This window comes from uncultured Jatrophihabitans sp., from assembly GCF_964252635.1.
In the GTDB taxonomy this organism is placed as follows: domain Bacteria; phylum Actinomycetota; class Actinomycetes; order Mycobacteriales; family Jatrophihabitantaceae; genus Jatrophihabitans.
The window spans coordinates 60,422-101,767 of the sequence record NZ_CAXUNP010000012.1; the positions used below are offsets into that span (position 1 = coordinate 60,422).

39 protein-coding genes (1 of these 39 running past the window's edge) are annotated in these 41,346 nt (G+C 69.8%); 19 read left to right on the forward strand and 20 right to left on the reverse strand.

Annotation, left to right across the window (positions count from 1 at the left end; translation table 11 throughout):
- A protein-coding gene (locus tag ACFFCA_RS07835) for a VIT family protein (RefSeq protein ID WP_375483485.1) crosses the window boundary here: on the reverse strand, positions 1-707 show its 5' portion. The gene continues 52 nt to the left of window position 1, outside the view; the window shows 707 of its 759 coding nt (coding positions 1-707); its start codon is at positions 705-707; its stop codon lies beyond the left edge, outside the window.
- Between the two features lie 128 nt (positions 708-835).
- Here ACFFCA_RS07835 and ACFFCA_RS07840 point away from each other — a divergent pair, with 128 nt between their 5' ends.
- Positions 836-1,081, forward strand: coding sequence for a hypothetical protein (locus ACFFCA_RS07840; protein ID WP_375483486.1), 246 nt, complete (start codon positions 836-838; stop codon positions 1,079-1,081).
- 35 nt (positions 1,082-1,116) lie between these two features.
- Here ACFFCA_RS07840 and ACFFCA_RS07845 read toward each other — a convergent pair whose 3' ends face one another.
- Entirely contained in the window at positions 1,117-1,281 is a 165-nt protein-coding gene (locus ACFFCA_RS07845) for a hypothetical protein (protein WP_375483488.1), read from the reverse strand.
- Positions 1,282-1,308: 27 nt separating this feature from the next.
- The gene (locus ACFFCA_RS07850; RefSeq protein WP_375483490.1) at positions 1,309-2,385 is read right to left on the reverse strand and encodes a fatty acid desaturase family protein; all 1,077 of its coding nucleotides are present in this window, start codon (positions 2,383-2,385) and stop codon (positions 1,309-1,311) included.
- A gap of 437 nt (positions 2,386-2,822) precedes the next feature.
- Here ACFFCA_RS07850 and ACFFCA_RS07855 point away from each other — a divergent pair, with 437 nt between their 5' ends.
- A complete protein-coding gene (locus tag ACFFCA_RS07855; protein WP_375483492.1) occupies positions 2,823-3,458 on the forward strand; it encodes an ANTAR domain-containing protein in 636 nt (211 codons plus the stop codon).
- A 7-nt stretch (positions 3,459-3,465) separates the two neighbouring features.
- The gene (locus tag ACFFCA_RS07860; protein WP_375483494.1) at positions 3,466-3,714 is read left to right on the forward strand and encodes a hypothetical protein; all 249 of its coding nucleotides are present in this window, start codon (positions 3,466-3,468) and stop codon (positions 3,712-3,714) included.
- Here ACFFCA_RS07860 and ACFFCA_RS07865 read toward each other — a convergent pair.
- Complete coding sequence (locus ACFFCA_RS07865; protein ID WP_375483496.1) at positions 3,692-3,976, reverse strand: RNA polymerase sigma factor; 285 nt, start codon at positions 3,974-3,976, stop codon at positions 3,692-3,694. The two genes, ACFFCA_RS07860 and ACFFCA_RS07865, sit on opposite strands and share 23 nt — an antisense overlap.
- 536 nt (positions 3,977-4,512) lie before the next feature.
- On the opposite strand from ACFFCA_RS07865, the gene ACFFCA_RS07870 reads away from it, so the two are divergent.
- Complete coding sequence (locus ACFFCA_RS07870; RefSeq protein WP_375483498.1) at positions 4,513-5,451, forward strand: GAF and ANTAR domain-containing protein; 939 nt, start codon at positions 4,513-4,515, stop codon at positions 5,449-5,451.
- Here ACFFCA_RS07870 and ACFFCA_RS07875 read toward each other — a convergent pair.
- From ACFFCA_RS07875 to ACFFCA_RS07895, 5 genes are all read right to left on the reverse strand, one after another.
- Positions 5,448-6,212 carry a GAF and ANTAR domain-containing protein gene (locus ACFFCA_RS07875; RefSeq protein ID WP_375483500.1) on the reverse strand — a complete coding sequence of 255 codons (765 nt, stop codon included), beginning with the start codon at positions 6,210-6,212 and terminating at the stop codon, positions 5,448-5,450. The genes ACFFCA_RS07870 and ACFFCA_RS07875 overlap by 4 nt on opposite strands.
- 52 nt (positions 6,213-6,264) lie before the next feature.
- Positions 6,265-6,975: a GAF and ANTAR domain-containing protein gene (locus tag ACFFCA_RS07880; RefSeq protein WP_375483502.1), complete on the reverse strand. Its 711-nt coding sequence runs from the start codon at positions 6,973-6,975 to the stop codon at positions 6,265-6,267.
- Positions 6,976-7,156: 181 nt separating this feature from the next.
- The gene (locus ACFFCA_RS07885; protein ID WP_375483504.1) at positions 7,157-7,729 is read right to left on the reverse strand and encodes a hypothetical protein; all 573 of its coding nucleotides are present in this window, start codon (positions 7,727-7,729) and stop codon (positions 7,157-7,159) included.
- 92 nt (positions 7,730-7,821) lie between these two features.
- On the reverse strand, positions 7,822-8,802 hold the full coding sequence (locus ACFFCA_RS07890) for an endonuclease/exonuclease/phosphatase family protein (protein ID WP_375483562.1): 981 nt from the start codon (positions 8,800-8,802) through the stop codon (positions 7,822-7,824).
- A gap of 120 nt (positions 8,803-8,922) precedes the next feature.
- Entirely contained in the window at positions 8,923-9,618 is a 696-nt protein-coding gene (locus ACFFCA_RS07895; protein WP_375483505.1) for a YitT family protein, read from the reverse strand.
- A 60-nt stretch (positions 9,619-9,678) separates the two neighbouring features.
- On the opposite strand from ACFFCA_RS07895, the gene ACFFCA_RS07900 reads away from it, so the two are divergent.
- Positions 9,679-11,094, forward strand: a complete 1,416-nt coding sequence (locus ACFFCA_RS07900) for a PLP-dependent aminotransferase family protein (protein ID WP_375483507.1) — start codon at positions 9,679-9,681, stop codon at positions 11,092-11,094.
- Positions 11,095-11,135: 41 nt separating this feature from the next.
- Here ACFFCA_RS07900 and ACFFCA_RS07905 read toward each other — a convergent pair whose 3' ends face one another.
- From ACFFCA_RS07905 to ACFFCA_RS07915, 3 genes are all read right to left on the reverse strand, one after another.
- Positions 11,136-11,882, reverse strand: coding sequence for a GAF and ANTAR domain-containing protein (locus ACFFCA_RS07905; RefSeq protein ID WP_375483509.1), 747 nt, complete (start codon positions 11,880-11,882; stop codon positions 11,136-11,138).
- A 159-nt stretch (positions 11,883-12,041) separates the two neighbouring features.
- Positions 12,042-12,188 carry a hypothetical protein gene (locus tag ACFFCA_RS07910; RefSeq protein ID WP_375483511.1) on the reverse strand — a complete coding sequence of 49 codons (147 nt, stop codon included), beginning with the start codon at positions 12,186-12,188 and terminating at the stop codon, positions 12,042-12,044.
- A 746-nt stretch (positions 12,189-12,934) separates the two neighbouring features.
- Positions 12,935-13,690 (reverse strand): ANTAR domain-containing protein, encoded by a 756-nt coding sequence (locus tag ACFFCA_RS07915; RefSeq protein WP_375483513.1) that lies wholly within the window; start codon positions 13,688-13,690, stop codon positions 12,935-12,937.
- Positions 13,691-15,367: 1,677 nt separating this feature from the next.
- Here ACFFCA_RS07915 and ACFFCA_RS07920 point away from each other — a divergent pair.
- The 9 genes from ACFFCA_RS07920 to ACFFCA_RS07960 all read left to right on the forward strand — a co-directional run bounded on the left by ACFFCA_RS07920 (position 15,368) and on the right by ACFFCA_RS07960 (position 26,089).
- Positions 15,368-16,228 (forward strand): alpha/beta fold hydrolase, encoded by an 861-nt coding sequence (locus tag ACFFCA_RS07920; protein ID WP_375483515.1) that lies wholly within the window; start codon positions 15,368-15,370, stop codon positions 16,226-16,228.
- Positions 16,229-16,338: 110 nt separating this feature from the next.
- The gene (locus tag ACFFCA_RS07925) at positions 16,339-17,472 is read left to right on the forward strand and encodes a glutathione-independent formaldehyde dehydrogenase (RefSeq protein ID WP_375483517.1); all 1,134 of its coding nucleotides are present in this window, start codon (positions 16,339-16,341) and stop codon (positions 17,470-17,472) included.
- A 47-nt stretch (positions 17,473-17,519) separates the two neighbouring features.
- On the forward strand, positions 17,520-17,930 hold the full coding sequence (locus ACFFCA_RS07930; RefSeq protein WP_375483564.1) for an ester cyclase: 411 nt from the start codon (positions 17,520-17,522) through the stop codon (positions 17,928-17,930).
- 96 nt (positions 17,931-18,026) lie between these two features.
- Positions 18,027-18,506 carry a hypothetical protein gene (locus tag ACFFCA_RS07935; protein WP_375483519.1) on the forward strand — a complete coding sequence of 160 codons (480 nt, stop codon included), beginning with the start codon at positions 18,027-18,029 and terminating at the stop codon, positions 18,504-18,506.
- 168 nt (positions 18,507-18,674) lie between these two features.
- Entirely contained in the window at positions 18,675-19,451 is a 777-nt protein-coding gene (locus ACFFCA_RS07940; protein WP_375483521.1) for an alpha/beta fold hydrolase, read from the forward strand.
- Positions 19,452-19,535: 84 nt separating this feature from the next.
- A complete protein-coding gene (locus ACFFCA_RS07945; protein WP_375483523.1) occupies positions 19,536-20,279 on the forward strand; it encodes an MBL fold metallo-hydrolase in 744 nt (247 codons plus the stop codon).
- Between the two features lie 458 nt (positions 20,280-20,737).
- Complete coding sequence (gene mobF, locus ACFFCA_RS07950) at positions 20,738-24,328, forward strand: MobF family relaxase (protein ID WP_375483525.1); 3,591 nt, start codon at positions 20,738-20,740, stop codon at positions 24,326-24,328.
- A gap of 379 nt (positions 24,329-24,707) precedes the next feature.
- On the forward strand, positions 24,708-24,956 hold the full coding sequence (locus ACFFCA_RS07955; RefSeq protein WP_375483527.1) for a helix-turn-helix transcriptional regulator: 249 nt from the start codon (positions 24,708-24,710) through the stop codon (positions 24,954-24,956).
- Between the two features lie 59 nt (positions 24,957-25,015).
- Positions 25,016-26,089, forward strand: coding sequence for a tyrosine-type recombinase/integrase (locus tag ACFFCA_RS07960; protein ID WP_375483529.1), 1,074 nt, complete (start codon positions 25,016-25,018; stop codon positions 26,087-26,089).
- Positions 26,090-26,156: 67 nt separating this feature from the next.
- Here the strand turns inward: ACFFCA_RS07960 and glnA are convergent, their stop codons facing one another.
- From glnA to ACFFCA_RS07975, 3 genes are all read right to left on the reverse strand, one after another.
- On the reverse strand, positions 26,157-27,581 hold the full coding sequence (gene glnA / locus ACFFCA_RS07965) for a type I glutamate--ammonia ligase (RefSeq protein WP_375483531.1): 1,425 nt from the start codon (positions 27,579-27,581) through the stop codon (positions 26,157-26,159).
- A 120-nt stretch (positions 27,582-27,701) separates the two neighbouring features.
- The gene (locus ACFFCA_RS07970; RefSeq protein WP_375483533.1) at positions 27,702-28,124 is read right to left on the reverse strand and encodes an RDD family protein; all 423 of its coding nucleotides are present in this window, start codon (positions 28,122-28,124) and stop codon (positions 27,702-27,704) included.
- 5 nt (positions 28,125-28,129) lie between these two features.
- Positions 28,130-28,891, reverse strand: a complete 762-nt coding sequence (locus ACFFCA_RS07975; RefSeq protein WP_375483535.1) for a DUF4191 domain-containing protein — start codon at positions 28,889-28,891, stop codon at positions 28,130-28,132.
- Positions 28,892-28,954: 63 nt separating this feature from the next.
- Here ACFFCA_RS07975 and ACFFCA_RS07980 point away from each other — a divergent pair, with 63 nt between their 5' ends.
- A complete protein-coding gene (locus ACFFCA_RS07980) occupies positions 28,955-29,440 on the forward strand; it encodes a C40 family peptidase (protein WP_375483537.1) in 486 nt (161 codons plus the stop codon).
- A 180-nt stretch (positions 29,441-29,620) separates the two neighbouring features.
- On the forward strand, positions 29,621-30,436 hold the full coding sequence (locus ACFFCA_RS07985) for a C40 family peptidase (protein ID WP_375483539.1): 816 nt from the start codon (positions 29,621-29,623) through the stop codon (positions 30,434-30,436).
- A gap of 76 nt (positions 30,437-30,512) precedes the next feature.
- Here the strand turns inward: ACFFCA_RS07985 and lipA are convergent, their stop codons facing one another.
- Together lipA and lipB are read right to left on the reverse strand one after the other, a co-directional pair.
- The gene (lipA, locus tag ACFFCA_RS07990; protein ID WP_375483541.1) at positions 30,513-31,448 is read right to left on the reverse strand and encodes a lipoyl synthase; all 936 of its coding nucleotides are present in this window, start codon (positions 31,446-31,448) and stop codon (positions 30,513-30,515) included.
- A gap of 53 nt (positions 31,449-31,501) precedes the next feature.
- The gene (lipB, locus tag ACFFCA_RS07995; protein ID WP_375483543.1) at positions 31,502-32,146 is read right to left on the reverse strand and encodes a lipoyl(octanoyl) transferase LipB; all 645 of its coding nucleotides are present in this window, start codon (positions 32,144-32,146) and stop codon (positions 31,502-31,504) included.
- 181 nt (positions 32,147-32,327) lie between these two features.
- On the opposite strand from lipB, the gene ACFFCA_RS08000 reads away from it, so the two are divergent.
- Together ACFFCA_RS08000 and ACFFCA_RS08005 are read left to right on the forward strand one after the other, a co-directional pair.
- Complete coding sequence (locus tag ACFFCA_RS08000) at positions 32,328-34,559, forward strand: MMPL family transporter (RefSeq protein ID WP_375483545.1); 2,232 nt, start codon at positions 32,328-32,330, stop codon at positions 34,557-34,559.
- A gap of 9 nt (positions 34,560-34,568) precedes the next feature.
- On the forward strand, positions 34,569-36,806 hold the full coding sequence (locus ACFFCA_RS08005) for an MMPL family transporter (RefSeq protein WP_375483547.1): 2,238 nt from the start codon (positions 34,569-34,571) through the stop codon (positions 36,804-36,806).
- A 48-nt stretch (positions 36,807-36,854) separates the two neighbouring features.
- On the opposite strand, the gene ACFFCA_RS08010 is transcribed toward ACFFCA_RS08005, so the two are convergent.
- A complete protein-coding gene (locus ACFFCA_RS08010) occupies positions 36,855-37,583 on the reverse strand; it encodes a Type 1 glutamine amidotransferase-like domain-containing protein (RefSeq protein ID WP_375483549.1) in 729 nt (242 codons plus the stop codon).
- A 141-nt stretch (positions 37,584-37,724) separates the two neighbouring features.
- On the opposite strand from ACFFCA_RS08010, the gene ACFFCA_RS08015 reads away from it, so the two are divergent.
- The gene (locus ACFFCA_RS08015; protein ID WP_375483551.1) at positions 37,725-39,539 is read left to right on the forward strand and encodes a protein kinase; all 1,815 of its coding nucleotides are present in this window, start codon (positions 37,725-37,727) and stop codon (positions 39,537-39,539) included.
- A gap of 15 nt (positions 39,540-39,554) precedes the next feature.
- On the opposite strand, the gene ACFFCA_RS08020 is transcribed toward ACFFCA_RS08015, so the two are convergent.
- Together ACFFCA_RS08020 and sucB are read right to left on the reverse strand one after the other, a co-directional pair.
- Positions 39,555-40,439 (reverse strand): TIGR01777 family oxidoreductase, encoded by an 885-nt coding sequence (locus ACFFCA_RS08020; protein ID WP_375483553.1) that lies wholly within the window; start codon positions 40,437-40,439, stop codon positions 39,555-39,557.
- A gap of 29 nt (positions 40,440-40,468) precedes the next feature.
- Positions 40,469-41,346: 2-oxoglutarate dehydrogenase, E2 component, dihydrolipoamide succinyltransferase (sucB, locus tag ACFFCA_RS08025; RefSeq protein ID WP_375483555.1), on the reverse strand; the 878-nt coding region annotated here is incomplete at its 5' end.

Genomic DNA, 41,346 nt, shown 5'->3' on the forward strand with positions numbered 1-41,346 from the left:
CCGAGCGCCCCGCCGACGACGACCCGCAGGACGGCCAGCCGGACCGGCGCCGACCCCAGCCGCGCCGAGATGGTTCCGGCGAGGGCGAGGGCGGCGAGTACGGCAACCACGCAGACGCCGACCCGCCAGTGCGGCGGCGGCAGCAGGATCGCCACGACCGGCAGCACCGCGCCGACGACGAAGGAGATCGCGGACGCGACCGCCGCCTGCATCGGGTTTGCGAGGTGGTCCGGGTCCAACCCCAGCTCGGCGTCCAGGTGCGCCCCCAGCGCGTCGTGTTCGGTGAGCTCGAGCGCGACCTGACGCGCGGTTCCGGGCGACAACCCCTTCGCCTGGTACAGCGCGGCCAGTTCGGCGAGCTCCTCGTCGGGTTCGTCGGCCAGCTCGCGCCGTTCCTTGGCCAACAGCGCCCGCTCGGAGTCGCGCTGACTGCTGACCGACACGTATTCGCCCAGCGACATGGAGACCGCGCCCGCCACCAGTCCGGCGAGCCCCGCGGTGAAGATCGGTCCGGTGGCGGTCGTGGCGCCGGCCACCCCGACGACGATGCCCGCCGTGGACACGATGCCGTCGTTCGCACCGAGCACCCCGGCACGCAGCCAGTTGAGCCGCCCGGCCCGCTCCGAGTCGTGCGGTTCGGCCGGATGGGTGGGTTCGCCCGCAGCCGCCGCGTCGACCTGGGCGCTGGTGGGATCTGCGGTGCTCACCCCTCCAGTGAACCGATCCGCGAGCGCAGGTGCCAGCAAGGGCAGGCTGGCCTGCGCGGCGGCCAGGTGTGCTCAACGCCGGTCGAGGTCCCGGGTTGGGGCGCCGAGCGTGCGGGCAGGGTGTGGGCATGGCTGACTACGTGCTGCAGGTGAACTACGAACAGGGTGTGGATCCGGTACTGGTGACACTGCACGGGGTGAGCCCGGACGAGGCCGAGACCGCGCACCAGGCGCTCGAGACCGAGCTCGAGCACGCCCGGAGCATGAACGCTCCGGTGGTGTTCAGCGGGGCGACCGACGCCGACCCGACGGCTGGCGTGGCCCTCGACCCGGCGCGGGTCACCGGCGTGAACCTCATCGCGCCGCCCGACTGACGAGGCCCGGTCGGATCACGCAGAGGTCGCGCCGGTCAGGACGGCGACTCGTCCTCGGTGTTGCGCTGGGTCTGGGTGTCCGCGTCGGAATGGCCGGTGGACGCGGGTGACGTGTCGGCCCGGTCGTCCGAGGGGGCGTCGTCCGGTGACTGCTTGTTCGGTGACTGCTCGGCCCCATCGGGTGTGGTGTCGTCGATCATGGTGTGCCTTTCGTGATGTTCGGGGGATCAGGTGGTGACAGCAGGCGTCGCTGCACGGCGCGCGGCACGCAGCGGCGCGCCCAGTTCGTGCAGGTAGCTCAGCGCCATCCGGTAGGACGCGAACATGCCGGTCTGGGTGTAGGTGATGTCGTGCGTCGCGCAGTACTCGCGGGTCAGTTGCTGCGCGCGCCTGAGGTGGGCGCGCGGCATGCTCGGGAACAGGTGGTGCTCGATCTGGTAGTTCAGGCCGCCGAACAGCTGATCGGTGAACCACCCGCCGCGCACGTTGCGCGAGGTCAGTACCTGACGGCGTAGGTAGTCGACGGTCTGATCCGCCGGGATGACCGGCATGCCCTTGTGGTTGGGAGCGAACGAACAACCCATGTAAAACCCGAACACGGCCTGGTGCACGGCGATGAACGCCACCGCGTGCAGCGGGGGGAGGAGCGTGAAGCTCGCCCCCAGGTAGGCCGCGAAGTGCACGGTCAGCAGCGTCGCTTCGGTGCGGCCCAGGCGGTGCTTACCGCGGCTGCACAGGTACTGGATGCCCGCCGCGTGCAGTTGGATGCCTTCCAGGAGCAGCAGCGGGAAGAAGAGGAACGCCTGGTTGCGGGTGGTGGCGCGGGCGAGCCAGCCGGTGCGCCCGGCGGCAGCCGCCGCGGTGAAGGCCAGCACGCCCTCGCCGATGTCCGGGTCGTGGTCCTCCTTGTTGGGGTTGGCGTGGTGACGGTTGTGCTTGTCCACCCACCAGCCGATGCTCAGTCCGGACAACAGGTCGCCGGCGAGCAGCCCTGCGACGGTGTTGCCGGACCGTTTCGCGGCGATCTGTTGGTGGCCGCCGTCGTGACCCAGGAAGGCGATCTGGGTCGAGGCGATTCCGAGGAGACCGGCAGCCACCAGCACGAACCACGAGGCCCCGAGCTCGGCGACGAGCACCCAGCAGGCGGCGAAGAAGCCGAGCGTGAGCGCCGTGCGCACGGCGTAACGCCAGGGTGTGCGTTCGAGCAGTCGCGCCGCGCGGATGGCACGGCTGAGCCCGGCGTAGTCGCTGCCGCGGCGGATCTCGCCGACGGGTACGCCCGGCGGCTCGACGGTCGTCGTCATCGCTGAGAAAGACGGTGGAGCACGGTGGACTCACCCAGTGAAGCGCTCGCGCCCGCGGGCCAAACGCCTCGATAACCAGTCACGGAAGGCTGAACGGCTGTAGCCCAACCGCATGGTCACGGTACCCAGAACCGCGCCGCCGATCGCCGCCACGGAGCGCCCGCGTGTACCCGGTCCTGCTCCTGGCGATGGCCCGAATCGTGTGCAAATATGCAAGGGCTGGCACACAGCCTCCTGGTTCGCGATCCCCGCTCGCGCGGGTCGTGCGGGTACACACCCACGCACAGGAAAACCGGACAGACCCGCCTCCCGGGAACGCCATGTCCGCTTCGAGCCACGAGCCCACCGGGGGCAGCGCCGAAGCCCAGCTCTCTGGGTTCGACCGGCGACCGGCTCCGCCCGTGACACCGCAGGTCGATCAGACCAGCATCCGGCTCGTGCCCTCGGTCGAGCCGAGCGTCGTGCTGGGGAGCCTGGTGGCGCAGTGCGTGCCCGACTTCTGCGACGAGTGCTCCGTCGAGTTCGTCGACAGCTCCGCCGACGGTCCGGCCACCCGCCATCGCCTGTCGAACCCACTGCCACCTGCAGGCTCCGGCGGCATCGATCGGGTGTCGCTGCGCGCCGCCGGGCAGACCACCCACGTCGTTCGGGTCCTGCTCACCATCGGTGCGGTCGAGCACGCTGCCGGGACCCGAGATGGCGATGCGTCCCCGACCGGGCTGGCCCTCGAGGGTGAGGCGCTGTTCCTGTGGAACCGGCGCGCCGCCACCCGCGTGGATCGCCTGGCCGCCGAAGCCCTGGTGGCGCGGGCGGTGCAGCTGGTCGGACAGCAGCGCAGCGAGCAGGCCGCGGCGGCCGCCAGTTGTGCGGTCGCCAACCTCACCACCGCCCTGCAGAACAGCCGGCAGATCGGGATGGCCATGGGCATCTTGATGAGCGCGCTGCACCTCACCCAGGACGACGCGTTCGCGGCCCTGCGGATCGCCAGCCAGCGGTCGAACCGCAAGCTGCGCGACGTGGCGTCCGACGTGGTCGAGACCGGCTGGCTCGATCCGGCCCAGCTGCGGAAATAGCGGGCCCATGACCGCCGAACCGATGGACACCGAGTACATCGTCATCCGCGCCGCCGGCGACATCGTGAACGATTCCGGGCCGGCCTCGCACCTCGTCGGGGAATGGCTGGTCCGCTCCGAGCTCGATGACGACACGCGTGTCGAGCTGGACGGCGCCAACGGCGTCGTCAGCGCCTATCCCACCGAACGGACCGAAGAGGCGCCCGGTGGGTTCGCCGGGCAGGTGTACGAGGTCAGGGACGGCGCCGGCGACTGACGACGGTGCGTTCGGCAGCCTCCCCGAGTCGGCTCTCGCCGGCCAGGACCTGCTCGGCCAGCCGTCGCAGGCCCCGGGTCAGGGCGCGCCGGACGACCTTGACCGGGATGCCGAGGTCGGCCGCGACCTGCGGCTGGGTGCGGCCGTGCCAGTACACGAGAACCACGGCGGCGCGTTCGATCGGGTCCAGGTCCTGGACCGCCCGGACGGTGGCGCCGCAGGTGGCGGCGAGGTCGGGCACGGGCCGGTCGGGCGGTGGCAAGGCGTGCTCCGCGTGCGTGTCGACGACCTGGTGCACGAGAGCCGCCGCGGTCCGTGCGCGGCCGAGGTATGTGCAGCGCAGGTGTTCGACTCGGGCTGGTGTCCAACCGATCGCGAACCTACCAGTGGGTGACCGCGGTGATCGTGAAGCCGGCGGGACGGACGCGACGCGGTCGCCGAACCCGGTTACCCTGGAGGCGCTGGAAACCAGCCTCTCGGGGCAGCGCCGTCCACCGATCCGGTCGACGGCCGCCGCGCCCGTATCCAGACCGGTGCCCTACCTCCCGGGTGCGTGATGAGTCCTCGAACCGACGTGTCAGCTGTCGTCCCAGGCGCGTGGGCGCGCCTGTCCGCCCTGCGGTTCGGCCGCTGGAGGTGCCGGGCGTTGCGGTACGCGCCGTTCCTGCGTCGCACCGTGCGCTGCGCTCAGCAACCCGGCCACCGAGGGGTCCACGCCTACCGCTCGTTCGACGAGGTCGTGTCCTGGACCGGCCGGGCCGAGAGTGGTAGCCCGTCGATCCACGGTCAGCCGTCGACGTGACCGAACCCGAACCGTTCGTCGACGGTGCCGGCGACGCCGGTGCCCAGGATGACGCGGGTGCCAGGGACGGCGCCGGGGTCCCGAACGACGCGGGTGTCCTGGATACTCCCGCCGTGACCAGCTTCGACTCCCAGGCCGGGCGCGACCTGCTGTCCGGGGAGGGCCTGACCGCCGCGCAGAGCGACGCCGACGAACAGGACGTGTTCTTCGCGGTGCAGGGCCTCACGACACTGGTGTCACAGGTGGACGATCTCGAGGTCGTGCTGACCCAGATCGCCGAGCTGGCCGCTTCCGCGGCTCCGGGCGCCGACGGCGCCGGGGTCACGCTGATGCAGGCCGGCTCCGCGACGCCCAAGGTCGTGGCGTGGGCGGTCACCGACCCGATCGTTCGCGAGATCGACCGGCTGCAGTACGACATCTGCCACGAGGGACCGTGCCTCACGGCAATGCAGAGCCGCCGCTCCCAGGTCAGCGGGTCGCTCGGCAGCGACGAGCGGTGGCGGCGCTTCGGCGGTCGCGTCGCACGCCTGCAGGTGCACTCGGCGCTGGCTCTGCCGCTGATCGTGCTGGGCGACGTCGTCGGGGCGCTGAACATCTACGCCCGTACCCGTGACGCGTTCACCGCGCATTCCGTGCGTCTGGCCGAGAGATTCGCCCAATCGGCGGCGGTGTCGGTCGGCAACATCCAGCTGCTGCACGCCGCACACACCAGGGCAACCCAGCTGCAGACGGCGCTGAGCAGCCGGGCGCTGATCGATCAGGCCATCGGCATCGTGCGCAGCCGTACCGGCGGCAGCGAGCGCGAGGCGTTCGACCGACTGCGGCAGACGAGTCAGGCCGAGAACGTCAAGCTCTCGGTCGTCGCCGAACGGATCGTCGACGAGGCGGTACGGCGCGCCCACGCGCGGCACAGCCGGCCGGACGGCGGCGGTTAGTCCGGCAGGTCATCGGCTGAGGCGAGACGGGCCAGCGCGTCCACGAGCGCCGGCCGCGTCGCGCGTTCCGACAGCAATTCGCGGGCGATGTCGGTCAGGTGCCGGCCCGACTCGCGCGCGTAGCGCCGGAGCAGCTGGAACGCCTCGCCCACGGTGACGTCGAGCCGTTCCCGCAGGAACCCCTTGGCCTGCTCGACCACCGTGCGGCTGGCCAGGACACTGCGCAGGTGCGGGAACACGACGTCGGGGGTCGGGGCGTGCTCCTGGACGATGGCCACGCTGGCGACGTGGGCGAGGGTCCGGCCGACCAGCAGGTCGGCGTCGTTCAGTCCGCCAGAGCGTGTGCCGAACAGACCGAGGGCCCCGAACACGCTGCCGGCCGCTCGCATGGGGAGCGCGTGCACCGACGCGAACCCGGCCTCGCGCGCCGCCGGCACGAACTGCGGCCACCGTCCGTCTGCGTCACCGAGGTCGGCGATCGACACCGGGCGACCGCTGAGGTAACAGTCCAGGCACGGCCCCTCGTCGGCCTGCAGCTGGAACAACTCGAGCTCCTCGGTGCGCTCGGACGTCGCCGCCATGACATGCAGCTGCCGGCGCGAATCGGCGAGGAGCAACCCGGCCGAGGCCACGTCGAGCAGCGTCGCGCAGCGTTCGGTGAGGTCGGTGAGCAGTTCGACGACGTCGAAGTCGTCGAGCAGGCTGTCGACCAGCGTCACCACCGCTTCGAGCACCTGGGCTTCCCGAGCGTCATCGTTCACCGCTGACTCCTTGCGTGCGGATCGGTCGACCTGACTGCGGCCCGGAGCGCGGTCACCCCGGGTCCAGCCGTAGCCGTCGTTCGAGGATGTCCCGCGCCACCTGGGTCGCTGAACGGTTGGTCGCATACGCGTGGGCACGCAGTCGCACCAGCGCCTCCGCCGGGTCGACGTCGAGCTGCGCCACCAGCATCCCGGTGGCCTGGCTGACTTCGGTGCGGGTGACCGCGTTCAGCTCGGCCCAGCCGGGCCCGTTGACGTCCGCCGGCAGGGCCATCAGGTTGTTCCCGAGCAGATCCAGCATCGGGAGCTCGGCGAGCTCCGCCGCGACCATCGCCCCGGACAGTTCGTCGCCGGTGAGCATGTTGACGTCGTCGCGGAACAGGTCGAGCGCGCCGACGTACTCCCCGGCCACCAGCACGGGGACGGCGAAGACGCCGCACACGCCGTAGGCCAGCAGCGCGGGGCCGTAGGCGGGCCAGCGGCCCGTGTCGACGTCGGCGGCCAGATCGACGACCATCACCGGGGCCCGGTCGGAGACCGACTCCAGGCACGGTCCTTCCCCGACGGTGAACTGCAACTCGTCGTAGAGCCGGGCCGCGTCGCCGCTCGCGCCCAGCGTGCCGGTGTTGGCGCCGTCGAAGACCAGGGAGATGGCCGCCGCGTCCACGGACAGCAGCTCGACGCACACCTCGCACAGGCGGTCGGCGGCGGCCACGCCGCGCAGCGCGCCCACCGCGGACGCGAAGGAGTCCTGAATGGTCACCCGGAGCACGGACCGATGGACGCGGTGCCGACGACGAGATGAACGGAGTGGGCTCGGCACGACACAGCCGTAGTGTGCCCGGTTCCGGTCTGGTTGTGCAGCAGCCCGGGCGAGATCACCGCAGAACACGTCGATTGGCTCGGCCGTATTCGGGCAGCCGTCCTCGCGCGGGCCGGCCGGCTCAGGTGCCGTTGCGGACGCAGAACGCAGCGTTCGACGCCGCCATCCCGTTGCGCAGTTGGGCCTGCAGCGTCGTCGACACCGCGGCCTGCCGCACCGTGTAACGCTCGGCGGCCCCGTTGAGCGCGAGGATGCGCGGCGTCGTCCCGACGGCGGCCACGGCCCAGACACCCACGGGTGAACCCGGCAGCCGCGTCAAGGCGGCACCGACGACGGTCGTCGGCCAGCCGGAGGAGTCCTGGTCGGCCTGGGTGGTGGCCAGCGATCGGGCCGGCCCCAGCGCGCGGGCACTGCCGGTCAGGTGAGCGAGCACCTCGGCGACGACCCCGGCGCTTGCCGCGGAACACGGCACCGGCGGCACGGACGCCGTCGACGGGGAGGACCCCGGGATCGCGGCGCCGCCGGGGTCGGCCGCCGCTTCCTGCGACTCGGACCGGGGAACCGACGTGCCGTTGGTGGCCTGGCCGTTGTCGATGTGCGGCCCGTTGCCGTTGCTGGTGCACCCCGACAGCACCGCCACCGCGACGACCGAGGTGGCGGTCACAACGAGGCCGCGCGAGGTGAAGAGAGTCATGGGAGATGCCAACCGGTGGGCAGGGGCGGCATCGGATTGGGCCGTCGCGAAGATCATGGTGCGCAGGCGAGGTACCCAGGCCGTAGACAGGATTACCGAACTGCGATCCGGGCGACGAGCGCGTGGTGGTCCGATCCGGGCAGCGCCAAGGTCGTGGCCTCGGCCGCGGACCCGCCACGGCTGAGGATGTGGTCGATGGCGATGAGCGGGGGATACCAGCGGTCGGTGGGGTACGTCGCGTCGTAGCCCGCGCCCGCGTGCTCGGCCGCATCGGCGTACCCCGTGCCGAGCAGGCCGCGCACCGGTTGGTTGTCCAAGGTCGCGTTGAGGTCACCGGCGACGATGACCGGATCGGTGCCGGCTGCGGCCGTCTTCAGGATCGTGCGCAGTCGCCGCATCTCGGAGCGCCATTCGCCGGCCGGGTAGGGATAGGGCGGCAGCAGGTGAGCGGCCAGGAACGTGAGCCGGTGGGTGCGGTCCAGGCGGATGGTTGCGGACAGCACGCCGAGCCGGAAGCCCCGGTAGTTGTGGTCCGGCGTCAACGGGTAGCGACTCCAGACAGCGAGCCCACCGCCGCCGCCCGCCAGTGCCGCGTCGAACCGGTAGGGCAGCAGCGTGGTCAACCCGTCGGCGATCAGCCGGTCGCGCTCGGTCGGGGTCAGTTCCTCGGTGGCCAGCACGTCGACCTTCCGTGCGGCGACCGTGCGCACCAGGTCTGCTGGGTTCGCCGAGCCGACGCGGAGGTTCGCCTGTAGCACCGTCACCGTCCGGCCGTGCGGCGACGTCGCGGCGCCGACGTAGACAGGGAGCTGTCCGGCGACACTCACGGCGACGACCACGACAGCCCCGGCCGCGGCGTACCAGCGACGGGCCAGCAGGAACAGCAGCGCGGCCACCGGTCCCGCCCAGAGCAGCTGGTGTGCGATCGCGGCGGCGATGATCAGTGGTTGCCAGCCACCGGTGTAGAGCCGGACGAGCAGCGCCGCGCCCGCCACGCAGAAGGCGGCCGCACCGACGAGGGTAAGGACGACGGAGCTTGCGCCGTCGCTCGCACGACGCAGACGCGGCCTCATCACCGACGCATCATGGCGAACGCCGGCTGAGCGTCAGCCCGGTGCGATGGACCTTGACATGGTCCAGGCCGAGAACCCGGGTTGCCGCAGCCCAGCGACGCAGCGACCGCTTCGGCGGACCTACCTGACCCGCAGGCCGTTCGGGCGCGAACCGGGTCCGTGGGTTTCGTCGGCAACGGTGTCGTGCGGGACGGGGAGGCTCCGGATGCTGAACCGTGGCAGCAGCGTGTGCAGCAGCACGCCGATCGTGACGGCGTATGCGAGGGTGCCCCAGCCGACGTCCCCGTCGAGCAGCCATCCCACCAGGAGCACCGCGACCTCGATCGTCGTCCGCACGACCCGCACCGGGTGGCCCCGCGCCGCGAGCCCGGTCATGAGGCCGTCGCGCGGGCCCGGGCCGAGGGCCGCGCCGACGTACAGCGCGGTGGCGACGGCGTTGAGGGCGATACCGGCGGCGAGGACGGCGATGCGGGTGCCGAACGCGGTCGGTGTGGGGAGGGCCCACAGTGTCAGGTTGATCGCTGTTCCGACCAGCACCACGTTGCACAGGGTGCCGATCCCTGGACGTTGTCTGAGCGGGATCCACAGCAGCAGCACGACCGCGCCGTTGATCATCGACCACGTCCCGACACTGCCGCCGACGGTCCTGGCGAGGCCCTGGTCAAGCACGCCCCACGGGGCGAGCCCGAGGCCTGCCAGCAGCATCAGCGCCATGCTCACGCCGTAGAGCGCGAGGCCCACGACCAGCGCGATGGCCCGGATCGCCCGCCGGTCCCGGGGGATCGGCAACAGCACGGACAAGGGGGACGAGGCCATGCGAGCAGCGTGGCATCATTGGCCTCCTCGCTCCAAGGCCAATATGGAGAAGGTGGCATCGTGGATCGCCGACAGCTCGCGGAGGCTCTGCGGCCGGTCGTGTCCGGCGGTGGCACCGCCTACCTGGCCCTGGCCGACGCCCTGCGGGGTCTGGTGCTCGACGGCCGGCTGCTGGTCGGCGACACCCTGCCGGCCGAGCGGGTGCTCGCGGGCGATCTTGGCGCCAGCCGGACGACCGTCACCACCGCTCTGGACCTGCTGCGTGGTGAGGGACTGGTGGTGAGCCGGCAGGGCAGCGGCACCGTCGTCGCCGCCGCCCCGGATCGCGTCGACCGGCCCGACGAGGTGGACGCGCATCTCGCCACCCTGGGCCCGCACGGCGCCATCCGTGAGGACGACATCGATCTGACCATCGCTGCCCCGAGCGCGCCGTCGGCGCTCGGCCCGCTCGCGCAGGCGGCCGCGGCCCGGCTGCCTGCCCACCTCGCCGGCCACGGCCTGCACCCGCTGGGGTTGCGTGACCTGCGGCAGGCCATCGCGGGGCGTTACGAGCAGCGTGGCGTACCGACCACCGCCGACCAGATCGTCGTCACGCAGGGTGCGCTGCACGGTTGGGACCTGATGCTGCGGGCGTACGCGAAACCGGGCGACCCCGTCGGGCTCGAGGTCCCGACCTACGCGGGCTGCGCCGACGCCGCGCGGGCCCATCACGTCCGGTTGACGCCGGTCGGGGTGGACGGCTGGGGGTGGTCGCTGCCGCGGCGGACCACCCACCCGGTGATCGCCGTCGTCACCCCGGACCACCAGAACCCCACCGGCGCGCACGCCTCGGACGCCCAGCGGCGCCGTCTGGTGCGGATGCTCCCGCACACCCGACTGGTGGCCGACGAGACGTTCTCCGAGCTCGACCTCGACGACGACCTCACGCCCCGCCGCCCGTTGGCGGCCTTCGGCAAGGACGTCGTCAGTGTCGGGTCGCTGTCGAAGCTGGTCTGGGGCGGCCTGCGGCTGGGGTGGGTCCGGGCCGACGAGGACGTCGTCGCCCGGCTCGGGTTGACCCGATCCGCCGCCGACATCGCGGCGCCGGTGCTCGACCAGCTGCTGGGTATCGAGGTCCTCGCTCACCTCGACGCCATCCGGGCCGAGCGGGTCACGCAACTCCGTGCCCGACGTGACCACCTCCTGGGCCTGGTCGAGGCCGCCGGCTGGAGTGCCGTACGGCCACGCGGGGGCATGGTGCTGTGGGTCGACCTCGGCGACGGCGCGTCGAGCACCCGGCTCGCGGCTGCCGCGCGCGCCTACGGTGTCCGCGTGGTGCCGGGCCCCCGGTTCGCCGTCGCCGGCACCCATGACCGCTACCTGCGGTTGCCGTTCGCGAAGGCCGAGCCGGTGCTGACCGCAGCGCTCGACCGGTTGCGCCGCGCCGCCGCGGACCCGCAGCAACCCACCGCCGACCCGCCGCGGTGGACCGCCTGACCGCTCTCGGGCCGGGCCATGAGGTCCCTGCTCGGCGCGGTTCAGGTGATGCCGAGATCGCCGCTCGTCGCGAGGTCGTCGGCCACGTCGCGCAGCTTGCGGTTGCGTTGTTGGGAGGCCATGACGAGCAGGGTGAACGCCTCGTCGGAGCTGATCTTGAACCGTTCCATGAGGATGCCTTTGCCCTGACCGATGATGTCTCGCGAGTCCAGGGCTGTGCGGAGGTTGTTCTCGACGTCACGGCCCTTCATGGCGACCGCGGCGTGCGCCGCGAACGCCATGGCGGTGTACTCGGACGCGGTCGTGAACGCGTCCGGCTGCCCGGAGTACAGATTCAGCGCCCCGAGGTTGTCACCGTCGACGAACAACTGCACCGACAGCATCGAACGCACACCCTCGTCCACGGCGGCGCCGGCGAACCGCGGCCAGCGGCTCTCCGCGCGCAGGTCGTCGGTTCGGATCGTCACCTGCTCACGCAACGCGTTGAGGCAGGGACCTTCCCCGACGTCGTTCTGCCGTTGATCCAAACGGCGAACCGTTGCGCTCGACGGCGCCACAGCCCGCACCTTGTGCCCCTCGATCATGCTGATGCCACCCTGTTCGGCGCCGTCGACCTCCTCGACGGTCGCCGCCACGATGTGCTGCAGCAACCTGGCCGGATCCGACTCGGCTCGCAGCTCGCGGGCCAGCTCGCTGAGATGCCTGACGACACTCAGGGCAGGGGCCTGGCCAGTGCTGTCACGAGCGTGCAGGACGACACGGGGTTCGTCGGGATTGTCGGCGGGCATACAGGCCGGCCCTTCTCGGTGGGTCGGCTCCGACCCCTGGTGGGTACAACGATCGGAGCCTCGGCCTGGGCTGTCCTAGGACCAACCTGCGACCGTGCCCTGGTCCTACCCGCCGCGCAGCGAACTAGCCCACCCGAGCCGCGGGGTCGCAGGGTCAGGTCAGGACCGGGCGCGCGCCCGGCCGGCGAAGTAGGCGGCCACCAAGAACAGCACGGTGAGGATGAACAGCCAGAACGCGCCCTTGATGATGGCGCCGAGCACGCCGGTCACGATGGCCAGGACGATGAGTGCGATCAGCAGGAGCATGGGCCGAGCATGCCGGTTGAGGCGCAGTAAGGGTGCGCGACAGGCTGCGCCGAGCCACGAGGACCAGAACCCGGGAACCGCACACCGAGCGACGCGAAGCGGGTCGGTGCGGTGGGGGCAGCTGGCGACGAACGAGTGGAGGCCCCGGAATCCGGGGCCTCCAGCGTCGATCGGGTCTAGATGTTGTAGTACAGGTCGCACTATCCGGGGGTCGCTGGGGACCGTCGATAATCATTGAAGGCCAACAAATACGGGGGGTACAGCATTGAAGAGCGCCTGCCAGTCATGACCTCTAACGAAATTCTTGCGGACTTTTTGCGGACTGAAGAAGATCAACTAAAGCGTAACGGCTGACAGCCCGTGAGGGGGTGGCCTGCAGTGGTTCCGCGCTCTGTATCGCGTATTCTGTGCGGATCAGTCACGGCGGCGCGGCGTCGATATGCGCGCCGATGCAGCCCGTCGTTTGGCTGCCGGACTTGAGCTTGCGGCCACTGAACAACACCGGTTCAAGGGGCGCGGTTAGCTGCTAGCCGGTGTCGCCGGCGGCTCCGCGCTCGGGTGTTGCGCTGCTGGACGGGTACGCACCGTGTGTTTGACCTCGCAGCCGTCATCTGCGCCTCGTTCGACCTCCGCTCCGGCGAGCAGGGCGTCGGTTTCAGGATCGGTGTCGCAGGGGGTCATGGCGTCCTCTCGAGACGACTAAGGGGAGCGGTGACCGGAACGATCGAACGGTCAGCTCGCCCGGTTCATCTCTGCAGGAGGTCTGGGTCGAGCCAGCCGGTCTCGACCACGTCGGTGGCGACATCCCGCAGCTTGCGGTTGGCCCGCTGGCTGGCGAGGCGCAGTGCCTCGAAAGCTTCGTCCTGGGTGATCTGCAGCAGGCTCATAAGAATGCCCATGGCCATCCCGATCTGTCGGCTGCTCTTCAAAGCCGCAGTCAGGTTGACGACCGCGGAGCTGGCTGACGCAGCGGCCTGCTCGCTGCGCTGCTGCTCGACGAGCTGCACCGCCTGACCTACCAACGCCTCGGCAGCTACCCGGTCGACGCGGGTAGCCGGCCGCCGATTCCATACGAACACCACTTCACCCTGAACGACAGGGGCGGCCGAAGCCGCCGTGTCGCTGGTGATCTCGGCGTTACGTGTGGCTGCGATGAACGCGAAGCCAACCCGAACTACATGGGCGGACTGAGCGGCCGCGCGCGCCGTCACCCGGTCGACGCCGCCCGAGCCAGCTGCAAGCGGCGGCAAGGACAGGTGAAAACGCGCAGCCGCCCCGGCCGCGTCGCTGTCGACAAGACTCACCGAGCATTCGTCACAGAAGCCGGGCACAGTTGACGCGGCCAAGCTGGTGAACACCACGCGCGGCTCGGCTGAGGTGACCAGCCGGATATCAAGTCGATGAGCGACATGCGACGGGGCATCCCTGATCGGGGTTGGTGCGGAACCGGACAGCTCGTATTCGGACGGGCCGTTCACCGGCTCGTGCAGGGGGGTGGACATGGCGGTTCCCGAAAGAACAGAATGACCAAAGGCTCCTGCTGCTTGGGTGTTTACCCGCACGACCCGCGTACGCGGGGGCCGTGGATCAGGAGGCTGTGTGCCAGCCCTTGGATGGTTACACAGAGATGGGGCCGATGCGAGGTCCACGTTGAACTGGTCGTGAAATAGGAAAGACCGGCAGCGCGGGACTGCGAGGGGTCAGGGCCCAAGATGGGCAGGCTGACCCCGGGGCGTCCCCTGCGCTACCCCCGAGAGAGCGGGTGATGCCCCCGGTCAGGCGTCCGGGCGCGGGGGTGGTGGCGCCCGACAGGGCGGCCTGGGCGTTGTCGAGGCTGCCGCGTACCGCGCCGAACGATCCGAGCATGGCGTCCACCGCATCCTGCAGGGCGCCGATCGCGGCAGCGGGGTTTCCAGCAAACGGACCGGATAGGACTTCGAGAACGTCCTCCTCCTGCAGCCGCACGGCCGTCGCGCGTAACCGGGTTACCGCGTCGGGGACGTGGTCGAGCGTGCGAGTCATCGCGCTCAGCGTGCGGTCTCGTAAGTCTTCGATCAGGTCCGCTGCGGCGTCGGCTATCCGATCGTCGTCTGCGTCTCTACCGACGGGCAGGAAGCGCATGCCGTCATAGTGCCCATTGTGTTCCGGCCGCTGACGATTGACCCCGTAGGCCAGGGAACACCAGGCGCCCGTCTTCGGTGTCTGACTCGACAAACGCACCGGTTGAGAGCACCAAGCTTGGGTTGAACCGGTGTCGTCCGGTTGAGACGGCTGCATTTCGGGCACCTGGCAATGGGTAGTTGCGCAGTAGGCAGCCCATGGAGGCTGCGACGCGCTGTGTTCGATCAAGGCGACGTGCCCTAGCGGGAGGGCCGTTCATGCACTCCCCGCGGGGGGATGGGCGGCCGTCCCGCACCCACGCGCATTTGTCAGCTCCCGGCGGAGGCATCAGGCTCAAGGGTCGGGAGAGTTGTCGACGCCGGATCAAGCTTCCTCTGCGAAACCTCGAACGGAGTGTTACGTTCGACCTTGGTTAGGACTTAGCCGAGTCCAGGGCAGGACGCCGATCGTTCGAGCGGTAGTTCTGTGAGCAGCAGCTCGACACTGGACGTCGCACAGTGGCCCGTGAGCCGCGATCACCATCCGCCGCCCCTCGTACTTCTTGAGAAAATCTCGCGAGGCTGCGCGGGTTCGATTGTCGAGCCGGTCGCCCCACGGACGCATGACATCGGCCCGGGCGTTGCACATGGACGCTGCCGCGGTGACGCGGCTGCCGTGGGTGGCTCTATGACCGCGCAGCGCGAATCTCAATCCCTCGAACGACCTCGGGTGCCGGGCCACGACCCGACACGTCCCACGCCCGGCACATCGCTACACCCGTACCAGCCGGGCAGCTCCGAGCAGCTCGAATGGCGTGACGAGACTCTGAACGCGTTGTCCGATCTGGAGACGGTGGATCGGCGGGCGCTGGACCTCATTTACCGACGCGGCTGGACCCAGACTCAGGTGGCAGCCGAACTCAACGTTGCAGAAATAGTTGCTCGTCAATGCATTGGGCGTGGCATGCGTCGACTCGCGACACGCCTCACGACCGTCGGGGGGCGGCCGTGAGGCGTGGACGAGCTGGTCCGCACCGCCGCAACATCACACCCATCAACCACATTTAGGAGTGCTCCCAGATGACTGAGATCACCGCTCACCATGGCCTGTTCAAGAACACCGACCTGCACGTTGACGACACCGCCGGCCCCGGACGGGCCGTGCTGCTCATTCACGGCTGGCCACTGTCGGGTGAATCGTGGTCGGCGCAGGTGCCCGCCCTGCAGGGGGCCGGGTATCGCGTCATCACCTATGACCGGCGCGGGTTCGGTCGCAGCGACAAGCCGGCGCGCGGCTACAGCTACGACACCCTCGCCGAGGACCTGAACGCCCTCATTACCGAACTCGATCTGACCGACCTGACATTGGTCGGCTTCTCCATGGGCGGCGGGGAGGTTGCTCGCTACTGCTCCATCTATGGCACCGACCGGCTGCACAGCGTGGTGTTCGCCTCCGCCGTCACCCCGTACATGCTGCACACCGACGACAACCCGGACGGGCCGCTGAGCAAGGCCAAGGCGGCAAAGCTCACTGCAGGGCTGACCAAGGACGAGGACAGCTTCTACGACCAGTTCACGACCGAGTTCTTTACCTCCTTCTCCCCGCCGATGACTGACGAGCAAGGCACGCTGATGGTGAGCGAGCAGCAGCGCCAAGAAGCGATCGTGCTGTGCAAGCAGGCCGACAAGAAAGCCGCGCTGGCCTGCCTGACCGCGTTCGGCACCACCGACTTCCGCGATGACCTGCCCAAGGTCAACGTGCCGGCGCTAATCCTGCACGGAGAGCTCGACGGCACCGTCCCGTTCGAAGGATCCGGTCAGCGCACCCACGCGGCGTTGCCCGGCAGCGAGCTGAACGTCATCGCCGGCGCACCCCACGGCGTCAACGTCAGCCACGCCGCGGAGTTCAACACCGCCCTGATCACGTTCCTGGCGAAATGACCCGGCCGACAACCTAACCGACGGTCGCCGCGACACCGTTGCCCACGGATCCCTCCACATCGGAGTCGTCCACCTGCGGTGGTCACTTCAACGAAGCCAAGGAGCACCACATGCGTGCACTCGTGTACCACGGTCCGAAGAACGTCTCCGTCGACGAGGTCGCGGACGCGACCGTCGAGAAACCGACCGATGCCCTGATCAGGATCACGACCACGAACATCTGCGGCAGTGATCTGCACATGTACGAGGGACGCACCGATGTGGAGGTCGGCAAGGTTCTCGGCCACGAGAACATGGGCGAGGTCATCGAGGTCGGTTCCGGCGTCGACCGCGTCAAGGTCGGCGACATGGTGTGTCTGCCGTTCAACATCGGCTGCGGTTTCTGCAAGAACTGCGAGGCCGGGCTCACCGGCTTCTGCCTGACCGCAAACCCCGGGAGTGCCGGCGCCGCCTACGGCTACGCCGACATGGGCCCCTACAACGGCGGACAGGCCGAGCTGCTCCGCGTGCCCTACGCTGACTGGAACGCCCTGGTGCTGCCCGAGGATGCGCGGGAGAAGGAGAAGGACTACGTCATGTTGTCCGACATCCTGCCCACCGGCTACCACGGCACTGAGCTGGCCCAGGTCGGCATCGGCGACTCGGTCGTCATCTGGGGCGCCGGGCCCGTCGGGCTCATGGCCGTGATGTCGGCCGACCTGCGCGGCGCGGATCAGATCTTCGTGGTCGACCGTCAACCCGACCGTCTCAAGCTGGCCGAGACGATGGGCGCCACGCCGATCGACGACTCCGCCGGCGACGCGGTGCAGCAGGTGCTGGACGCGACGCGCGGCGAGGGCGCTGACCGCGGCGTGGAGGCCGTCGGCTACCAGGCCCACGACCACCAGGGCCACGAAAAGCCGGGTCTGACGATCAACAACCTGATCCAGGCCGTGCGGCCCACCGGGCGCATCGGCGTCGTCGGGGTCTTCGTGCCCGAGGACCCGAACGCTTCCGACGGCCTGGCCAAAGAGGGCAAGTTCGGATTCGACTTCGGCACCTTCTTCTTCAAAGGTCAGTCGATGGGCACCGGGCAGTGCAACACCAAGCAGTACAACCGCCAGCTGCGCAACCTGATCCACCGCGACAAGCTCAACCCGGGCGTCATCGTCAGCCACGAGCTCAACCTCGACCAGGCCGCCGAGGGTTACAAGAATTTCGACGATCGCCTCGACGGCTGGACCAAGGTCCTGCTCCACCCCTGACCGAGACCGCCCACGACCCACCCTACGAATGAGGAGTGTTCACCTACATGTTCGACAAGAAGACCAACATCGCCGCCCAGCAAGCCTTCGGTGACGCCGTCAACAGCGGCAACCTGAACGCCTTCGACCAGCTCGTACATGCCAAGGCCGTCGACCACGACCCGGCACCAGGCCAGGGCGCCGGCCCCGACGGGTTCAAGGGGATGTTCACCGACATGCGGACCGCGTTCCCGGACCTGCACGTCGAGGTCGAGACTCTGGTTGCCGACGACGATCAGGTCGCGTTCGCCTACACCCTCACTGGAACTCACCAGGGACCGTTCCAGGGCCACGACGCCACCGGCAAACCCATCAAGGTTCGCGGCGTGCAGATCAGCAAGTTCGCCGACGGCCTGCTCGTCGAACGATGGGGCAGCAGCGACGAGCTCGGCATCATGACCCAACTCGGCCTGGCCTGACCGCGTCCATAGCCCTCAAGGCGCGTGCGTGTCGAGGATTTCGATGTGCGGGCGCCGTTCCCGGCTACCGGCCACCTTGCGAGCGAGGAGCATCACATGAATGCACCAGGTTTCCTGCGCGGCGCAGCCGCAGGAGCAGCGGGTACGACAGCACTCAACGCGACCACCTACCTGGACATGGCCATCCGCGGCAGAAGTACCAGCTCCGCGCCCCAAGATCTCGTCAAGATCGCCGCGGATAAGGCGGGCGTGGACATCCCCGGCGACGGCGATGAACGCGACAACCGGCTCGCCGGTTTGGGCCCGCTGTCCGGGACTGCGGTCGGCGCGGCCGTCGGCGCCCTGGCCGGTTCACTTCACCGCACCCTCCGCACACGCGGGCACGCCATTCCGGCACTGATCGCTGTCCCGCTGATCTCGGCCGCGGCCATGGCGACGTCAGACCTCCCGCTGAAGCTGTTCGGGATCAGCGACCCGGCCAAGTGGAAGAGCGCCGACTGGGCGGCCGACGCAGTCCCGCACCTCGTCTTCGGCGCTGCCACCTACGCGACGCTGCGCGCCACCGACGACCGATGAAACCGAAGCCACGCCGGGACCCGATGCTCAGCCGCTTCCCGTGCCATGTAACCGATCTTGAATACCACCCCGACGGCAGCAGCCGGATAGTGACGTCACCGGAGGCGGATGCGCCCGCAATGACCGAGCACTCCGAGGTCTGGGGTGAGTAGCGCTCCTCGTGTTCCGTTGAATTACGTGAGGCGAGGGAGCGGCAGCCCGCTGTTGCTCGTGCACGGTCTGGGTGCTGGGTGGCAATCGTGGTCGCCAATCCTCGATGAACTGGCCGAGCGTCGCGAGGTGATCGCCGTCGACCTGCCGGGATTTGGCGAGACGCCGCCGTTGACCGGCGAGATCTCGATCGCCACCCTGACCGACTCCGTCGCGGACTTCATCCGTGAACAGGGTCTGGACGGGGTGTCGACCGTCGGCCAGTCGATGGGCGGCCGGATGGTGCTCGAGCTCGCGCGGCGAGGCGTCGGCGGCGACACGGTGGCGTTGGACCCGGGCGGTTTCTGGAATGACCGTGAGGTCGCCGTCTTCGGCGCCACGCTGCGGCCGTCGATCGCGTTGGTCAAGGCGTTGCGGGGCAGGCTGCCGGCGCTGCTCGGTAGCCCGGTGGGAAGGACTGTGCTGCTGGCGCAGTTGTCGGCACGGCCGTGGGCGCTGTCGCGCGAGACCGTGCTGCCGGACGTGCGCGGGCTGGCCGACTCCCCGTCGACCGGTGCCGCCCTGGGCGCCCTGATCAAGGGGCCCAGGCAACAGGGAGCCCCGGCTGGCACAGTGCCCGGCCGGGTCACGATCGGGTGGGGTCGTCGTGACCTGGTGACCGTGCCGAGACAAGCTGCACGTGCCACGGAGTTCTACCCCGACGCGGTGCTGCACTGGTTCGAGCGATGCGGTCACTTTCCACAGTGGGACGCACCGCACGAAGCGATCCGACTGATTCTCGACAGCACCGAATGAGGTTCGCGGCGAATAGGGGCGACCCCGTCCCAGCCATCACGCGCCCGAGCGCTCCTGCGTACAAGGCTTGAGTAGCGTCGCGCAATGCGACTGACGGTGCTCGGCGGCGGGGGCGCATACCCGACACCCGAACGAGGGTGCAGCGGCTACCTGATCGAGCATGCCGGCTTTCGACTCCTGCTCGACCCCGGCTACGCCACGCTGCCCGCATTACTCGAACACGTCGGTGCCGCGGCGGTGGACGCCGTGTTCGTGAGCCATGCACACGGCGACCACTGCGCCGGCCTGAATCCGCTGCTGCGGATACTGCACCTGGACCCGGACCACCTGTCACCGCTGCCGGTGTTCGCTCTGCCTGGCGCCGTCGACCCGGTCCTGGCCCTCGACGCCGACATGAAGCTGGACGACCAGGCCGACGTGCACGAGTTCGACGCCGGCGCAGAGCTGACCGTCGGACCGTTCACGCTGCACACCGCCAGCCTGTCGCACTTCGTCGACAACGTCGGGCTGCGGATCGAGACCGGCGGCGTTTCGCTGGCCTATTCCGGCGACGGCGGCGCCGATCCGGCACTCCGTTCCCTCGCCGCACAGGCCACCGTCTTGCTCACCGAGGCGACCTTCGTCGAGGACGTGCCACCAAACTCCCGAGGATCGCTGAGCAGCGCTGCCCTGGCCGCCGAGTACGCGAACCTCGCCGACGTCGGCAGACTCGTCCTGACCCATCTGTGGCCCGGGACCGACCCTGACGACGCGTCGAGAACTGCTCGCCGCGGCTACGCCGGGCCGATCGACGTCGCCACGCCGGGCCTGATCGTCGACGTGCGCTGAAGCGAGCCGGCACCAACGCGACGGACGACAAGGCACTGCTACAGGCTCTCGCTACTCCCGCAGTTGTCAGCCAGCCGACGTGCGCCGGCAGTTCGGGAACGACGTGACCAACGTGCGTCGTCAACACCCCGAGCTGACCACGCGACGTGGCTTCCGCCAGCCGCGCCTTGACACGTCACGAAACCAGTTTGATCAACTTGCAACTTGACGGCCAGGACACCTGACGCGTCAAAGGGCCGGAACAACCGCGCAACCGTTACCCTTCGACCTTCGTCAACACCAATCAAGCGTTTACCGGAAACGGCACGCATGCTACCAATATGGGTAGTGAGGTCACCCCTGTCGGGGTGACCTTTCACCATTCTTACGGTCATTGTTGGTTGTTATTGGCGGGTGCTGAATAGGTGCGTGGCGGGGTCAAGGTGTACCGGGGTGCGGCTGCTGCTGCCCGGCACTATGTGGAGGCTGACCGGGGCCGCGCCGATGACTACTACCTCGCCGAGGGCACCGGAATCGCCGAGCGTTTCCGGACCTCACACGTCGGGCAGGTGACGTGTGAGGTGCCGATGACCGGCGACAACTACGAGGCCTGGGTCGCCGGTTTCGACCCGCAAACTGGCGAGCCCAAAGGCCGATTGCGAAATGACGCGAATGCGGTCCGGTTCGTCGAGGTCGTCGTCAACGGACCGAAAACGTGGTCGCTGGCGGCGGAATTGCACCCGGACATTTCCGCAGCTTATGACGCCGCGCAGGACGCGGCCGCGCAGCAAATTGTGGCGTGGTTGGCGCAGCACGCGACCACCCGGGTCGGTCCGCGCGGTGCGCAACTACAGGTTCCGGTGACGGAATTGGATGCCGTCACGGTGCGGCATTACACCTCACGGGCGGGTGATCCGCACCGCCATCTGCACCTACAAATAAACGCCCGGGTGCTCGCTGAGGGGTCGTGGCGGGGGCTGCACACGGTCGGGGTGCGGGACTCGATCGAGGCCATCAACGGCCTCGGGCACGCCGCGGTGATGACCGACCCGGGCTTCCGGGACGCGCTCGCCGCGCACGGTTTCACCCTGGACGCGGACACCGGTGAGATCACTCAGCTGGCCGAGTGCGTGGGTCCGTTCAGTGCGCGGGCGGCGCAGATCGGCCGCCACCTCGACACCTACGAGACCGCCTGGCGGGCCGCGAACCCCGGCCAGGAACCCGGGCCGGCGCTGCGCCGGAGCTGGGATCGCCGCGCCTGGGCGCAGGCGCGACCGGACAAGGTCGTGCCCGCCGACGGGCAAGAGTTGACCACGCGATGGGTCGGCGAACTGCACGCGCTTGGCTACCGCCACCAACTGAAACCCGCCGCGGTGGACGCATCACCGGTCGGCAGAATCGACCGCGATGCCGCGGTCGAGGAAGTGCTGGCGCGGCTCGCGGCACGCCGGTCTGGGTGGAACGCCGCCGACATCCGCGGCCAGGTCGAGACCCTGATTGGGCGCTCCAACGTGGTGGTCGACCCCGCGGTGCGGGCCGAGCTGGCCGAAGACGTGACCGCCCGCACGCTCGCGGTCTGTGTGCCGTTGCTGCACCGTAACGGCGTCCCTGAACACATCCGCGCCCTCACCTCCCGGCAGGTTCTCGCGGTCGAGGCCGACCTCACCACCCGCCTCGCAGCCCGCGCCAACGTGGTCCTGGTTGGGACAGACGGGTCCGCTCCTGAACAACACAACGTTCCCGAGCACGTCCAAGCTGGGCTCGATGCAGGCCAACGGGAGGTGGTCACCGCGGTCGTGAGCGGGCGTCGCCTGCTGGTCGTGGAGGGCGCGGCCGGGGCAGGGAAGACCACGATGCTGGCTGCAGCGCGCACCGTGCTGGAGCAGTCGGGAACGCGGTTGCGGGTCGTGACACCGACGCGGAAAGCGGCGCGGGTGGCGGCCGAGCAGGTCGGCAGCGACGCCTCCTCCGCAGCATGGCTGGCCTACCAGCACGGCTACCGATGGGACCAAAACGGTGTCTGGACCCGCCTCGCCGCCGGTGACCTCGACTCCGACGCGGGCGCCGTCTACGTCGGCCCGAAGCCGTCGGCGGTGCTCGCGGCGGGTGATGTGTTGCTGGTGGACGAGGCCGGGATGCTGGATCAGGACACCGCCCGGGCGGTGTTCACGATCGCCGACGAACACGACGCGCGGCTTGTGCTGTTCGGCGATCGGCACCAGCTGCCGGCGGTCGGGCGTGGGGGAGTGCTCGACCTCGCCGCCCGCTGGGCCGGCCCTGACGCGTGCCTCACCCTGGAGACGGTGCACCGCTTCACTCGCGCCGACACCGACATCGACGGGGTCGAACAGGTCGTGCCGGACGAGCAATACGCGCATCTCAGCCTGGCCATGCGCACCGGCACCGACCCAGACACCGTCTTTGACGCCCTTCTTAACCGCGGGCAGATCGCCGTCCATGCGACCGAGCCAGAGCGGCTCGCCGCCCTCGCCACCGATACCGCCGAGGCTCACGCCGCAGGCGGGGCGCCGCTCGTGATCGCGGACACCCATGAGCAGGTCGCCGCGCTCAACCACGCCATCCGCGACGCCCTCATCACCATCGGCCAGGTCGACGACACCCGCACCGGCACCATCGCCGGCAGCTCAGTCGGTGTCGGCGACCGGGTGGTGACCCGCCGCAACGACACCACCCTCGACGTCGCAAACCGCGACACCTGGACCGTCACCGCCGTGCACCGCGACGGCGCCCTGACCGTCACCGGCGAGCACAGCACCCGCGTCCTGCCCGCCGACTACGCACGCAAGTTCATTGAGCTCGGCTACGCGACCACCGTGCACGGGGTGCAAGGCGACACCGCCCGCACCGCGCATCTGGTGGTCGGGGAGCACACCAGTGCGGCGTCGGCCTACGTCGGGATGACCCGCGGCCGCACTGCCAACACCGCCCACCTCGTCGCCGACAACCTCGACGACGCGCGGGAGCAGTGGCTCGCGGTGTTCGCCCGCGACCGGGCCGACCTCGGCCCCGCCCACGCCGCCGAACTGGCTGCGGCCGAGGCCGCCCGCTACGCCGAACCCCGACCCCTCGATCACGTCATTGCCGAGCTGCGCGACGCCTGGACGAGGGAACAAGACGCAACCGAACTCATCCGCGACCTCGAGCCCAGGCTGGTGCGGATGGACATGCTCGCCGCGCTCCGTGCGCACGCGGACGCCGTCCTGCCCGTTCTGGCCGACGCCGACCGGGCGGCCCGCGCCGCCGCTGTGCAAGCTGCGGAGCTGCTACGACACACCGAGAACGTTGCCGCGCATGACGTGGAACGACTACGGGAGGCGTTGCTCGACACCTGGGACAACCAGCGAGGCGCCGCCACGGCAGCCGGCGCCACCATCACCGCCAAGCCCGCCCGACTCGGCCACCGCCGCGCCCAACAGGCCGCGATCAACGAGGCCCGCGCCGCGCTCGAGCAATGGGCAGACACCTGGCGCACCTACGTCGACCTGCCCACCGACCTCGACGCGTTGGCCCGCGCCGCCAGCCGGCCCGACAATCGGGCCGCCCTGTGGGAGCAGCTCGACTACCAAGCACGCCAACACGTTGAACGAGCGCACCCCGAGTACAGCCACGACCGATCTGCTGCCGAGCACGCCCGCGCCGTCGCCACGCAGGCACACACCGCCCACCGCGACACCGCCCGAGACATCAACCTGCGACTACAGCGCCTCGGCCCAGCCCGACACACCCCCCACCCCTTTGAGGCCGCCGCAGAGCTGCGCCGCGCCCTTATCGCTGCGCAAGCCCGACACAACCAGGCACAGACCGACGTCGCCGCGCTGACCAGCGAACCCGCGCTGCGGGCTCGACCCGCAGACCGTGTCATCAACGAACGCGCCCGCTGGCACCACGACCGAGACGCCGCCCGTGCTGAGGCTGCGCGGCAGCAGGCAGCCGCACGTGCCGCGACCGCCCGAGTCGAAACCCGTGCAGGCGCCGGCGTCAGCTCGCCAACGCCGCACCATCAACCCCAGCCACGCCAACCAGACCAGGGGCGCGGCTACGGTCGCTGACCGACCCACCGGGCTTGACCGACGGCCGCGCCGAAAAGGTCAAAGAAAGTTGCCGGCCGGTGACAGCAAACGACGTCCGTTTGCACCTGTTCGTTGTGTGAGGCCACCGCAAACACCGCAGACCGGCCTGCCGGCACCCATTCCGCCGGCGCGGCCCTGCAACCAACAACTTCGCGGCTCGGTGTCACTTTCCGAACTCGCCCCCGCACGTAGATCGGTAGAAGCAGCCCACGACAGCAGGAAGGAGCCCGCCACGATCAGGCCACCCCCACCCCGACCATCACAAACCGATAACAAAACCGTCCCCGACTTCCGGTCAGGGTCCAAAAAAGCGCCCTACCCCGGTGAAGACAACCCACCCACCAACAAGGAGCAGACCATGACCAGCAACCACCACACCGACGTCCGCGCCCATGCGAACCCCGGCAGCAACCGAGAGCAAGACCAGAAACTGCTCACCATCGTCGAAGCCGCCGACATCGTCCGCGCACCTGTCGCCACCCTGCGCTACTGGCGACACCTCGGCACCGGACCCCGCAGCTTCCGCCTCGGCCGACGCGTCCTCTACCGCTACGACGACCTCATCACCTGGATCAACGACCAACACGACGGCCCACACGCCGCCTAACCCCGGCCAAGCCGTCACCAGCCGGACGTACCCTGCTGCCACTCGAGAAAGAGGGACCCATGGCTAGCATCGCGAAACGAGACGACGGCCGCTGGCGAGCTCGGTATCGGGACGACGCCGGCAAGGAGCACGCTCAGCACTTCACCCGCAAGGTCGACGCCCAGCGTTGGCTCGACAGTGTCGCTTCCTCGCAGCTGCGCGGCGACTACGTCGATCCCAAGCTCGCAAAGGCCACGGTGAACGCCTGGTGCGAGACCTGGCTGGCCGGTTACCGGTCACGTCGCCCTCGCACCGTTCGTCAGGCCGAGGTGCACCTGAAACTGATCTGTCGAGAATTCGGACCAGTGCCGCTGTCGGCGTTGAGACCGTCGAACGTCAGAGCCTGGACGGCAAAACTCAAAGCCGAAGGGCGAGCGGACTCCTACGTGTATGCCCTGCATTCGCGTCTGTCGCAGATCATGAGCGACGCGGTGCACGACGGGGTTATCGCACGCAACCCCTGCTCACGGCGCACGTCGCCCAGAACAGGTTCGCAACGGCCATACGTCGCGACTACCGAGCAGATCTGGGCGCTGCACGACGCCGTGCCGCCAGCAATGTCAGCATCCATATTGCTCGGAGCCTTCGTTGGGCTACGACTCGCTGAGGTGGCAGCGCTACGCGTCAGCGACGTCGACTTCATGCGTGGGGTGGTCACCCCCGCCATCCAATGGCCGGCAAACCCGCTGAAGTCCGAGACCAGCCGTACCGCGGTACCGATTCCCAATGATCTCGCGCTGCTGCTGGCCGAGTGCTGGAAAGGCAATCTGGCTCGCGGTTTCGTGCTCGACGAATACGCCAACCCGGCCAACCCGTGGACCATCCAGCGCGGCATGCGCGATGCGCGCGCCAAGGTCCGCGGCCTGCCGCCGGAGTTCCGGTTTCAGGATCTGCGGCATTACTTCGCCAGTCTGCTCATCGCCGACGGCCTGGACGTCAAGGTCGTCCAGGCGCGGCTGCGCCACGCCAGCGCCAAGACCACGCTCGACGTCTACGGCCACCTCTGGCCGGACCGTGACGAGGTCTCCAGGGCCGCGGTGTCGGCCGCGATCGCGGCACGGCCGCAGATTTCTTGCGGACTTTTTGCGGACTAGCGGATGATTCAGACCTCCGCGGACGACTGGAGGCCCCAGAATCCAGGGCCTCCAGCGTCGAACAGGTCTAGATGTTGTAGTACAGGTCGAACTCGTACGGGTGCGGACGCAGGCGGACCGGGTCGATCTCGTTCACGCGCTTGTAGCTGATCCACGCCTGGATGAGGTCTTCGGTGAAGACTCCGCCCTCGGTCAGGTACTCGTGGTCCTCCTCGAGCCGGTCGATGACCGCACCGAGCGAGCCCGGCACCTGCGGGATCGACGCGGCCTCGTCCGGCGGCAGCTCGTAGAGGTCCTTGTCGACGGGGGCCGGCGGCTCGATCTTGTTGCGGATGCCGTCGATGCCGGCCATGACCATCGCCGAGAACGCGAGGTAGGGGTTGCACGACGGGTCCGGGACCCGGTACTCGATGCGCTTGGCCTTGGGGTTGGTGCCCGTGATGGGCACCCGGATGCAGGCCGAGCGGTTGCCGGCGGAGTAGACCAGATTGACCGGCGCCTCGTACCCGGGCACCAACCGGTGGTAGCTGTTGACGGTGGGGTTGGTGAAAGCCAGTGCCGACGGGGCGTGCTTGAGCAGGCCGCCGACGTACCACCGCGCGGTGTCGGACAGGCCGGCGTACCCGGTCTCGTCGTAGAACAGCGGCTCGCCGTCCTTCCACAGCGACTGGTGGCAGTGCATGCCCGAGCCGTTGTCACCGAACAGCGGCTTCGGCATGAACGTGGCCGACTTGCCGTTGCGCCACGCCACGTTCTTGACGATGTACTTGAACAGAAGGATCTCGTCGGCGGCGTGGGTCAGCGTGTTGAACTTGTAGTTGATCTCGGCCTGACCGCCGGTGCCGACCTCGTGGTGGGCGCGCTCGAGGTCCAGCCCCGCGGCCATCAGTTCGTGGCTGATCTCGTCGCGCAGGTCGGCGAAGTGGTCGTAGGGGGACACCGGGAAGTACCCGCCCTTGACGTTCGTCTTGTAGCCGAGGTTGCCGCCGTCTTCCTTGCGGCCGGTGTTCCAGTAACCCTCTTCGGAATCGATCTCGTAGAACGAGCCGTTCATCTTGGTCTCGAACCGGATGTCGTCGAAGACGTAGAACTCGGCCTCGGGACCGAAGTACACGGTGTCGGCGATGCCGGTGGACTTCAGGTACTCCTCGGCCTTCGTCGCGACCTGACGGGGGTCGCGGTCGTACTTCTCGCCGGTGCGCGGCTCGTAGATCGAGTGATTGATGTTCAGCGTCTTGCGGGCCCGGAACGGATCGACGTAGGCCGTCGTCGGGTCCGGGATCAGCTTGAGGTCGGACTTGTCGATCGAGGCGAAGCCGCGGATGGAGGAGCCGTCGAACATCTGGCCCTCCGTGAACGACTCCTCCGAGAAGTTGGACGCCGGCACGTTGAAGTGCTGCTGCACGCCCGGGAGGTCGGTGAACCGGATATCGATGAACTCGACGCCCTCGTTCTTGATGTAGGCCAAGACCTCTTCTGAGTTACTGAACATCCGTCCTCCGTTGGGCGCCGTGTCGAACTGCGAAACTATCGCGTCCGCAGTTGCTGGTAGGTGTCCCGATTGTTGCCGCCATGTTTCGGGGCTGCCCTCTCAGCCGCTCCACGGCCCGTGTCAGGACCGGACGACGGCGGTGTCGGTGAGCCGGTCCTGCAGGCCCCGCCCGTCGCGATCGAAGACCAGTGCGGGAACGAGCAGGAAGAGCAGCACGGTGCGCACGAGCGCACGCCAGGGATCGACGGCGGCGGTGCGGTCGACCCGGATCACGCGCAGGCTGAACAGGTACATCCCGACGGTGCGGCCGGCGAGCAGGATGCCCACCAGGTAGTCGACGGCGAGCGGAATCAGGCTCCACGAGCCGGGCAGCTTGTCGACGAACGTGCTGCCACGGCCCCGCACGAACAACGAGGCCACCAGCGTGGAGGCGATCGTGTCCACCACGAACGCTCCGAGCCGGGGGCCGAAGCTGGTCAGCGAACCGGACCCGGACGCCGGCAGGCCGAGCTTCTCGCCGCGGTAGGCCTGCGGGGTCGTCATCGCAGTCAGGAGCGACGGCGGACGGTGCGCTGGACGTTACGCATCTTGGCGCCCGCGGGCATCGGACCCTGGGGGAGCGGCGACTTGGCGCCCCCGAGGGCGGACAGTCGCTTCTCAAGGGTGCGGACCTGGTCCTTGCTCAGGTTGGTGGGCAGTTTGAGCAGGTAGCGGTTCAGCTTCGACAGCCGGACCTCGTCGCCCTCGGAGCCGATGATGATGTCGTAGATGGGGGTGTCGCCGACGACCCGGGCGGTCCGCTTCTTCTCCTGTGCGAGCAGGCCCCGCACGCGGTGCGGAGCGCCCTCGCCGACCAGGACCACCCCGGGCCGGCCCACGAGACGGTGCACCGCATCGAGCTGGGTGGTGCCGGCTACGGCCTGGGTGAGCCGCCAGTCGCCCCGCAACTGCTGCTGCAGCATGTAGCCGGCGGCGCCGGCCTGCCCTTCGGCCTGGGAGAACATCGACGCCTGCGCCCGCCGGGAGAACACGAGCATGGCGACGAAGATGCCGATCAGCAGCGCCAGGACGATCGGGATCCAGGGGGAACCGGTGATGAGGTAGGCCACCACGAAGACCACGGCAGCGGTGACGACGAAGCTGCCGATCAGGTAGAGCAGGAACTTCGGGTCGCTCTGCCGGGTCAGGGTGAAGGCCTGCTTGAGGTTGCTCCAGGTCTCGCGGCGCTTCGCCCGTTTGGCCCCCCGCAGGGCGGCCTTGTCGGCGCGTGACAGCTTCGCGGGTTTGCCCGCCCCGGCAGATTTGGCCATAGTGCCCAGGATAGTTGCGCCGCCGCCCGACCGGGTGCGGCGGGTGCCGTCGAAATGGACCTCATGTCGAAACGCCGTGGTTCGGCCCTGCTCCTGGCCCTCCTGCTCACCGTCGCCGGGATGCTGGCCCCCGCCGCCGCCGGCGCGTCGAGCGCCTCGGCCACCCGCGCGTCGAGCGCCTCGGCCGGCACCAGAATCGTCACGGTGGCCAAGCGCTACGTGGGCAAGGCCCGGTATCGCAAGGGCGGCGCCAGCCCGCGTCGGGGTTTCGACTGCTCGGGATACACCCGCTACGTCTACCAGACCGCCAAGGTGCGCACCCTGCCCCACAACGCCGAGGGCCAGCGGCACAGCAAACACATGCGCCGCATCTCGGCTCGGTCGGCCCGCCCCGGCGACCTGGTGTTCTACATGTCCGGTGGCCGGGCGTTCCACGTGGCGATCTACGCCGGTCACCACATGCAGTACGCGGCGGCCACGACCACCGACGGCATCCGCTACCAGCACGTCTGGTCCAAGCGCGTCCAGTACCGCACCGACTGGCACTGATCCGAGCGCCGACTCAGGCGCTGACCGGGGCCTGACCGCTACCGGGCCGACGTCGCCCGATCGTGGGGACGGCCACTTTTACCGCCCCCCGCGTCGGTTTCCTGCCGTCACGGCTTGCTTCCGTGGTCCCTGCCTTCCGCGCGGCACCGCAGCCGCGTGGGGACCCAAGAGGAGGCACGAATGACCGCACAGCAGCACGGTGCAGGCCACGAGCGCCACGACCACGCACCGTCCACCCGTCGCCGGGTGGCCACCGCAGCAGCGCTGGGCGTCGCCGCGTGCACGGCCGCCGGCGGCGCTGTACTCGCCGCCGCACCGGCCGGCGCCGCGACCGCACCGAACCACGGCAGCGTCAGCTACGCCTGGCAGGACCGTTCGACGCACACCCTGCACATCAGGGGATACGCCTACAAGGCACATTCGAACCGCTCCACGAATGTCGCCGTCTACGTCGACGGCAAGCGCGTGCACACGTCAGCGGCCAAGAACGCGAGCCCCGTCTACGACCGGCATCACCACCTCAAGGGCAAGCACGGCTTCCGGTCGTCGTTCCGCGCGCCGTCCGGATCGCACACCGTGACCCTCAAGGCCGGTGGCCGAAAGCTGACGTCGAGACACATCACGCAGTACCGCTCGACCGGGGCCTACCTGGTCTTCGTGGCACGCAAGCACGTGGGCGCCACGTACCGCTACGGCGCGGACGGCCCGCGTGCCTTCGATTGCTCGGGCTACGCCAAGTACGTGTTCGGCAAGACCGACGTCGCCACGCTGCCGCACAACGCGGAGTCGCAGCGGCACGCGCGCCACATGCACGGCGTGTCGAAGAAGTCCGCCCGTCCGGGCGATCTCGTCTTCTACCTCAGCGGCGGCGACGCCTACCACGTCGCGATCTACGCAGGTCACGGCAAGCAGTACTCGGCGACCAATCCGAGCCGTGGGGTCGAGTACAGCAAGATCTCGTCACGCCACGTCGTGTTCAAGACCGACTGGCACTGAACACCGACCGGCACTGACCGCGTCGGCACCGCACGACGACAGCGCCCGATCTCACGGTCGGGCGCTGTCGTCGCGTTCAGCTGCGGGCGTCGATCGCCTGCTGGTACAGGCGGCCCGCCCGGTAGGACGAGCGCACGAGGGGGCCGGACATGACCCCGGCGAAACCGATCTCCTCGGCCTCCTCGCGCAGGGCCACGAACTCGTCGGGCTTCACCCAGCGCTCAACCGGGTGATGCTTCGGCGACGGCCGCAGGTACTGGGTGATGGTGATGAGCTCGCAGCCTGCGTCGTGGAGATCCTGCAGCGCCTCGCTGATCTCGTGTCGCTCCTCACCCATGCCGAGGATGAGGTTCGACTTGGTGACGAGGCCGTCGGCGCGAGCGGCCCGGATGACGTCGAGCGAACGCTCGTAGCGGAAGCCCGGGCGGATCCGCTTGAAGATGCGCGGCACGGTCTCGACGTTGTGGGCGAACACCTCGGGACGCGAGGCGAACACCTCGGCCAGCAGCTCGGGCACGGCGTTGAAGTCGGGCGCCAGCAGCTCGACCCCGGTGCCGGGGTTCTGCTCGTGGATCTGGCGCACGGTCTCGGCGTAGAGCCAGGCCCCACCGTCGACGAGGTCGTCGCGGGCGACGCCGGTGATGGTGGCGTAGCGGAGCTGCATGGTGCGCACCGACTCGCCGACCCGGCGTGGTTCGTCGCGGTCGAGGGCGAGCGGCCGCCCGGTGTCGATCTGGCAGAAGTCGCAACGCCGCGTGCACTGGTCACCGCCGATGAGGAACGTGGCCTCGCGGTCCTCCCAGCACTCGTAGATGTTGGGGCAGCCCGCCTCCTGGCACACGGTGTGCAGGCCCTCGGTGCGCACCAGGGTCTGCAGCGCCTTGTACTCCGGGCCCATGGTGGCGCGCGTCTTGATCCACTCGGGTTTGCGCTCAATCGGGGTCTCGGTGTTGCGCTGCTCCACGCGCAGCAGACGGCGACCTTCGGGGGCGGCGGGACGAACGGCAGTCACGTCTTCGAGCGTACGCGGGGCGACGTCGACGACCTGCCCGCGGCCGTAGCGGCTCAGACGGTGGCCGTGTCCCAGCTCAGCAGTGCGGGCAGACGGCGCTCGACCACCGGCAGCACCTCGGCCACCGGGACGTCGCGGCCGAGCTCGCGGGACAGGCTGGTGACGGACGCGTCGGTGATGCCGCAGGGGACGATGCGGTCGAAGTGGGCGAGGTCCGGGTCACAGTTGAGGGCGAAACCGTGCAGGGTCACGCCCTGCGCGACGCGGACGCCGATGGCCGCGATCTTGCGGTCGGGGCCACGGTCGTCAGCCGGCAGCCACACCCCGCTGCGCCCCTCGACCTGTCCGGCGTCGACGCCGACCTCGGCGCAGACCGCGATGAGCACCGTCTCCATGCGGCGCACGTACGCAACGACGTCGACGGGGTCGGGGAGGCGCAGGATCGGGTAGCCGACCAGCTGCCCGGGGCCGTGCCAGGTGATGAGGCCGCCGCGGTCGACGTCGATGACCGGTGTGCCGTCGGTGGGACGCTGCCACGCCTCGGTGCGCTTACCGGCGGTGTAGACGGACGGATGCTCGAGCAGCAGGACGGTGTCGGGGGCCCGGCCGGCCACGACCTCGGCGTGCACCTCACGCTGACGTGCCCAGGCGTCCTGGTAGGGCACCAGACCGGCCCGCACGCTACGCAGCTCGCTCATGCGACCGAATCTAGTCCTCGGGCGCCGTCGGGGTGTCCTGGCCGTGTCGTGGCCGTGTCCTGGCCGTGTCCTGGTGGTGCATGACGAATGTCAGGGGCGATTCGGGGTTTAACCCCATCGCCCCGTGTCGGTGGGGCTCGCTACCGTTCTATCGCCGGAATACCTATGGCTGGGAGAAATGATGAGAAGCATCGCCGAATTCGCCGTCCGTCGACGGTGGTTCGTCATCATGGGCTGGCTGGTCCTGATCGTGGCCGCGCAAGGGTTCGCCAGCGCGGCCGGCGGTGCGGCCTACAAGGACACCTTCAGCCTGCCGCACACCGAGACCGCATCCGTGGCCCACCTTCTGAAGAAGGCCGGTCTCGACAACCAGAACGGCGTGTCCGGCACCGTGGTCCTGCACCAGAAGTCGGGGTCGTTCTCGGGCGCCCCGTCGTCGCTGGCGCCGGCCCTGGCCAAGCTGTGCCGCTCGGGCAACGACGTCGTCTCCGCCGCGAGCCCCTGGCAGTCGGTCTCGTGCGCCAAGCCCGGCGCGTCGGGCGCCGGCAACGCCAAGCTGCTCAACACGGCCCGCGGCTCGAACACCGCGCTGGTGCAGCTCACCTGGAAGGCCGGCAAGTACGACCAGACGCTGTTCACCAACACCTACGACCAGCTCAAGTCCCTGCGCAGCTCGCAGCTGCAGGTCGAGTTCACCGGCAACGCGTTCCAGGGCATCGGCCAGAGCTCGGGCTCCGGCAGCTCCATCTTCATCGGTTTCGGGGCGGCGCTGATCATCCTGGCCCTGGTCTTCCGCACCGTCGCCGCGACCGTGCTGCCGCTGGCCAGTGCCGTGGTCGCCCTCGTCGGTGGCCTGGGCGTCATCTACCTGCTCAGCCACGTCATCAACGTCTCGAACATCACCCCCTACCTCGCCGAACTCATGGTCATCGGGGTCGGCGTCGACTACGCCCTGTTCATCGTCACCCGACATCGACGAAACCTGAGACGCGGTGTCCCGCTCAACGAGTCCATCGTGCTGGCCATCAACACCTCCGGCCGCGCGGTGCTGTTCGCGGGCACGACGGTGTGCATCGCCATCCTCGGCCTCATCGCGCTGGGCGTCAGCTTCTTCAACGGCATGGCCGTGGCCACCGCCCTGGCCGTCGGCTTCACCATGGCGGCGTCGCTGACCTTGCTGCCCGCGCTGCTCAGCCTGTTCGGGCTCAAGGTCCTGCCCCGCAAGCAGCGGGCCGCCGTGCGTGAGGGCCGCTTCGACTCCGACCAGCAGGTCGGGCTGTGGGCGCGCTGGTCGCGTTTCGTCGAGCGGCGCAGCATCGTCGTGGCCATTGGTGCCGCGGTGGTGATGGTCGCGCTGGCCATCCCGTTCTTCTCCCTCGAGCTGGGCAGCAGCGACCAGGGCAGCGACCCGAAGACCTCGACCACCCGGGCCGGTTACGACCTGATCAGCAAGGACTTCGGCGTCGGCTACAACTCGGCGCTGGAAGCCGTGGTCAGCGGCCCCGGCGCCTCGGACCGGGCCTACCTGCAGAAGGTGTCCGCCGCGCTCATCGCGACCAAGGGCATCGACCGCTCCAGCGTGGCGGCCGCACCGCTGACCAAGGACGTCGCCTTCGTGTCGTTCAAGACGACGAGCTCTCCGCAGTCGGAGAAGACCTACAACGTCGTGCGTCACCTGCGTTCCACCACGTTCCCGCAGCTCTACCAGGGCACGTCGAACCACATCTACGCCTACGGCGAGACAGCCATCAACGTCGACTTCGCCAAGGTGCTGAGCCGCAAGATGCCGCTGTTCATCGCGGTCGTGGTCGGGTTGTCGTTCCTGCTGCTCATGATCGCCTTCCGCAGCCTGATGGTGCCGCTGACCGCGGCCGTCATGAACCTGCTCGCCGCCGGCGGCTCGTTCGGCCTCGCCGTGGGCATCTTCCAGTTCGGCTGGTTCTCCGACGCCATGGGCGCCGGCCCTGGAGGGCCCATCGACGCCTGGATCCCGGTGATGCTGTTCGCCATCCTGTTCGGGCTCTCGATGGACTACCAGGTGTTCCTCGTCAGCCGGATGCACGAGGAGTGGGTGCACACGCGCGACAACAAGCGGGCGGTCACCGTCGGCCAGTCCGAGACGGGCGGCATCATCACCGCCGCCGCGTTGATCATGATTGCCGTGTTCCTGGGCTTCCTGCTCACCCCCGGTCGGCCGATCAAGATCTTCGGCACCGGCCTGGCCACCGCGGTCTTCCTGGATGCGTTCATCCTGCGCACGATGCTGGTGCCGGCGCTCATGCACATCTTCGGGCGCAGCAACTGGTACCTGCCGAAGTGGCTCGACAGGGTGACGCCGCGGCTCTCGGTCGAGCCGCCGGACACGCCGGTGGAACCTGCGCCACCGGCGCGCACCGAAGCGCGGGTTGGGTAGCGTTCCGCCATGACGCTGACCGACGAGGCGCAGGGCCCCAGCGGCCCTGCGCCGGCCGGCAAGACCTCCAAACCCCGTGTCGTCTGGGTGTTCGGGGCGCTTGCGCTGCTGTTCTTCCTTGTCGGGTTCGGCGGCCTGTCCTTCCAGGGCAAGCTGAGCAACGTACAGAAGAACGACAACTCCTCGTTCTCACCCGGGTCCGCGGACTCGACCAAGGTCACGAATGCGATGGAGAAGTTTGCGTCCACCCAGACCATCCCCGGCTTCATCGTCTTCCAGCGCGACAGCGGCCTGACCACCGCCGACAAGAGCTACATCGCCGGCAAGGTCGCCGTGTTCCGCACGATCACGAACGTCGCCGGTGACCAGCTCGGGCCGCCGACCTACAGCTCGAGCGGCCCGCGTGCCGGCAAGGTCGCGTCGATTGCGGTACCGCTGGTCGGCAAGGAGAACGGCAAGAGCCGCACCGGGCCACAGCTCGTCGACGCCGAGAAAGCCGTCATCAAGGCGGCGAAGGCCGGCGCGCCGGACGGGCTCGTCGTGCACAGCGCGGGCGCCGGCGGGGTGCTGGTCGCCTTCATCGACGCGTTCTCCGGTCTCGACGGCACCCTGCTGATCTCGGCCGGGCTCGTCGTGATCGTCATCCTACTGTTCGTCTACCGCAGCCCGGTCCTGTGGTTCTTCCCGCTGTTCAGCTCGGTGCTGGCCCTCGGCGCGGCGTCGATCATCATCTACGGGCTGGCCAAGAGCGGCACCATCACCCTGAACGGGCAGAGCCAGGGCATCCTGTCGGTGCTGGTCATCGGGGCGGGCACCGACTACGCCTTGCTGCTCGTCAGCCGGTACCGCGAGGAGCTGCACAACTACGAGAGCCGGGTCGCGGCGATGATCGCGGCGTGGAAGGGCGCGGCGCCGCCCATCCTGGCCTCGGCCGTCACCGTCATCCTCGGCCTCATCTGCCTGAGCTTCGCCGAGCTGAACTCGACCGCGGGCCTGGGCCCGGTGTGTGCCATCGGCATCGGCTGCACGGTCGTCATCATGCTCACCGTGCTGCCCGCGCTGCTCGTGCTCGCCGGGCGCTGGATCTTCTGGCCCAAGCGGCCGACGGTCGACCACCGCATCGACTTCGCCGAGACGCACCCCACCTGGACGCGGTTCTCGCGGGCCATCACCACCCACCGGCGACGCAGCTGGGGCGGCGCGGGCATCGTGCTGGTCGCCTGCGCCATCGCCGTCGTCACGCTGAACACCGGCGGCCTGTCGACCATCGACGGGTTCACCAACAAGCCGGACGCGGTCACCGGCCAGCACGTCTACGACGACGCGTTCCCTTCCTCGAAGGGCGCGGGAGCGCCGGCCGACATCCTCGTCGACGCGAGCAAGAGCTCGGCGGTGATCGCCGCGGCCAAGAAGGTCGACGGTGTCGATGCGCGACAGGTCTGCGTCGAGACGGACTTCTCCAAGCTGCGGACCGCGTCGAAGGCCGACCTGGCGACGTTCGCCCGGACCGGCTGCGCGCCGGCGTCGTTACAGGTGCGGCCGCAGAACGGCAAGACGCTCGTGGCGGCCACGCTGACCAACAGCTACGACACCCAGCCGGCGTACAACACCATCACGCGGCTCCGGTCGGACCTGAAGAGCGTCGACGACACTGCGCTCGTCGGGGGCAGCTCGGCGGTCAACCTCGACATCCAGGACGCGTCACGCCACGACCGGAACCTCATCATCCCGTTGGTGTTGCTCGTCATCCTCATCGTGCTGGGGCTCGTGCTGCGGGCGCTGATCGCACCGATCCTGCTCATCCTCACCGTGGTGCTGTCGTTCCTGGCGTCCCTGGGCGTCAGCGCACTGTTCTTCAATCACGTCTTCCACTTCGCGAACGCCGACCCGGCGTTCCCGCTGTTCGCGTTCGTGTTCCTGGTGGCGCTGGGCATCGACTACAACATCTTCCTGATGACCCGCGTCCGTGAGGAGACCCTCGAGCACGGCACCCGGCAGGGCATCGTGCGCGGCCTGGCGGTCACCGGCGGCGTCATCACCTCCGCAGGCGTCGTGCTCGCGGCCACCTTCGTGGTGCTGGGCGTCCTGCCCATCGTCTTCCTGGCCGAGCTCGGGTTCACGGTCGCGTTCGGCGTCCTGCTCGACACCATCGTGGTGCGCTCGATCCTGGTGCCGGCGCTCGCCTACGACATCGGCAAGAAGATCTGGTGGCCGTCCAAGCTGGCCGCCGCGTCCGCCGCCGACTGACGGGCCTCATCCGAAGCGGCGCGGGTCGGTTGAGGGGATGCGGGTCGGTCAGAGCTGGCGCGGGTCGATCCGGGTCTCCACCGCGCGACCGTCGTCGCCACGCTCGACGAAGTAGGCGCCCTTCCCGTCCTGCTCGGTGACCGCCTCGACCAGTTCGGTGCCGCGGTAGAGCAGCCCGACCCCGTCGTCGGTGGCGTACCCGGCGGGCAGGGTGCCGTCGGCGATCAGGGACTGGAACAGCGGCCGTCGCTGCTCCTCCGAGTCGTAGTGCACCCCGTTCGAGAAGGGCACCAGACCCAGGCCGTTGGTGATCGGGCGCAGCTCCGGGCCGAAGGAATCCGTGGTGCCGCCGACGTGCCAGCAGATCGAACCCGCCGACACGCCCGTCAGCACGACTCCCGCCTCCCACGCCGTGCGCATCGCGGTGTCGAAGCCGTGCAGGCGCCACATGGCGAGCAACCCGGCGACGCTGCCGCCCCACACCCAGACGACGTCCTGTTCGAGCAGGTGCGCGGTGACGTCCTCGACGTTGGGCATCCCGAACGTCAGCAGGTGCGACGGGTCGAGGCCGCGCTGCTGGGCGGCGGCGTAGAAGTTGTAGATCGTGGTGGTGTCGTCGCCGAGCGCGGTGGCCAGGAAGCACACCTTCGGCCGGCGGCCGTCGGTGCCGGCGAGGTCCAGGGCGTACTCGGTGAGCGGGCCGAGCTCCCAGCGGATGCGAGCGGCGGGCACGATCCCGCCGGAGGTGGCCAGGATGGTCGGCGCGTCGGCAGTCACGTCGACGAGCCTAGAGATGTCGTTGCGCCTGGCGGTCATGAGCCGTCGGCCGCCGGGGCTGGAACCGGGCCGCGCACACCGCGATGAACCGGCCTGTGGACAACAGCGTCGAGGTGGCGATCGGCGCTTACGGTGACCGGCATGAACGGGGCATGGCGACTGCGGGGGTACGTCGTCGAGGGGCTGCTGGGCCACGGCGGTGCCGGTGAGGTCTGGCGGGCCCGGGTCGCCGCGACGGGGGAGAAGGTGGCCCTCAAGCGGCTCGCCGTGCGCGACGACGCGCAGGTGCGGCGGGCCACGGCGGAGGCCGCCAAGCTCACCGTCCTGGACCATCCGCACCTGGTCCGCCTGCACGCGCTCGTACCCGACCGGACCGACGTCGTGCTCGTGCTCGACCTGGCCGAGGGCGGCTCGCTCGCCGACCTGCTGGCCGTGCGTGGCCGGTTGACGCCGGGCGAGGTCATCACGGCCGTCGCGCCGGTCGCTGCCGCCCTGGCCCACGTGCACGCCGCGGGGGTCGTGCACGGCGACGTCACGCCCGCAAACATCCTGTTCACCGCCGGCGGCAACGCGCTGCTCGCCGACCTCGGGGTCGCACGCCTGACCGGCCAGGACGACGACGCCGAGAGCACGCCGGCCTACGTCGACCCGGGCGTGGCGGCCGGGGGCATTCCGTCCGAGCTCAGCGACGTCTTCATGCTGGCTGCGACCGCGCTGCACGCGCTCACCGGCGAGCTGCCGTGGCCGGGGCCGGACGCCGAGCAGGCGCTGGCCCAGGCCCGCGGTGGCGACCTGGGTCCGCTCCCGGCCCGGCTCGCCGACGCGGGCGTTCCCGAGCCGATGGCCGCGGTCCTGTGCCGCGCCCTCGACCGCAATCCCGGACGGCGGGGTACGGCGGCGGCGTTCGCGCTGGACCTGCGTCACAGCGGTGTGCCTGTCGCCGTCGAGCTCGACGCCGGCCGGGTCCGCCGCGAACCCGCCCTCCGCGAGCCGGTACCGCCCGCGCCGACCGAGACCCGGCCCCGGCGGGGACGCCATGCCGCCCCGCCAGCGCCGGCACGCAGCGGTCGCCGTGGGGGGTCGGCCGCCCTTGCCGCGCCTGCGTCCAAGCCGCCGGTCGCGTCCGCCCCCGTGTGGGCGTCGGGCCTTCGCAACCGCTCGGAGCCGTTCGACCGGCCGTCGTTCTCCCGGCCGGTGCTGGCCGCGACGGGCGGCGGCGCAGCCCCGGACCCGGCGCCCCGGGGCGCGCCGCCTCCGACCAGCCGCGTCGCGCCGATGCCCCGGCCGCAGCTACCGGCCCCGCCGCGTGGACGCCGTACCCGCGGTCACCGGCCGCGGGCCACCGTCGTCGCTGTCGCCCTCGCGGTCGTCGTGGCCCTCGGGGCCGGTGCCCTGCTGTGGCGGCGACACCTGGACACCTCGGCGGCCGCGGCGCAACCTCCCGCCCCGGCGTCCGGGGCGCCGGACCGGTCCACAACGTCCGGGGCGCCGGGCCGGGCCACGACGACCCCGACGTCGGCGGTGGCGCCGCGGTCGGCGCCGCTGACCGTGCCGGTGCCCGTGGTGGTGCCGTCACCACCCTCTGCCGTGACCTGGGCGGCCCGCGTGTCGGCCCTGGACGCCGTCCGCGCACGGGCCTTCGCGGCCCGCCGCCCGGAGCTGCTGCGCACGGTCTACGCCGCACCGTCCCTGCTCCGCGCCGACTCCGCGCTGCTGATGCGCATCGTCCCGTCCGGGTGCGGGTTGCGCGGCGTCCGCACCGCCTACCGCGACGTACGGGTGACCACCTCGGGCGGGCGCGCGGTCGTCACGGCGTCCGCGGCCCTGCCGGCCAGCACGCTGGTGTGCGACGGCGTGGTCCGCGGCCGGGCCCCCGCCGTCGTACCCACCCGCATCCGGATGACGCTGGCCGGGCCCGTCGCCTCGGCCCGCATCGTCGACCAGCGGCCGGCGTGAACGGGCCCCGGCGGGTCAGCGCAGCTCGGACTCCAGCGCGGACGTGAGGTCGGGGTGGGTGAAGGTGAAGCCGGCGTCCTGCAGCGCGGCCGGGACGGCGTTCTGCCCGGTGAGCACGTCACCCGCGAACTCGCCCAGCGCGATCCGGGCCGCGAACCCCGGCACCGGGAGGATCGTCGGCCGGTGCAGCAGGCCGCCGAGGGTCTTGGTGAACTCGGCGTTCGTCACCGGGTTCGGCGCGGTGAGGTTGGCCGCGCCGGGCACGTCGTTCTCGATGACGAAGCGCATGGCCGCCACCTCGTCGGTGACCGAGATCCACGGGAAGTACTGCCGACCCGATCCGAGCCGCCCGCCGATGCCGAGCTTGACGATGAGGCCGAGCCGGGGCAGCAGGCCACCCTTCTTCGCCAGCACCAGGCCGGTGCGCAGATGGCTGACCGTGATACCTGCCGCGCGGGCGGGGTCCGCAGCGCGCTCCCACTGCACGCACACGTCGGCCAGGAAGCCGTCGCCGGGCGGGGTGGACTCGTCGACCCGCCGGTCGCCGGTGTCGCCGTAGTAGCCGACCGCCGAGGCACACACGAGCTTGCCGGAGCTGCCGGCCCCGGCCATCGCGGTGGCCAGCGTGCCCACGGAGTCGACGCGGCTCTGCAGGATCGTCTTCTTGTACGACGCCGTCCACCGCCGGTCGCCGACACCCGCACCGGACAGGCACACGACGACGTCCACACCGTCCAGCACCGACGGGTCCAGAACCCCGGCGGCGGGGTCCCATCGGTGCTCGTCCGGCCCGGACGGCTCCCGGCGCACCAGCGTGCGTACGGTGTGGCCGTCGGCGAGCAGGTCGTCACGCAAAGCAGGGCCGAGCAGTCCGGACGCCCCGGCGAGCAGCAGCAACATGTGTTCGTCCTACCCGGCTGCCGCCCGGTTCAGCTCAGCCCGAGCGCGCGTTCGAACGCCCCGGCCTCCAGACGCTGCTTCATGGTGACCAGGAAGCGGGCGGCGTCCGCCCCGTCGACGATGCGGTGGTCGTAGGACAGGGCCAGGTAGACCATGGAGCGCACCGCGATGGTCTCGCCGAGGTCCTCGTCGTCGATGACGACCGGCCGCTTGACGACGGCGCCGGTGCCCAGGATGCCGACCTGCGGCTGGTTGATGATCGGGGTGTCGAACAACGCCCCGCGGCTGCCGGTGTTGGTCAGCGTGAACGTGCCGCCACCGAGTTCGTCCGGGCTCACCTTGTTGGTGCGGGTGCGCTCGGCGAGATCGGCGATCTTGCGGGCGAGGCCGCCCAGGTTGAGGTCGCCGGCATCGTGGATGACCGGGACGAGCAGGCCGCGGTCGGTGTCGACGGCGATGCCGAGGTGTTCGGCGTCGTGGAAGGTGACCTCCTTCTTCTCCACGTCGACGGAGGAGTTGACGACCGGGTGGGCCTTGAGCGCCTCGACCGCCGCCGCCGCGAAGAACGGCAGGAAGGTCAGCTTGACCCCCTCGCGCGCCTCGAAGTCGGCCTTGGCGCGCTGCCGCAGCCGGGCGATCCGGGTGACGTCGACCTCGACCACCGTGGTCAGCTGCGCGGAGATCTGCAGCGACTCGACCATCCGGGCTGCGATGACCTGACGCATCCGGGACAGCGGCTCGGTCTTGCCCCGTTGGTGGGTGACCGTGGCGGCCGCGGTGGCAGCTGCGGCCGGCTGGTCGGTGGCGCCCGCGGCGGACTGGGCCGCGCTCGAGGATGCCGCGCCGGACGGTGCCGCGCTTGACCGCGCGGCGGGGGGAGCGGCCGCGGCGGCCTGCTCGGCCGCTC

Bases quoted from the DNA above. Each gene is read 5' to 3' on its own strand.
- ACFFCA_RS07920 (WP_375483515.1), top strand. From the start codon at position 15,368: ATGACTGAGATCACCGCTCACCATGGCCTGTTCAAGAACACCGACCTG.
- ACFFCA_RS07885 (WP_375483504.1), bottom strand. From the start codon at position 7,729: ATGACTCTCTTCACCTCGCGCGGCCTCGTTGTGACCGCCACCTCGGTC.
- ACFFCA_RS07840 (WP_375483486.1), top strand. From the start codon at position 836: ATGGCTGACTACGTGCTGCAGGTGAACTACGAACAGGGTGTGGATCCG.
- ACFFCA_RS07895 (WP_375483505.1), bottom strand. From the start codon at position 9,618: ATGGCCTCGTCCCCCTTGTCCGTGCTGTTGCCGATCCCCCGGGACCGG.
- ACFFCA_RS07975 (WP_375483535.1), bottom strand. From the start codon at position 28,891: ATGGCCAAATCTGCCGGGGCGGGCAAACCCGCGAAGCTGTCACGCGCC.
- ACFFCA_RS07905 (WP_375483509.1), bottom strand. From the start codon at position 11,882: ATGCCCGCCGACAATCCCGACGAACCCCGTGTCGTCCTGCACGCTCGT.
- ACFFCA_RS07915 (WP_375483513.1), bottom strand. From the start codon at position 13,690: ATGTCCACCCCCCTGCACGAGCCGGTGAACGGCCCGTCCGAATACGAG.
- ACFFCA_RS07935 (WP_375483519.1), top strand. From the start codon at position 18,027: ATGAATGCACCAGGTTTCCTGCGCGGCGCAGCCGCAGGAGCAGCGGGT.
- ACFFCA_RS07845 (WP_375483488.1), bottom strand. From the start codon at position 1,281: ATGATCGACGACACCACACCCGATGGGGCCGAGCAGTCACCGAACAAG.
- ACFFCA_RS07925 (WP_375483517.1), top strand. From the start codon at position 16,339: ATGCGTGCACTCGTGTACCACGGTCCGAAGAACGTCTCCGTCGACGAG.
- ACFFCA_RS07910 (WP_375483511.1), bottom strand. From the start codon at position 12,188: ATGCTCCTGCTGATCGCACTCATCGTCCTGGCCATCGTGACCGGCGTG.
- ACFFCA_RS07985 (WP_375483539.1), top strand. From the start codon at position 29,621: ATGACCGCACAGCAGCACGGTGCAGGCCACGAGCGCCACGACCACGCA.
- glnA (WP_375483531.1), bottom strand. From the start codon at position 27,581: ATGTTCAGTAACTCAGAAGAGGTCTTGGCCTACATCAAGAACGAGGGC.
- ACFFCA_RS07850 (WP_375483490.1), bottom strand. From the start codon at position 2,385: ATGACGACGACCGTCGAGCCGCCGGGCGTACCCGTCGGCGAGATCCGC.
- ACFFCA_RS08020 (WP_375483553.1), bottom strand. From the start codon at position 40,439: ATGTTGCTGCTGCTCGCCGGGGCGTCCGGACTGCTCGGCCCTGCTTTG.
- ACFFCA_RS07960 (WP_375483529.1), top strand. From the start codon at position 25,016: ATGGCTAGCATCGCGAAACGAGACGACGGCCGCTGGCGAGCTCGGTAT.
- ACFFCA_RS07980 (WP_375483537.1), top strand. From the start codon at position 28,955: ATGTCGAAACGCCGTGGTTCGGCCCTGCTCCTGGCCCTCCTGCTCACC.
- ACFFCA_RS07860 (WP_375483494.1), top strand. From the start codon at position 3,466: ATGACCGCCGAACCGATGGACACCGAGTACATCGTCATCCGCGCCGCC.
- ACFFCA_RS07890 (WP_375483562.1), bottom strand. From the start codon at position 8,802: ATGAGGCCGCGTCTGCGTCGTGCGAGCGACGGCGCAAGCTCCGTCGTC.
- ACFFCA_RS08000 (WP_375483545.1), top strand. From the start codon at position 32,328: ATGAGAAGCATCGCCGAATTCGCCGTCCGTCGACGGTGGTTCGTCATC.
- lipB (WP_375483543.1), bottom strand. From the start codon at position 32,146: ATGAGCGAGCTGCGTAGCGTGCGGGCCGGTCTGGTGCCCTACCAGGAC.
- ACFFCA_RS08015 (WP_375483551.1), top strand. From the start codon at position 37,725: ATGAACGGGGCATGGCGACTGCGGGGGTACGTCGTCGAGGGGCTGCTG.
- ACFFCA_RS07945 (WP_375483523.1), top strand. From the start codon at position 19,536: ATGCGACTGACGGTGCTCGGCGGCGGGGGCGCATACCCGACACCCGAA.
- ACFFCA_RS08005 (WP_375483547.1), top strand. From the start codon at position 34,569: ATGACGCTGACCGACGAGGCGCAGGGCCCCAGCGGCCCTGCGCCGGCC.
- ACFFCA_RS07970 (WP_375483533.1), bottom strand. From the start codon at position 28,124: ATGACGACCCCGCAGGCCTACCGCGGCGAGAAGCTCGGCCTGCCGGCG.
- ACFFCA_RS07930 (WP_375483564.1), top strand. From the start codon at position 17,520: ATGTTCGACAAGAAGACCAACATCGCCGCCCAGCAAGCCTTCGGTGAC.
- ACFFCA_RS07955 (WP_375483527.1), top strand. From the start codon at position 24,708: ATGACCAGCAACCACCACACCGACGTCCGCGCCCATGCGAACCCCGGC.